Source organism: Streptomyces sp. NPDC047315, from assembly GCF_040643215.1.
Classification (GTDB): Bacteria; Actinomycetota; Actinomycetes; order Streptomycetales; family Streptomycetaceae; genus Streptomyces.
Genome location: NZ_JBEYTZ010000046.1, coordinates 1 through 57,671 on the forward strand (window position 1 = coordinate 1; position 57,671 = coordinate 57,671).

A 57,671-nucleotide genomic window follows, 5' to 3' on the forward strand; every position below is an offset into this window, starting at 1 on the left:
ATCATCCGGCCCCCACCGCGATCAACACCCATCAACAACCCCTCTTCCCCACCCCGCCGCTCTTCGTAACTGTTACCCCATCCCCCCGTGCGGGGCCCTCCGGCTTCGAGCCGGAGGCCGACGCACGTGCTTTTGGGACCGCAGCCCGAACGCGTCGTCGATCTGAACCTGGACAGGTGCTCCAGGGGAACGTAACTTAACGAATGTTCGACAAGCTAGCGTCGACGAGCTGGTTTGTCGTGAGATCGCAGATCCGTGTATCGCAGCCGGGAGCCCTCAATGGCCGACGCAGTACTCGCTGATTTCCGTGCCGACGGCACCACCGTCATCACGATCAACCGCCCCGACAGCCGCAACGCCGTCGACCGGGCCGTGGCCGAGGGCGTCGCCGCGGCGCTCGACGAGCTGGATCGACGCGACGACCAGGCCGTCGGCGTGATCAGCGGCGCGGGCGGGACGTTCTGCTCCGGGATGGACCTCAAGGCGTTCCTGCGGGGCGAACGCCCCGTCGTCGAGGGCCGGGGCCTGGCGGGGATCGCCGAGGCCCCGCCCCGCAAGCCGATGATCGCGGCCGTCGAGGGGTACGCCCTGGCCGGCGGCTGCGAGATCGTCCTCGCCTGCGACCTGGTCGTCGCCGCCCAAAACGCCCGCTTCGGCATCCCCGAGGTCAAGCGCGGCCTCGTCGCCGCCGGCGGCGGACTGCTGCGGCTGCCGCGCCGCATCCCGTACCAGATCGCCATGGAGATCGCCCTGACCGGGGACCTCCTGGACGCCGAACGCGCCCACGGCTACGGCCTGGTCAACCGGCTCGCCGAGCCCGGCGCGGCCCTCGACGCCGCGCTGGAGCTGGCCCGTACGATCGCCGCCAACGGGCCCCTCGCCGTACGCGTCACCAAGCAGGTGATCGCCGAGGCGGCCACCTGGGACGCCGACGAGGAATGGGCGCGGATGCGTGCGCTCACCGGCCCCGTCTTCGCCTCCGAGGACGCCCAGGAGGGCCCGCGGGCCTTCGCCGAGAAGCGCGCGCCGCGCTGGACCGGCCGATGAGCGCCGCCGCGCGGGCCGCGACGCCCGCGGCGCCGCGCACCGGCCCCCTGACCGGGATCAAGGTCGTCGAACTCGGCGGCCTCGGCCCGGGCCCGTTCTGCGGCATGCTCCTCGCCGACCTCGGCGCCGACGTCGTCCGCATCGACCGGCCGGCCGAGCGGGGGACCGCCGCCAAGTTCCCCGTACTGCACCGGGGCAGGCGGTCGATGACCGTCGACCTCAAGCACCCCGAGGGCGTGGCGCTCGTCCGTCGACTGGTCGCCGGCGCGGACGCCCTGGTCGAGGGGTTCCGCCCCGGCGCCGTGGAACGCATGGGGCTGGGCCCGGACGTGTGCCTCGCCGCCAACCCCGCGCTCGTGTACGGGCGCATGACCGGCTGGGGCCAGGACGGACCGCTCGCGCAGGAGCCCGGCCACGACATCAACTACATCGCGCTCGCCGGCGCGCTGCACGCCATCGGCCCCGCCGGGGGAGACCCGGTCGTCCCCGTCAACCTCGTCGGCGACTTCGGCGGCGGCGGCATGCTGCTCGCCCTCGGGCTCGTCAGCGCCGTCCTGCACGCCCGCGCCACCGGACGGGGCCAGGTCGTCGACGCCGCCATGACCGACGGCACCGCGCTGCTGCTCGCGATGACCTACGGATTCCTCGCCCAGGGCGCCTGGGAGGACCGGCCCGGCGTCAACCTGCTCGACGGCGGCGCCCCCTTCTACGGCGTGTACCGCTGCGCCGACGGCGGCCACGTCGCCCTCGGGGCGATCGAGCCGCAGTTCTACGTGTCCCTGCTGCGCGTGCTCGACCTCGCCGACGACCCGGACTTCGCCCGGCAGCGCGACCGCGACGCCTGGCCCGCGATGCGGGCGAAGCTCACCGCCCTCTTCGCCACCCGCCCCCGCGACGCCTGGGCGGCGGACTTCGAGGGGCAGGGCGCGTGCGTGACGCCCGTGCTCTCCCTCGGCGAGGCGGCACGGCACCCGCACAACGTCGCCCGCGGCACCTACCGCACGGGCGGGCACGGCGGCCCCGAGCCCGCGCCCGCGCCGCGGTTCACCGGCACGCCCACCGCGCCGCCCGACCCCGCGCCGCCCGTCGGGGCGCACACGGACGAGATCCTGCGCACCGCGGGACTCGACGAACCGGACATCACCGCACTGCGTCAGAAGGGGATCATCGGGTGAGGCACTACCTTCCGGCCGGGATGCCGCGCCGGCTCGACTACCCGGACCGCACCGTCGGGGACGTCCTCGCGGGAGCGGCCCGCCGCTTCGCCGACCGCGTCGCCCTGCACGACGGCGACTTCTCGCTGACCTTCGCCGAGGTCCACGACCACGCCCTGCGCATCGCCCAGGGACTGCGGGAGCGCGGCGTCCGCCCCGGTGAGACGGTCGCACTCCACCAGCCCAACTCGGCCTGGTTCACGGTCACCTACTACGGCGTCCTGCTCGCCGGCGCCGTGGTCACCCCCGTCAACCCCACCCTGCCGCCGGCCGCCCTCGGCGAACAGCTGGCCGAAGCCCGCGCCGTCGCCGCCTTCACGCACCCCACGACCCGGGCGGCGCTGGAGCGCGCCGACGTCCCCGGTCTGCGCCTGACCGTCGAGGTCCCGGACGCCCGCGCCACGGACCGGCCTGAGGCGCGCGGCACCGTACGCCTGGAAGACCTGCTCACCGCGGAACCCGCCCCCGCAACCGCGGTCTCGGGCGACGACCTCGCCCACCTCTCCTTCACCGGGGGCACCACCGGCCGCTCCAAGGCCGTCCGCGTGCTGCACCGCAACGTCGTCGCCAACACGCTCCAGATGGCCTGCTGGCGGGCCGGCGCCCTGCCGCGCGTGGACGACGCGGGCGGCCTGGTCCTGGAACCCGTCGCCGCGGCCCGGACCCCGCACACCTTCCCCGCCGAAGGCTCCACGAGCCTGGCGCTCGCGCCCATGTTCCACGCCATGGGCCTGGTCAGCCAGAACCTCAGCGTCCTGATGGGCACCACCGTCGTCGTCTTCGGACGCTTCGACGCCGCAGGGTACGTCCGCGCCGTGGAGCGCCACCAGGTCACCTCCGTCCCCGGATCGCCCTCCCTCTTCCACGCCCTGCTCGCCCTCCCCGGCATCGACGAGGCCGACCTCAGCTCCGTGCGCGTCGTCAACTCCGGCGCCGCCCCCATCGACTCCCACACCCTCGCCCGGCTGCACGACCTCTTCCCGCGCGCCTGCGTCATCGAGGGGTACGGACTGACCGAGGCGACCATGGCCCTGACCACCCACCCCATGGAACGCCACGGGACGATCCCCCGCGGCAGCGTCGGCGCGCCCGTGTTCGACACGGAGATCGAGATCCGCACCCTCGACGGCGCGTCCGCCCTGCCCGTCGGCGAGACGGGAGAGGTGTGGGCCCGCGGCCCGCAGATCGCCGACGGCTACCAGGGGCACCCCGAGTTGACCGCGGAGCAGTTCCGGGACGGCTGGCTGCGCACCGGCGACCTCGGACGCCTCGACGAGGACGGCTGGCTCTTCCTCGTCGGCCGGGCCAAGGACATGCTGATCTACAAGGGGTACAACGTGTACCCGACGCCGCTGGAGGACCTGCTGCACCGGCACCCCGCCGTCGCCCAGGCGTCCGTCGTCGGCGTGCCGCACCCGGAGGCCGGGGAGATCCCCGTCGCCTACGTCGTCCCGCGCGCCGGCCACCGCGCGGACGCGGAACTCGCCGCCCGTCTCATGGCGCACGTCGCCGACCACGTCGCGCCCTACCAACGGGTGCGTGAGGTCCACTTCCTCGAAGCCCTGCCGGTCTCCGCGGCCGGAAAGGTGCTCAAGACCGAACTGCGCGGGCGCCACCGCGGCGAGCCGGCCCACGACTGAGTCCGGCCCACGCCTGAGATAGGGAGCAACCCCCATGTACGTGCGTACCGTCGAACGGGAGCGGTTCATCGGACCGCCGACGCCGGTCAAGGAACTCCGCTTCCAGCGCTGCGACTGGTGCACCACCGTCGTGCTGCGCACCTCGCTGCTCTGCCCTGCCTGCTCCTCCACCGATCTGCAGTGGGTGTGCAGCGAGGGCCGCGGCAAGGTGTGCAGCGCGGTGGAGGTCCGGCGCAAGGGCCACCGGCCCCGGCTGGTGACCGTGGTCGACCTCGGCGACGGGATACGGATGCGGGCCACCGTCGAGGGCGCACCGCCCGGGCTGACACCGTACGGGGCGGCCGTGAGCGTGCGGGAGATCGCCCCCGACGGACTCCCCGTCTTCCGGCTCGACCCGCCCGCCCGGGGCGAGGGCCGGTGAGCGCCCGCGTGCGCCGGCTGCGTTCGCTGCTCTCGGTGCCCGGGGGCAGCGAGAGGTTCCTGACCAAGGCCCGGGACGTGCCGGCCGACGCGGTCGCCTTCGACCTGGAGGACTCGGTCGCCGTCGGCGACAAGGAGCGGGCGCGGCGCCTGGTCGCCGCCGCCCTCCCCGACTTCCCCGCCGAGGGGCGTGAGCTGTGGGTACGGCCCAACGCGCTGGACTCCGGCCTCCTGGAGGCGGACCTCGACGCGCTGGTGGGCCCCGCCCTGCACGGTCTGCACCTGCCGAAGGTCGACGACGGACGGACCCTCGCACAGGTCGACCACTACCTGACCTACCTGGAACGGGTCCGCTCGCTGACGGCCGGCTCGATACGGCTGATGGCCTGGATCGAGTCGCCCGCCGCGCTCGGCCGGCTGGAGGAGATCTGCCGGGCCACGCCCCGGCTGGACGCGGTGTCGCTCGGGTCGGAGGACTACACCGCGGCGCTCGGCGTGCCCCGCAGCGCGGACGGCGAGGAACTCGGCCACGCCCGCGCCCGGTTGGCGAACGCCGCGGCAGCGGCCGGGATCGGCGCCCTGGACGGCCCCGAGACCAACTTCCGCGCCGCGGACCGCTTCCGCGTCCAGGCGCGGCGGGCCCGCGCCGTCGGTCTCACCGGGAAGTTCTGCATCCACCCGGACCAGGTCGCCCTGGCGCACGAGGAGTTCGCCCCCACCGCGCACGAGGTCGCGCGGGCGACGCGGGTCGTCACGGCGTACGAGGCGCTGGGGGAGGGGGCCGGCGCGGTCGCGGTGGACGGCGAGATGGTCGACCGCCCCGGCTATCTGCGCGCGCTGCGCACGTTGGCGCACTGAAAGCGGCCCGGGGGCGTGGTGGATCCACGACGCCCCCGGGCCCGTTCTGCCCTCCGCGGTGCCCGACTCAGAGGAAGATGTCGGTGCGCAGCGGCTCGGTGGCCGCGGGGTCCGCGCGGTAGCCGGCGAAGTCGCTGACGCCCTCGCCGCGCAGCACGTCCTCGTCGATCAGGCACTGCCCCGTGGTGTGCCCGGCCGGTCGGACCAGGACCGCGTGGGCCGCGTCCGCCATGATCTGCGGCGTACGGCTGACGCGTAGCGACTCGTCCGCCCCGCGCATGTTCGCGGTGGCCGCCGTGGCGATGGTCGTACGCGGCCACAGGCAGTTCGCGGAGAGCCGGCCGCCGGCCCGGTGCTGCTCGGCGACGCCCAGCGTGAGCATGGTCATCCCGTACTTGCTCACCGTGTACGGGGCGTGGTCGCGCAGCCACCGCGCATCGGGGTTGAGCGGCGGCGACAGCGTCAGCACCTGGGCGTGGTCGGAGGCGCGCATGTGCGGCAGCACCAGCGAGGTCATCAGGAAGGTGCCGCGCACATTGACCTCCATCATCAGGTCGTGGCGCCTGACGGGCAGTTCGCCGGGGTTCTGCAGGGCGATGGCGGACGCGTTGTTCACGACGACGTCGATCCCGCCGAAGCGCTCCACCGTGGCCCGCACCGCCCGCTGGACGTCCTCGTCCCTGCGGACGTCACCGACGATCGCCAGCGCCTTCCCGCCCGCCTCCTCGATCGCTTCGGCCGCTGTGTGCACGGTGCCGGGCAGCCGGGGATGGGGCTGGTCGGTCTTGGCGAGCAGTGCGACGTTCGCGCCGTCGCGGGCGGCCCGCAGGGCGATGGCCAGGCCGATGCCGCGGCTGCCGCCCGACATCAGGAGGGTGCGCCCGGCGAGGGCGGTGCGCCCTGTGGAGGCGGTGCGTCCGGTCATGGAACTGGGTCCTTCCGGTGAGGTGGGTGGCCCGCGTGAAGCAGGTCACCTGGACAGGGCTTGCGGTACAACATAACTTAACGATCGTTCGATGAGTAAAGCTGCGACTCAGCCCACATCGGCGGTCGCCGACCCGTCACCCCACGCGAGAAGAGGTTGCCGTGCGCCGTACGGTCTTCAACGAGGAACACGAAGCGTTCCGTCAGACGCTCCGGGACTTCATCGAGAAGGAGGTAGTCCCCGTCCACCACGAGTGGGAGGAGGACGGCCACCCGCCGCGCGACTTCTACCGGCGCCTCGGTGAGCTGGGCATCCTCGGCATCGAGGTGCCGCAGGAGTACGGCGGCGCGGGCGAGGGCTTCACGTACCAGGCCGTCGTCATGGAGGAGACGGCCCGTGCCGGCGTCACCTTCGGCAGCTACTCCGTGCACGCCAACCTGATCCTGCCCTACCTGCTCGCGTACGCCACCGACGAGCAGAAGCGCCGCTGGCTGCCCGGCTTCGTCAGCGGCGACCTGATGACGGCGATCGCGATGACCGAGCCCGGCACCGGCTCCGACCTCGCCAACATCCAGACCCGCGCCACCCTCTCCGACGACGGCACCCACTACGTCCTCAACGGTGCGAAGACCTTCATCACCGGCGGCGCGCTCGCCGACCTCGTCCTGGTCGTCGCGCGCACCGCGCCCTACGACCCCGAGGACCGCCGCGCCGGGCTCTCCATCCTCTGCGTGGAATCCGCGTCCGACGGCTTCTCCGTCGGCCGCAAGCTGACGAAGATCGGCATGAAGACCTCCGACACCGCCGAGCTGTCCTTCGTCGACGTCGAGGTCCCGGTGGCGAACCTGCTGGGGCAGGAGGGGAAGGGCTTCTCGTACCTCTCCCACAACCTCGCCCAGGAGCGCCTGGCCATCGCCCTCGGCCAAGCCGCCGCCGCCGAGGCCGCGCTGCGGTTCGCCACCGCGTACGTCAAGGACCGCACGGTCTTCGGCCAGCCCGTCGCCGCCTTCCAGAACACCAAGTTCGTGCTCGCCGAGTGCGCCACGGAGGTCCAGGCCGTCCGGCTGTTCGCCGACCGGGTCCTGGAGCTGCACGCCGCGGGCGAGCTGACCGTGGCCGACGCCGCCAGGGCGAAGCTGTTCTGCACCGAGGCCGCCGGGCGCGTCATCGACAAGTGCCTCCAGCTCCACGGCGGTTACGGCTACGTCACCGAGTACCCGATCGCACGGCTGTACGCCGACACCCGCGTCACCCGCATCTACGGCGGCACCAGCGAGGTCATGAAGACCATCATCGCCAAGGACCTCGGCCTGTAGACCCGCCCGCCTCCACAGCCCGAGAGGGACACCCCATGCGCATCGACCCCACCTCGTCCGCCCTCGTCACCGGTGGGGCCTCCGGCCTCGGCCGCGCCACCGCCGAGCTGCTCGGCGCCGCCGGCGCGCACGTCGTGGTCTTCGACCTGCCGACCTCCGACGGCGAAGCCGTCGCCCGGGAGCTCGGCGGCGTCTTCGTCCCCGGCGACGTCACCGCGCCGGCCGACGTCAGCGCCGCCGTCGCCGCGGCCACCGCGCTCGCCCCGCTGCGGATCACCGTCAACTGCGCCGGCATCGGCGGCGCGGGCCGCACGGTCGGCAAGGACGGCCCCTACGACCTCGACCGCTTCCGCAAGGTCGTCGAGGTCAACCTCATCGGCACCTTCAACGTCATCCGGCTGGCCGCCGCCGCCATGGGCGGCAACGACCCGCTCGACGGTGACCGCGGCGTCATCGTCAACACCGCGTCGGTGGCCGCCTACGACGGTCAGATCGGCCAGTGCTCGTACGCGGCCTCCAAGGGCGGCATCGTCGGCATGACCCTGCCGATCGCCCGCGACCTCGCCGCCGCGCGGATCCGGGTGATGACCATCGCCCCCGGGCTCTTCGAGACCCCGCTGCTCGGCCGCCTCCCGCAGGAGGCCCGAGACTCGCTCGGCGCCCAGGTGCCGCACCCGAGCCGGCTGGGCCGGCCCGAGGAGTACGCCCAACTCGCCGCTGCCATCGTCACCAACCCCATGCTCAACGGCGAGACGATCCGCCTCGACGGCTCCATCCGCATGGCCCCTCGCTAACCGCCTCACACCACCAAGGAGTTCGCCATGCGTGACGCAGTCATCGTGGACGCCGTACGCACCCCCGTGGGCAAGGGCAAGCCGGGCGGCGCCCTGTCCGGCATCCACCCCACCGACCTGTCGGCCCACGTCCTCAAGGCCGTCGCCGAGCGCACCCGGCTCGATCCGGGCAGCGTCGACGACGTGATCTGGGGCTGCGTCTCGCAGGTCGGCGAGCAGGCCGGATCCATCGGCCGCTACGCCGTGCTCGCCGCCGGCTGGCCCGAGCACGTCCCCGGCCTCACCGTCGACCGCCAGTGCGGCTCGTCCCAGCAGGCCGTGCACCTGGCCGCCGCCGGCATCATCGCCGGACAGTGCGACATCGTGGTCGCCGGCGGCGTGGAGTCGATGTCCCGGGTCCCGATGGGCGCCACCCGCGCGGGCGGCCAGTTCGGCAAGCCGTACGGCCCGCTGGTCGCCGAGCGCTACGACCACTACGTCTTCAACCAGGGCATCGGCGCCGAAATGATCGCCGAGGAGTTCGCCCTGAACCGGGCCGAACTCGACCAGCACGCCCTCGACTCGCACGCCCGCGCCGCCCGCGCCACCGACGAGGGTCGGTTCGCGGGGCAGATCGCCCCCGTCACCGTCATCGACGACGAGGGCCGCGAGCGGGTCTTCGACACCGACGAAGGGGTCCGCCGGGGCGGCAGCCTCGAAGCGCTCGCCGGTCTGAAGACGCCGTTCAAGGAGGACGGCGTCGTCTCCGCCGGCAACGCCTCCCAGATCTCCGACGGCGCCGCCGCCCTGCTCCTGACCACCAGCGAGATCGCCGCCCGCCACGGCTGGACCCCGCTCGCCCGCTTCCACACCGGCGTGGTCACCGGAGTCGACCCCGTCACCATGCTGAAGGGCCCGATCCCCGCCACCGCCATGGCCCTGCGCCGCTCGGGCCTGTCCCTCGACGACATCGGCGCGTACGAGATCAACGAGGCGTTCGCCTCGGTCTCCCTCGGCTGGCAGCGGCAGACGGGCGCCGACTACGAGCGGATGAACCCCAACGGGGGCGCCATGGCGCTCGGCCACCCCCTCGGCGGCTCCGGCGCCCGCCTGATGACCACCCTCGTCCACCACATGAAGGACCGGGGCATCCGCTACGGCCTCCAGTCGATGTGCGAGGGCGGCGGCATGGCCAACGCGACCGTCCTCGAACTCCTCTGAGCCACGGACTCCTTTGAACCCCGACATCCGCAAGGCGCGGTTCACCCGCAGAAGGGACACCAGACATGGACGCCGCTGAATTCAAGGCGGTACGGGACGCGGTCCGCCGCCTCGTCCGCGAGGACGTCGTACCGCGCGAGGACGAGATCGAGGCGACCGACGCCGTACCGGACGCCGTCCGGCGCAAGGCCGTCGAGATGGGACTCTTCGGCTACACCCTGCCCGAGGAGCACGGCGGACTCGGCGCCACGCTGCACGAGGACGTCCAACTCGCCTTCGAGTTCGGCTACACCACCCCCGCTTTCCGGTCCATGTTCGGCACCAACAACGGCATCGCCGGCAAGGTGCTGGTGAACGCGGGCACCGAGGAGCAGCAGCGGCGCTGGCTGCCCCGGCTCGCCGAAGGCGCGATCGCCTCCTTCGCCCTGACCGAGGCCGAGGCCGGCTCCGACCCGTCGGGGCTCACCACCCGGGCGGTCCGCGATGGCGACGGATACGTGCTCAACGGGGTCAAGCGGTTCATCACCAACGCTCCGATCGCCGACCTGTTCGTGGTCTTCGCACGCACCGGCGAGCAGAGCGAGGGCACCAAGGGCATCTCCGTCTTCCTGGTGGCGGCCGACCTCCCCGGCGTCAGCGTGGGGCCGAAGGACCACAAGACGGGCCAGGCCGGTGCCTGGACGGCGGAGGTCTTCTTCGACGACGTCCGCGTGGGGGCGGGGGCGCTCGTCGGCGGCGCGGAAGGCGCCGGCTTCGGCGCCGCCATGAAGTCCCTGATCCGCGGGCGCATCCACATCGCCGCGCTCTGCGTCGGCATGGCCGAACGGATCCTGGAGGAGTCCGTCGCGTACGCCGCCGCCAACAAGCAGGGCGGCCGGCCCATCGGCGAGTTCCAACTGGTGCAGGCCATGCTCGCGGAGATCCAGACCGGAGTGCTCGCCGGCCGCGCGATGGTCCTGGACGCCGCGCAGAAGTACGACTCCGAAGAGGACCGCAGGATCCGCCCCTCCGCCACCAAGCTGTACTGCTCCGAAATGGTGTCGAAGGCCGCCGACCTCGCCGTGCAGATCCACGGCGGCATGGGCTACATGCGCGGCACCGTCGTCGAACGCTGCTTCCGCGACGCCCGGCTGTTCCGCATCTACGAGGGCACCAGCGAGATCCAGAAGCTGATCGTCGGCCGGGCCCTGCTCAAGGGCGCGGGCCAGAAGGGTGTGCAGTGACCATGGCCATGACCGAGATTCCCCTCATCGGGGCGCTGTCCGACGACGAACGCGCGATCGTCGAGGTCGTCGCCGACTTCGTCGACAACGAGGTGCTGCCCGTCGCCGGGGAGTTGGAGCACGCGAACGCATACCCCGGGGAGCTCGTCGAGCAGATGAAGGCGCTCGGCGTCTTCGGCCTCCTCGCCCCCGCCGAGCACGGCGGCGTCGACGTCTCCACCGCCTGCTTCGCCCTCGTCGCCCAGGAACTCGCCCGCGGCTGGATGTCCCTGTCCGGCGCGATGGGCGGCCACTCCGTCGTCACGTACCTCATCCGCACCTTCGGCACCGAGCAGCAGCGGGCCGACTACCTGCCCCGGCTCGCCACCGGCGAACTGCGCGCCACGATGGCGCTCACCGAGCCCGGCGGCGGCTCCGACCTCCAGGCCATGTCGACCAGGGCGACCCTCGCCGACGGGCAGTGGACGATCAACGGGTCCAAGACCTGGATCACCAACTCCCGCCGGGCCGGGCTGATCGCCCTGCTGTGCCGCACCGAGCCCGAGCAGGGCAAGGGCTTCTCCATCCTCCTCGTCGACAAGGAAGCCGGCTACGAGGTCTCCAAGGACCTGCCCAAGCTCGGCTACAAGGGCGTCGAAAGCTGCGAACTGGTCTTCGACGCGGTCCGGGTGCCCGAGGGCGCCGTACTCGGCGCCGAACCCGGGGTCGGCTTCGCCCAGATGATGCGCGGCCTGGAGATCGGCCGCATCCAGGTCGCCTCCCGAGCACTCGGGGTGGCCCAGGCCGCCCTCAACGACGCCACCCGCTACGCCCAGGAACGCCACACCTTCGGCCGGCCCATCTGGCAGCACCAGTCCATCGGCAACTACCTGGCCGACGCCGCGACCAAGCTGAGCGCGGCCCGACTGCTCACCCTGGACGCCGCCGCCCGCGTCGACGCCGGGCAGCGCGCGGACATGGAGGCGGGCATGGCCAAGCTCTTCGCCTCCGAGGTGTGCATGGAGATCGCCCTCAACGCGGTGCGGATCCACGGCGGTTACGGCTACTCCACCGAGTTCGACGTCGAACGGTACTTCCGCGACGCGCCCCTGATGATCGTCGGCGAGGGCACCAACGAGATCCAGCGCAACGTCATCGCCAAACAGCACGTCGCCCGCCACCGGATCGACAAGGGAGGCCGCCGATGACCGCCCCGGCCCCCGCGCCCGGGCCCGTCCCCGTCCCCGTCCCCGGGTCAGTTCCCGTTCCCGTTCCCGTTCCCGCGCAGGCGTACGCGGACGGCCTGGCCGCCGGTGAACTGCGCTTCCAACACTGCGAGGACTGCCACCGCGCGGTCTTCCACCCCCGCGCCCTGTGTCCGCACTGCGGCTCCGAAGAGCTGCGGTGGCGGGTGAGCAGCGGCCTCGGCACCGTGTACGCCACGACCGTGCTGCACCAGCGCGGCACCGATCCGTACAACGTCGCACTCGTCGACCTCGACGAAGGGTTCCGGATGATGAGCCGCGTCGAGGGAACGGCGCCCGAGCAGGTCCGCATCGGCGCCCGGGTCTCCTTCACCGTGACCGCCGACGGCGGCGAACCCCTCGGCGTCTTCCACCCGCTGGAGGTGGCCCCGTGAGCACCGACCTGCGCGGCCGGGTCGCCGTCGTCGGCGTCGCCGAATCCGACCTCGGCCACGTCGCCCCCGGGCTGACCCACTTCGATCTGATGGGGCAGGCCACCGCCCGCGCCCTCAAGGACGCCGGCCTGCAGAAGTCCGACGTCGACGGCTTCTTCTGCGCCTCCTCCTACCTGCCCTTCCCCACCCTGGACGTGGCCGAGTACCTGGGCCTACGCCCCCGGTACGCCGACTCCACCAACATCGGCGGCAGCTCCTTCGTCTCCCATCTGCTGCACGCGGCCCTGGCCATCGAGGCGGGTCAGTGCACCACCGCGCTGATCGCCTACGGCTCCACCCAGCGCTCCGACGGCGGCCGGCTGGTCTCCCCCACGAAGCTGCTGCCCTGGGAGGAGGCGTACAAGCCGCGCTACCCCGTCTCCATGTACGCGCTCGCCGCCTCCCGGCACCTGCACGAGTACGGCACCACGCGCGAGCAGCTCGCCGAGGTCGCGGTGGCCGCCCGGGCGTGGGCGCAGCTCAACCCGAAGGCGTTCACCTACGGCCGGGGCCCGCTCACCGTGGCCGACGTCCTCTCGTCGCAGATGATCAGCCACCCGCTGACCAGCAAGGACTGCTGCCTGGTCACCGACGGCGGCGGCGCGGTGATCCTCACCAGCGCCGAGCGGGCCCGTGACCTGAAGGCGACGCCCGCGTACTTCCTGGGCGGCGGCGAGGCGACCTGGCACCGCTCGATCTCCCAGATGCCCGACCTGACGACGACCGCAGCCGTCGACTCGGGCCGTCGGGCCTTCGCCATGGCGGGTCTGACCCCCGCCGACGTCGACGTACTCCAGCTCTACGACGCCTTCACCATCAACACCCTGCTGTTCCTGGAGGACCTGGGCTTCTGCGCCAAGGGCGAGGGCGGCGCGTTCGTCTCCGGCGGCCGGATCGCCCCCGGCGGGGAGCTGCCGGTGAACACCAACGGCGGGGGACTCTCGTACTGCCACCCGGGGATGTACGGGATCTTCCTGATCATCGAGGCGGTGCGACAGCTACGCGGCGAGTGCGGCGAGCGCCAACGGGCCGACGCCCGCGTGGCGCTGGTCAACGGAAACGGCGGCGTGCTGTCCAGCCAGGCGACGGCGCTGCTCGGCACCGAGGAGGCGCTGGGATGAGCACGGCTCCCGAGGCGTTCCGGGCGGTCGAGGCCGACTGGCGGCCCCCTCCCGCGGAGGTGAGCGAGCACGTCACGGCCGGCCCCGCGCAGGCGCTGTCCGCCCTCTTCGACCAGCCGGACGCCGTGTGCGCCCCCGGTGACGCGCTACCGCCGCTGTGGCACTGGCTCCATCTGCTCGACCGGCCCGCGCAGGCCGGGCTCGGCGAGGACGGCCACCCGCACGACGGGCTCTTCGTGCCGCCGCTGCCCGAGCGGCGCCGGATGTTCGGCGGCGGCCGGCTCACCTTCCACGCCCCCGTCCGCGTCGGCGACCTCCTCACCCGCCGCTCGGAGGTGGCACGCGTCCGCACGCGCAAGGGCGGGTCCGGCTGGCTGCTGCTGGTGACGGTGCGCCATCTGCTGCTCGTCGACGGTGCGGTGCGGACCACCGAGGAACAGGACCTCGTTTACAAGCAACCGGCACCTCCGACGCCGACCGGGGCACGGCCGGCCGCCCCGGAGCCCACGGCGTCCGAGGCCCCGTGGTCGTACCGGCTCACCCCCGACCCCACCCTGCTCTTCCGCTTCAGCGCCCTCACCTACAACGCGCACCGCATCCACTACGACCGCGATTACGCCACCGGTGTCGAGGGCCATCCGGACCTGGTGGTCCACGGCCCGCTGCTGGCGCTCGCGCTGCTCGAACTGCCGCGCCGCCACGCACCGCACCGCGAGGTCGCCTCGTTCGCCTTCCGCTCCACGGCCCCCCTGTTCGCGCCGCACGTCTTCGAGGTCGGCGGCGGGCCCGACGGCGACGGGGCCGCCCTTGCCGCGGGGGTGCCGGGCGCGGCGCCGGCCGTGACCGGCCGGGCCACCTTCCGCTGAACCGTCCCGACACCACCTGCAAGGAGAACGCCATGTCCGAGACCGTCCAGAAGGTCGCCGTCGTCACCGGAGCCGCCCGAGGCATCGGCGCCGCCACCGCCCTGCGCCTGGCCGCCGACGGCTTCGCCGTCGCCGTGCTCGACCTGGACGAGGACGCCTGCGCCGACACCGTCGCCGCCGTCGAACAGCAGGGCGGCCGGGCCCTCGCCGTCGGGGTGGACGTCGCCGACGCGGAGCACGTCGAAGCCGCCGTCGCACGGGTCGTCGATGAACTCGGCCCCCCGCTCGTCCTGGTCAACAACGCCGGCATCACCCGGGACGACCTGCTGTTCAAGATGGCCGAGCAGGACTGGGACGCGGTCATCGGCGTCCATCTGCGCGGTGCGTTCCTGATGAGCCGGGCCGTGCAGAAGCACATGACCGCCGCCGGCTGGGGACGGATCGTCAACCTGTCGTCCACGGCCGCCCTCGGCAACCGCGGCCAGGTCAACTACTCGGCCGCCAAGGCGGGCCTCCAGGGCTTCACCAAGACCCTCGCGATCGAGCTGGGCAAGTTCGGCATCACCTCGAACGCCGTCGCCCCCGGCTTCATCGCCACCGACATGACCGCGAAGACCGCGCAGCGGGTGGGCCTGTCCTTCGACGACTTCAAGGCCAGGGCAGCGGCGAACATCCCGGTCGCCCGGGTCGGGGCGCCGGCGGACATCGCGGCGGCCGTGTCGTATTTCGTCCGGGAGGAGGCGGGCTTCGTGTCCGGTCAGGTGCTGTACGTGGCGGGCGGCCCGAGGGCCTGACGGGCGCCCCGGGCGGCTATTTTGCTGGACGTTCGTTCAGTTCCCGTCGTCCAGCGTATTGACACCGCGGAGCAGGGCGGCGAGGCTCGATCCATCACCACATGACCACCCGGTCATACGGTGGGGGTGCAGCCGCGCCCCCCTGCGCCGCCCCGGCCCCACCCCCCTTCCCGGGCCGATGCGCCCACCTTCCCCGCCCTGCCACGGCTTCGTCGCTGGTCCCACGTCGATGGAGGTCACCCCGCATGAGCCCGTTCCTGCCCGACGCCGTACGCCGCCACGCCGCCAGGCGTCCCGACGCACCCGCCGTCACGGAGGGCACGCGAACGCTGACGTACGACCAGCTCGACCGGCGCAGCAACCGTGTCGCCCGGGCGCTGCTCGCCGTGGGCCTGTCGCCCGGCGCCCGCGTCGGCTATCTGGTCCGCCCCGGCAGCACCTGCGCCGAACTCCTCGTCGGCTGTGCCAAGGCCGGCTTCGTCGCCACCCCGCTGAACTGGCGGCTGGCCGAACCCGAACTGGTCGCCGTCGCCCGTGACGCCGAACTCGCCGCCGTGCTCACCCAGCGCGAGTTCCTCCCAGGAGCCCGGGCCGCCCGCGCGGCGCTGCCCGGCGCCGTCCCGCTGGTCGTCGACGGCGGCGCGGGCACCGACGAGCACGACTACGGGTACGACTACGAGCAGTGGCTCACCGCCGCGGACGACACCGACCCCGGGGCCGGCACCGAGGACGCGGTCTTCCTCCAGCTGTACACCTCCGGCACCACCGGACTGCCCAAGGGCGTCCAGCTCACCCTCCGCAACGTCAGCGCCGGCGACTACCAGCTCCGCGAGATGGAGTGGACCGAGACCGCCGTCGCCCTGAACGCGATGCCCGTCTTCCACATCGCCGGCACCGGCTGGCTCGTCACCGCGCTCAGCGCGGGCGCCCACACCGTCATGGTCCCCGACCTGGTGCCGCAGACCGTCGTCGACGTCATGGAGCGCCACCGGATCACCCACGCCTTCTTCGTCCCCGCGATGCTCCACCTCCTGACGACGCTGCCCGGCATCGGCGAGCGGGACTTCTCCGCACTCCGGCTGATCGTCTACGGCGCCTCCCCGATCACCCCCGCCTTGCTGCGCCGCTCCATGGAGATCTTCGGCTGCGGCTTCTACCAGAAGTACGGGCAGACCGAGACCACCGGCTCCGCGTCCCGGCTGCTGCCCGAGGACCACGTCGTGGACGGGCCCCGCGCGAGGCTGCTGCGCTCCGCGGGCAACACCCGGCCCGACGTGGAGGTCGCCATCGCGGACCCGGTCACGGGCGAGCACGTGGCGCCGACGGTGGTGGGGGAGATCCTCACCCGCTCCCACCACGTCACCCCCGGCTACTGGCAGCGGCCCGCGGAGAACGCGGCCCTGTTCACCGCCGACGGCTGGCTGCGCACCGGCGACGCCGGCTACCTCGACGAGGACGGCTACCTCTTCATCACCGACCGCATCAAGGACATGATCATCACCGGCGGCGAGAACGTGTACCCGATCGAGGTCGAGTCCGTGCTGGCCGAGCACCCCGCCGTCCTCGACGTCGCCGCCTTCGGCACCCCGCACGAGAAGTGGGGCGAAGCGGTGACGGCGGCCGTCGTCCTGCGGCCGACCGAGGGGCCCGTCACGGCCGACGACCTGATCGACTTCACGCGCGGGCGGATCGCCTCGTACAAGAAGCCGCGGGTCGTGCACGTCGTGGCCGAACTGCCGCGCAACCCCAGCGGCAAGGTCCTCAAGCGCGTGCTGCGCGACGACCTCGCGACCGGAGGCGAGGGGAGCTGATCGCCCGGGCGGCGCGGCTGGAATGATGGGGCGCCCACAGCCGCGCCGCGCCCCATCGGAGGTCCCGTGCCCACCGCCACCTGGCAGCGCCTCGACCCCGGGCGCCGCGAGAGGATCGTCCGGGCCGCGATGGCGGAGTTCGGGCGGCACGGCTACTCCGCCGGGAGCCTGAACACCGTGGCCCGCGCCGCCGGCGTCGCCAAGGGGTCGCTGTTCCAGTACTTCGAGGACAAGCTCGACTTCTTCCAGCACGTCGCGGAGACCGCGGCCGAAGGCGTCCGCGACGCGCTCGCGCCCTGGCTCGGCGACATCCCCGACGGCACCGGCTACCACGCCTTCTTCTGCGGCGGGGTGCTGGCCTGGGTCGACTACTTCGCCGACCATCCGCTGGAGCGCGGCGTCATCGCCGCCACCCACCTGGAGATCGACCCGGACGTGCGCGCCGCGGTGCACGCCCCCGCGCGCCGGCTCTACTCCGCCGAGGTCACCTCGCTCGCCCGGCAGGCCGTGCAGCGCGGCGACTTCCGTCCCGGCGCCGACCCGGAGGCGTTCGCCGCGCTCGTCAGCGTGCTGCTGCCGCACCTCGCCGTGGCCCCCTTCGAACCCGGCTTCGAGGGCCCCGTACCGCTGTACGGCCTACCACGCGAGGAACTCCGCGCCCGCGCCCTGACCCTTGCGTCCAGCCTGTTCGCCGGCTTCGGCCCGATCCCCGCGGACCCGACGCCATACGCGCCGACGCCGTGACCGATATACAGTGACGGCGTCTGCGGCCCGACGGTGGCCTTCTCGCGCAGTTCCCGCGCCCCCCAATGCCCTCGCCGCTTCCCCGCGGGAACCATGACTACTGCGGCCCGGTGGTGGGCTTGTCGCGCAGTTCCGCTCCCTACGTCCAGAGGGCGTGGGGGACCCCCAGCGCCCCCAAATACCCTTCCCCCGGTCCGCAGACAAGTGACGGGGGCAGCGAGACAGGGGCGCGGGGAACTGCGCGAACAACCCACCACCGGCCCGCAGTGGCCACTGACTCCGTGGGGAAACGGCGAGGGTGCCTAGGGGCGCGGGGAACTGCGCGAACAGCCGCAGACGGGCCGCAGAGACCAACGCACCCGCAGGGAAACGGCGGCTCCGTCCAGGCGCACCCCCTAGCGTTCGTCCGCGTCCGCCGCCCACGGCAGGTACCGCGGCAGATCACCCGGCACCCGCCCCAAGAACCGCGGCTCGCGGCGCTCGAAGAACGACCGCACGCCCTCCTTCGCGTCCTCGCCGCGCACCGTGTCGAACACCAGGCGCGAGTCCAGCCGGTGCACTTCCTCGGGCGAGTCGGCCCACGCCATGCGGTACACCAACTGCCGGGTGACGGCCACCGACACAGGGGCCGTCGTCGAGGCCAGCTCCCGCGCCAGCGCGTACGCCGCCGCCAGCACCTCGTCCGGCTCGTGCAGGCTCGTCACCAGGCCCGCGGCCAGCGCCTCCGTCGCCGGTACGATCCGCCCGGACACCAGCCAGTCCATGGCCCGGCCGAGCCCCACGAGCCGGGGCAGGAACCACGTCGACGCGCCCTCGGGCACGATGCCGCGGCGGGTGAAGGGGAAGCCGAACTTCGCGTCGTGCGCGGCGAGTCGGAAGTCGACCGGCAGCAGCAGCGTCGAACCGACGCCGACTGCGGCGCCCCGCACGGCCGCGATCACCGGCTTGTTCAGCGCGTACAGCACGCGCGTCACCAGGCCCGCCGGCTCCTGATAGGTCCCGGCCTCGACTTGCGCGGCCGTCGCAGCATCCACCTCCTGGGTGAACCCCTTCCCCTTCCCGTCGCCGGCGGAGAGGTCGGCGCCGACGCAGAAGTCCTTGCCCGCGCCGGTCAGGACGACGACGCGGACCCGCTCGTCGGCGTCCGCCACCCGCAGCGCCGCGGCGAGTTCGTCGGCCATCCGCCGGGTGTAGCCGTTGCGGGCCTCCGGAAGGTTCAGGGTGACGGTGGCGACACCGCTCTCGACGGCGTACGCGATCTGCTCGTAGGCACTGCTGCTCATGCGCGGCTCTCCTGGGGTCATGCGCGGCTCTCCTTCGCTGGTCACACGGCGCCTTCGGCGCGCAGGGCGGAAACGGCGGTCTCCCCGTACCCGAGGCCGCGCAGCACGGCGTCGGTGTGCTCGCCCACCGCGGGCACCGGGTCCATCCGCGGATCGAGGCCGTCCAGCGAGGCGGGCGGCAGCAGCGCCTTGACGGTACCGCCGGGCGTGGCCACCTCGCGCCAGCGGTCGCGGCCGGCGAGGACGGGGTGGTCCCAGAACTCGGCGACCGAGTTCAGCCGGGCGTTGGCCACCTTCGCCTCGTCGAGCAGGGCGACCGCCTCGGCCGCGGTCAGCTCCGCGAAGCGCGCCGCGACGATCGCGTTCAGCTCCTCGCGGCGGGCCACCCGCGAGGAGCCCTTGGCGAACCGGGCGTCGGCGGCGAGCGTCGCGTCCCCGAGGAACACGGCGCAAAAGGAGGTCCATTCGCGTTCGTTCTGGATCGCGAGCAGCACCGTCTTGCCGTCGGCGGCGTCGTACGGGCCGTACGGCGCGATCGTCGCGTGCTGCGCGCCGACCCGGGCGGGCTGGGTGCCGGAGTACGCCGTGTAGTACGCGGGGGAGCCCATCCACTCGGCGAGCGCCTCGAACAGGGACACATCGACCGCGCGCGCCCGGCCGGTGGCCCGGCGCTCGTACAGGGCGGTGAGGATCCCCGAGTACGCGTGCATTCCGGCGGCGACGTCCGCGATGGAGATGCCGACCTTCGCGGGCTCGGCGGGGGAGCCGGTGAGCGACACCAACCCGGTCTCGCACTGCACCAGCAGGTCGTACGCCTTGCGGTCGGCCCACGGGCCGCTGCTGCCGTAGCCGGAGATGTCGCACACGACCAAGGAGGGGTGGCGGTCGGCGAGTTCTTGTGCGCCGAGGCCGAGCCGGCGGGTCGCGCCGGGCGCGAGGTTCTGCACGAAGACGTCCGCTTCGGCCAACAGCCGCTCCAGGGCCTCCCGACCCCCGGGCGTCTTGATGTCGAGCGTCAGGGACTCCTTGGACCGGTTCAGCCAGACGAAGTAGCTGGACTGGCCGAGCACTGACTCGTCGTAGCCGCGGGCGAAGTCGCCGGAGCCCGGGCGTTCGACCTTGATGACGCGCGCGCCGAGGTCGGCGAGCTGACGGGTGGCGAAGGGCGCGGCGACGGCCTGTTCCAGGCTGACGACGGTGATGCCCTCCAGCGGCAGCCGGTTCATGCGTACTCCTCGTCGGGGGCGGTGGGGAAGGCCGCGCGCAGCAGGGCGGCGGCCGAGGTCCAGTCGAGACCGCTCATCAGGTCCGGCACGTGCGGGCCGCAGTCGGCCAGCTTCGCCGCGAACTCTTCGGCGGTAGCCGGCAGTTCGGGGGAGCCCGGGGGCAGGGCGAGCGTCGCGGTGTGGACGGCGCCGTCCACGGTGGTGATCTCCACCGTCGTCGCGCCGGTCAGCAGCCCGGCGCCGCCGTCCGGTTCGCCGACCACCTCGACGAGGGAGACGAGCCGCTGGGCGGCGGGGCGGCGCACCTGGTCGTCGGTGTACGAGACGAAGCCCGGGTGGTGGTCCAGGAGCGCCGCGGCCACCCCGTACTCCAGGCTGAACTTCGCCTCCAGGCCGGTGCGCGGCCGGGGGTGGATCAGCGGGTGGACCGCCGCATCGGGCGTGCGCACCACGATGCGCACGACGTCGGACGGGTCGAGGTCGACGGGTCGCTGCGCGAGCAGGGCCCGCACCGCGCCGATGGGGCGCTGCACGGCGTAGCAGCAGGGGAAGACCTTCGTGGCGAGACCGCCGGGGACGGCCGGGTCCGCCGGGTCGAAGGCGGTGCGGTCCAGCGCGGCGCGGTCGCCTCCGACCAGGGGCAGCCAGGTGTCGAGGGCCGACGGGTCGGCGCTGGCGCCGGCTGCGGCGAGCCGCGCGGCGCGTACGCCCGCGTCGGCCGCGAACCCGACCTGGAGGGACTTGGCGTCCGTGCCGAAGGCGCGTTGGACGCCGCCGGCCGCGGGCAGCGCCAGGGCGATGGCCCGCGCCAGGCCCTCGGCGTCCAGCCCGAGGGCGAGCCCGGCGCCGACGGCAGCGGCCGGTGCGCCCGCCGTGCAGGTGGCGTGCCAGCCGCTGGTGTAGTGCCCCCAGCCGAGGGCGACGCCGAGCCGGGCCATCACGCCGGCCGCTGCGAGGTACTCGCGCGCGCCGCCGCCCGCGGCGAGCACGGCCGGCACGCAGACCACGGAGATGTGCGCGGTCGAGGGCAGATGGAGGTCGTCGAAGTCGAGGACGTGGCCGACGGCGGCCCAGCGGGCGGCCTCGGGCAGGTCCGCGACGAGCCGGGCCACGGGGTGGCCGCGGGCCGCCAGGGAGACGGCGACCGTGTCCCGTAGCGCGTGCTCGGCCAGGTCCAGGTCCTGGGGCGAGGGTTGGAGGGCGGTGGCCCAGGCGGCCAGCTCCTCGGCGAGGTGCGGCATACGTCTCTCCTGGTGGGGGCGGCGGAGCAGGGCCGGGGCGAGGGCCTGCCGCCGCGGCGGGTCCGGGCGGTTGACAGTGCCCTGCGGCCGTGGTTTCGTGCGCAAGGCAGTCAGTATCGAACGATCGTTAAATTAACAGACGAGGTGGGGACCCACCACGACCGCGACGGGTGATCCACGCCGCACCGCCGTCCTTCGGGCCCCCGGACCGCTTCCACGAAACGAGGCAGCATGACGACAGTGCCAGCGCCAGCGCCGGGACCCGGGCTCGACTGGGACGACCCCGCCGACCTCGCCAACGCCAGCCGGGGACGCGTCGACTTCCTCGACCCGTGCGTGATCGAGAACGCCGATGGCCGGGTCGTCTGGGACCACGAGCGCTGGTCCTTCCTCGCCGAGCAGTGCCCGGACACCGCGCACCCGAGCCTGTGGCGCCAGAGCCGGCTGAACGCCCTGCACGGCCTGTTCGAAGTCGCCGACGGCGTCTACCAGATCCGCGGCTTCGACGTCTCCAACATGACGATCGTCGAAGGCCCGAGCGGTCTCGTCGTCGTGGATCCGCTCATCAGCGAGGAGTGCGCCGCCGCCGGCCTCGCCCTCTACCGCAAGAACCGCGGCAGCGCCCTCCCGGTCGCTGCCGTCGTCTACTCCCACAGCCACACCGACCACTTCGGCGGCGTGCGCGGAGTCGTCGACGAAGCGGACGTGAAGGCCGGCCGGGTGCGGATCGTGGCGCCCGAGGGCTTCATGGAGGAGGTCGTCGGGGAGAACGTCGTCGCCGGCCCGGCCATGCTGCGCCGGGCCCACTACATGTACGGCGTCGGCCTGCCCGCGGCCTCCGATGGCGCCATCGGCTTCGGCCTCGGCCAGGGCACGTCCAGCGGCAGGGTCGGGCTCATCCCGCCCACCGACCTGGTCACGGAGACCGGCGAGGTCTTCGAACTCGGCGGTGAGCGGCTGGAGTTCCAACTCACCCCGGGCACCGAAGCCCCCGCCGAGATGAACTTCCTGCTGCCCGACCGGGGCGTCCTGCTCGTCGCCGAGAACGCCAACCACACCCTGCACAACGTGCTCACGCTGCGCGGCGCACTGGTCCGCGACGCCCAGGCGTGGGCCGCGTACCTCACCGAGACCATCACCCTCTACGCGCACCGCGCGGACGTGCTCGTCGGCTCCCACCACTGGCCCACCTGGGGGCGGGCGGAGCTGACCCGGATGCTCTCGGAGCAGCGGGACGCCTACGCGTACCTGCACGACCAGACCGTACGGCTGATGAACCAGGGGCTGACCGGCCCGGAGATCGCCGAAGAACTGGCCGAGTTCCCGCCGCAGTTGGCCGCAGCCTGGCACGCCCGCGGCTACTACGGCTCGCTCAGCCACAACGTCAAGGCGGTGTACCAGCGCTACATGGGGTGGTTCGACGGCAACCCCGCCCATCTGTGGCAGCACCCGCCGGTGGCCGCCGCGCGGCGCTACGTGGAGTTCATGGGCGGCGCCGACGCGGTGGTGGCCAAGGCCCGCGAGACGGCGGACGCGGGTGACCTGCGGTTCGCGGCGGAGGTCCTGAACCACGTCGTCTTCGCCGACCCCGACCACCGCGGGGCGCGCGAGCTCCAGGCCGAGACCTTCGAACGGCTCGCGTACGCCTGCGAGAACGGCACCTGGCGCAACTTCTACCTCTGCGGCGCCCGCGAACTGCGCGACTTCTCCGGCGGCACGCCCAAGGGCAGCGGCTCGGGCTCCGGCGGCGGCATCGCCTGGGGTCTGCCCGCGCACCACGTCTTCACCGCGCTCGCCGTGCGCGTCGACGGACCGCGCGCGGCCTCCCACCGACTGGTCATGCGCTGGGAGTTCACGTCCGACGACGGTGACGGCGACTGCGACGTGTGGACGCTGCTGCTCGCCAACGGGGTGCTCACCCCGATGCGCGGCGACGTCCCCGCCGAGCAGCCCCGGGTCCAGGTCCGCACCACGCTGGACGTCCTGCTCGGCGTCCTGGCCGGACGCACCACCACCGCGGAGGCTGCGCGGGCCGGGCGGGCCGTGGTGCGCGGCGACGCGACCGTGCTGGACACGTTCTTCGCCCTCCTCCAGCCCCCACGCCCGGGCTTCCCGATCGCCCTGCCGTAGCGCCTGCCGCCAGCGCCGCGGAGCGTGCGCGTTGATGGCGCCTGCGGCCCGATGGTGGGCTGTGGGCATGGGGGACCACCCCCAGCGCCACCTGTTTCGCTGCTCCCGTCACTTGTCTGCCGGTCAGGGGAAGGGTCTTCAGGGGCGCGAGGAACTGCGCGATCAGCCCACCACCGGCCGGTAGGGACCAACGCTCCCGCAGGGAAACGGCGGCTACGTCCAGCGGCACAGCAAAACCGTGGCCGCCCACTCCCCAGCGGGGGCGGGCGGCCACGGCCGTTCCGGGACGGACCGTCCGGTCAGTCGTCGGACTGCCGGCTCGGCTCCGGGCTCGGCTCCGGCCCCGCGCCCGACATCGCGGACAGCTTGCGCGCATCCCGCTCCGGATCGGCCAGCGCCGCGCAAACCGCGGCGCCGACGATCACGAGGACGCCGATCAGCAAGAAGCCCTGTGCGTAGCCCTCGCCGGGCGTCGCCGCGGAGTCGACGAGCCCGCCGAGCACGAGCGGGGCGATGATGCCGCCGAGGCTGTAGACCGCGACGATCACGCCCATCGCACCGCCCCGCTGGCGCGCCGGCACGACGTCCGACACCGCGGCGAAGGCGATGCCGTACCCCGCGCTCGTCAGCGAGGCGCCCACCACGATCAGCAGGATCTGCACCGTGCCGCCGTCCAGCAGGGAGAACGCGACGGTGCTGAGCCCGCCGACGGCCGCCAGTGCGGAGGCGAACAGGGTGCGGGCCGTCCGACTGGTCGCCCCGCGCCGGGAGAGCATCGCCGATGCGACCCCGACGAGGACCTGGAACACCGCGGCGGCGGCGTACGGCAGCGCCACGAGGGTCCCCGTCTCGCCCGCGCCGTAGCCGAGGCCCTCGCGCAGGTAGAGCGGCAGCCAGGTCACCTTGACCGCCACGCTCCAGTAGGTGGTGAAAAAAAGCACGAGCAGGCCGACGACCGTGCCGGTGCCCAGCACCGCGCGGTACGGAAGGGAATCGGGGAGCGCCGGTCCGGCAGCGCGTTGGGCGCGACCGGTGCCCACCGGCCCTTCACCGCCGGCGAAGAGCCAGGCGATCACCCAGGCGATGCCGACGACGAGCAGCACGGTGAAGGCCGCGTGCCAGTCGTACCGCTGCATCACCCAGGTCAGGGCAGGTGCGGCGAGCAGCGGGCCGACGCCGGCGCCGGCCACCACGATCGAGGTGGGGATGGCGCGTTTGTCCGGTGCGTACCAGCTGTGCGTGACGGCCGTCGCCATGGCGGTCGCGGGCCCCTCCGCGAAACCGAGGAGGACGCGGCAGGCGATCAGCAGCCCGAAGCTCACGCTGCCGACCATGGGGGCGAGGCTGACGACCCACAGGGCCGCGGTCGCCGCCAGCAGGTAGCGGGCCTTGATGCGGCCGATGAGCATGCCGCCGAGCACGGCCCCCAGCGCCAGCAGCCAGTAGAAGCTGCTCTGCACGAGGCCGAACTGTTCCTTCGTGAGGTCGAGTTCCCTGATCAGGTCGACCCCGGCGAGACCGATGACGACCTTGTCGGCGAAGTTGACGACCATGAAGCAGAAGAGCAGGGCGACGACGAGTGCGGCCTTGCGCTTCGTCGCGGCGCCGTCGTCGCGGGCGGCGCCGGGCACGGCTGTGCCGTCGGTGAGGGTGCGGGACATGGGGGATCTCCAGACGATCGCAGTGGGGTCGTGGGAGAGTGGGAATTGAGCGAACGTTAGCTAAGTGTGGTTCGCCTCACAAGGGATGTGCCGGATGCCGGCTCGCCAAAGTGAATTGATGGGACATTTCAACCCCCGATGTGAGGGGGCTGCCTTTGCAGAGCGATCGTTTGCTCTGAAAAGGCGTGCAGTTTGGGATTGCTCGTGGGGCCGCGGCGCTAGGATGGCGTGCCGACGGCGCCGGACGGCTGTTCAGTTCGCCGGAAGGTCAGGTCGGTCGGACCAACTCGTCCGTTAGCCAACTCGTCCGTGAACCATTTCGTTTGTGAACCACCCGTCGGTGAACCACCCGGAGGATCGGAGCAGCGTGCCCAGGCGACCCGCAGGCCAGAAAGCCATCATCGAGGCGGCCCGCGCCGAGTTCTCCGAGAAGGGGTACGGCGCCGCGTCGATCCGCCACATCGCCCAGCGGGCCGGGGTCAGCCTGTCCGCCCTGTACTACTACTACAAGGGCAAGCAGGAACTCCTCGTCGCCATCCTCGACGACGGCCTCGACGCCTACTTCGGCGCCTGCGACGCCGCGTTGGGGGCGGCCGGCGACGATCCGGCCGAACGGCTGGAGGCCCTGGTGGCGGCCACGGTGCGGTTCCGCACCGAGCACCCGATCAAGAGCAGCATCGTGCTCACCGAGGGCCGCAGCCTGGAGCCCGAGCACCTGGAGCGCTACCGCAAGAACGAGGAGCGGGGCACCCGGCAGTTCCGCCAGGTCATCGAGGACGGGGTGGCCGAGGGATCCTTCCTCACCCCGTACCCCGAGGACGCGCGCCGCGCCGTGATCGCCATGTGCAACGCCATCTCCCAGTGGTACCGGCCGGACGGCCCGGTCACGGTCGAGGAGCTCGTCGAGCGCTACGTCTCGCTCGCCCTGACCGTGGTCGAGTACCGGCCCCGTTCCGTACGCCGCGCGCCGCGCGGTTGAGCGGGCGCAAGGCCGCGCCGGGGTGCCGATGCCCCGGCGCGGTCGGCGACGGTCGGCCGGGGCGCGGGGTCAGCCGATGGTGAGGACCGTGCGCAGCGCCTCACCGGTGTGCATCTGCCGTACGGCGTCGTTGGCCCGGTCCAGCGGCACCCGATGGGTGATCATCTTCTCCAGGTCGATCTCGCCCGCCCGCCACAGGTCGATGACCTGAGCGAAGTTCTTCAGCACGTCCGCGCCGCCGTAGAAGGACGGCAGCAGCTTCTTCTCGTGCATCACCAACTCCGAGAGGTTGATCTTCGGGAAGTCGGACTTGGCGCCGACCCCGACCAGACAGACCGTCCCGCCGCGGCGCGTGGTGTCGTACGCGGTGCGCACCGTGGCCGCCTTGCCGACCACCTCGAAGACGTAGTCGAAGCCCTCGCCGCCGGTGAGGGAGGCGCAGAGCTGTGCGTACTCCTCGGGCGAGGCGGCGTGGGTGGCGCCGAGCTCCAGCGCCCAGTCGCGGCGGCCCGCGACGGGATCGACGGCCACGACGGTGCTCGCGCCCGCGACCTTGGCGCCCTGGATGACGCTGACGCCGACGCCACCGCAGCCGATCACCGCGACCTTCGAGCCCGGCGCGACCTTCGCGGTGTGCAGCACGGCGCCGATTCCGGTGGTCACGCCGCAGCCGATCAGGGCGCCGACCTCGAAGGGGACGTCGTCGGGGAGCGGTACGGCCGCGTTGCCCGCGACCACGATCTCCTCGGCGAACGTGCCGGTGCCGATGAAGCCGAACACCGGGTTCCCGTCGCTGCTGAAGGTCGGCGTGGTGACGTTGGCCATGCCGCTGAGGCAGAGGTTGCCCTCGCCGCGCTTGCAGGAGCCGCACCGGCCGCACGGCGGCATCCAGCACACCACGACCCGGTCGCCGACGGACACGTGGGTCACGCCCTCGCCGACCTCGGCTATCTCGCCCGCGCCCTCGTGGCCCGGCACGAACGGCGTGGGCAGGGCGAGCGTGCCGTTCATCCCGGACACGTCGGAGTGGCACAGGCTCGCCGCGCGCATCTTGATGCGGACCGTCCCGGGGCCCACCGGCCGGGTCGTCACGTCGTCGCGGACGTCGAGCGTGTCGTCACCGGTCTGCTGGAGTATCGCCGCGCGCATGGTGGTCCTCTTCGTCCGGGGGATCTCGGCGCTCTGGGGCAGGTAGACGGCCTTCGGCTCGACGTAGGACCGCAGCCCCTCCAGCCCGAACTCCCGGCCGATGCCGGAGTTCTTGAAGCCGCCGAAGGGCCCGAGGAAGTCGACCCGCAGCGTGTTGACGCCCAGCGTGCCGGTGCGGATCCGGCGGGCGACGTCCAGGCCGTGGGCGGTGTCCCCGGCCCAGACGGCGCCGGAGAGCCCGAAGTCCGAGTCGTTGGCGATGCGGACCGCGTCGTCCTCGTCCTCGTACCGGATCAGGACGACGACCGGTCCGAAGACCTCCTCGCGGGCGATGCGCATGTCGTTGGTGACGTCGCCGAAGAGCGTCGGCTCGACGTACCAGCCCTTGGGCAGGTGCTCGGGCGCGCGGCCACCGGTCAGCAGGGTCGCGCCCTCCTCCTGGGCGATGCGGACGTACTCCAGGCTGCGCTCCTGCTGGCGACGGGTGACCAGCGGGCCGACCTGGGTGGTCGCGTCGAGCGGATCGCCCACCTTCAGCCCGGCGACGGCCGCGGTGAGCGCGCCGGCGATCTCGTCGTAGCGGCTGCTCGGCACCAGGATGCGGGTCAGCGCGATGCACGCCTGCCCGTTGTTCATGTACGAGCCGGCCATCAGCGCCGGGACGGCCTGGGCGAGGTCGGCGTCCTCCAGGATGATCGCGGCCGACTTGCCGCCCAGCTCCAGCGTCACCCGGTGCAGATGGTCCGCGGCGCTCGCCATCACCTTCTTGCCGGCCGCGACGGAGCCGGTGAAGGCGACCTTGTCGATGTCGGGGTGGTCGACCAGGTAGGCGCTGGTCTCGCGGTCGGCCGCGAGCACGTTGAGCACGCCCGGGGGCAGCCCCGCGGCCTCGGCGACCTCGGCGAGGACGTAGGCGTCCAGCGGGGTCTCCGGGGACGCCTTGAGCACCACGGTGCAGCCGCTGACCAGGGCGGGCGCCACCTTGGTCGCGGTGACGAACTGCGGCACGTTCCACGGCACCACGGCGGCCACCACGCCCACCGGCTCGTTGCGGACGAGCAGCGGGCCGCCCATGCCGTGGCGCCACTCCTCGAAGGGGAAGGAGCGCCCCACCCCGGCCGTGGTGCCGTACGTGGCGATCGCGCTCATCACCTGGCCGGTGGCCGCCCAGGTGATCGGCGAGCCGTTCTGTGACGAGATCAGCGCGGCAAGCCGCGGCGCGCGGGCCGCCAGCCCGTCCTTGATGCGCAGGACGACCTCGATGCGCTCGTGCACGGACATCCGCGGCCACGGACCGTGGTCGAACGCCTCGCGCGCGGCGGCCACCGCCGCGTCCACGTCGGCGGGGGAGGCGTGCGGAACGCGGCCGATGACCTCCTCGGTGTGGGGGGACACCACCGTGATGGTGTCGGTACCGGCCGGGGCGACCCAGCGCCCCCCGATGTACAAGCGGTCATGCTCGATGACGTGGGCCATCTCGTGAACTCCAGGGGACTCATCGTGACTCGGCGGATGCGGGTGCTGCGTCCGCCGGCTGCAGCTCGGACGGTACTTATCGATCGTTCGATAGCGTCACTTCGCACGCAATCATGACCGCTTGGTCATGTCAACGGTTGTGACACGGCTTCCCGCCCGGCCCCCGGAGTCACGGCGCTACGCGTCGGCCGCGCGGCGGTAGGTGTTGATCAGCACGCCGGACGGTGTCGACCGCGTGGCGGTCAGGGTCAGCCGGCGCGGGGTCGCGCCGTTGGTGAAGAGCTGCTTGCCGCCGCCCAGCAGGAGCGGGAAGACCAGCAGGCGGTACTCGTCGACGAGGTCGTGCTCGATCAGAGTCCGCAGCAGGTCGCCGCTGCCCAGCACCACGGTCTCCGACTCCGTCGCGGCCGTGATCCGGCCCACCTCCGCCGCCAGGTCGGCGCCGAGGAGCCTGGAGTTGGCCCAGGTGAGGTCGGGGCGGCTGCGGGAGGCGACGTACTTCGGCATCGCGTTCATCGCCGCCACCGCGGGGTCGGCCGGGTCGGCGTACGGCCAGGTGCTGGCGAAGATCTCGTACGTCCTGCGCCCCAGGAGCAGCGCGCCGGCGCCGGCCGTGGCCCCGCTCATGAACCGCTCCACCTCGTCGTCGACGTAAGGCAGCACCCAGCCGCCCCCGTCGAATCCGCCGTCCCGGTCCTCGTCCGCGGACAGCACCGACTGCATGACGCCGTCCAGCGACACGAAATTGACCACGACCAGCTGTCCCATGGCACTGCTCCTCTTGAATCCGTCTGAATCCGTCTGCATGCGTCGTTCTCTGTGGGGGACGACTGGCCGGCGGCGGCGGATTCATCGGCCCGCGGGCGGTGAAATGCGCTCCGACCACCAGGTCTTCCCCCCGGTGGCGTTCCAGGGGCCGCACCGGCTGTGTGATACTGCGGTTTCGGTGAAGCGCGGAGCCAGGCGTGCCGCTCCGCCCCTCCCCGCGACGCTCCGTCGTGTTCCTGCCCGTGCCCCTGAGGGAGATTGCCGCGTTCATGGCGACAGCACCTGATCCCGCGGCCCCCGAAGAGGCCGACCGCCGGCCCGCCGGTCACGGCGCGCAGGGCGACGCGGCCGGCGCCGGGGCGCGCACCGCGGGCACGGTGCAGATCGTCGACCACGCCATCCAGGTGCTCAAGGCCATCGCCGAGGCCGATCGGCCGCGCGGGGTGCGGGAGCTGAGCCGGGACCTCGTGATCAGCAAGAGCTCGGTGCAGCGCATCCTCGTGTCGCTGGAGCGCGAAGGGCTCGCCGTCGCGGACGAGGGCACCCGCAAGTACGTCATCGGACCGGCGGCGCTCACCCTCGCCTGGCGCCACACGGCCAACAGCGACCTCGTCGGAGCCTCCTCGGCCACGGCCTCCCGGATCGCCGCCCTGACCGGTGAGACGGCGTGCGTCTCCACGATCGTCGACGGGCGGCGCGTGACCGTCTACGAGGCCGAGAGCCCCCAGCCGCTGCGTCTGATCACCGGTGTGGGGCGGCCCTACTCGCTCTTCTCGGGGGCGACCGGACGGGTCCTGCTGTCCATGCTGTCGCCGGAGCGGGCCCGTCAGTTGGTGGAGGAACACGCGCGCGGCGACGTCGACGTGGAGGTGGACGTCGAGGCCGTGGTGGCGCGGATCGACGCGGCACGGCAGCGGGGGCACGCGGTCAGCCGCGCGGAGTGGATCGCCGGCGGCTGCGGAGTCGCGGTCCCGCTCGGCGTCCAGGGGAACGTCGTCGCGGCGCTGAGCATTTACGGCCCCGAGGCGCGGATGACCGACGAGCGCATGGCTGAACTCGTGCCCGTGCTGCGCACCGCAGCCGCCGAGATCACCGTCCGCTGGCGCCAGCCCGCCTGACGCACCCGCGAGGCGGGCCGCACGGCCTCCCCGACGTTCCCGTCCTTCACCGTGGTTGACGCCGTCCACCTGACGGGTCGTGACGTGGCCGTCTGCCGTCTGTCTGGTGGGCGTGACGATCGCCGTCCTCGGTGCGCGCTGGTCCCGGCGAGGTCGGCGGCGCGGCTCACCACCGCCAAGGTGCTGCACAACGAGTGACGCTCCGCCCCGGGCTGGCCAGATTGTCGGCGCGATTTGGCGCGTTCATTGCTTCCGTCCTGCCCATTGACCCGACTCAACGGCCGTGGGTACGTTGTCCCAACAGATCTGGTCCACTGTCCCAGATCGGGCGAGGTGCTTCGCACGGCAGACCCCGATAGCGCCGCCCCGCCCCTCTTGGACCCGGAAACCGAAGCGATTCCACCGTCCGACGCCACTGCTCAGCGCTCTCGCGGGCCGTTCGGACGACAACCACGAGGAGCCGATCCGTATGCTGCTTGGCTGGCGTGCCCGTATTGGACAGATTCGTCCGGCGACCGCGATCGAAGGCGCCGAGGAATGGCGCTCCGTCGCCCCCGTAGGCGTGGCCTTCGCCGACGCCCGGACCATCGTCCCCAGGGTGGACGCCGAGGGCTTGGAGACGATGATGTCCCAGGTGCTGGAGGCGTCCCGGCAACTCGCCACGGCGAAGGTGGACCTCATCGTGCAGTGCGGGGCCCCGGGCACCTTCATCCCCGGCCCCGGCACCGACGAGAAGGTCACCGCCCAGATCGCCGAGGAGACCGGGATCCCCGCCCTCACCATGATGCAGGCCCAGGTCGACGGCCTGCGGGCGGTCGGCGCGAGGTCGGTCGCCGTCGGCAGCATCTACACCGACGAGGTCAACGAGGCCCTGCGGGCCTACCTCACCGCCGTCGGCTTCGAGGTCCCGGTCGTCGAGGGGCTCCAGATCACCGACCCGTACGAGGCCAGCGTCCACGACGCCGACAGCGCCTACCGGCTCGGCCGCCGACTCCACCGCGCGGCGCCCCACGCCGACGCCCTGCTGATCTCCTGCGGCACCTTCCGCACCTTCGAGGTGCTGCCCTACCTGGAGTTGGACACCGGAGTGCCGGTCGTCACCAGCAACCAGGCGTCCCTGTGGCGCGCCCTGCGCATGCTCGGCCTGCGCGACGAACTCCCCGCGCTGGGCCGGCTCGGCGGCATCGCCGACTGCTGACCGCGCCGCCCCGACCGGGCAGCCGGCCCTCACCCGTACCCACCGAAACCCTGAGGAGGAGCACACCGTGCTCGTCGACGCACTGCAGTTCGTGAAACCGTCCCGGGAGCGCTTCGAGGAGTGGCACGCCGCCGGCATCACGGCGATCCACGCCACCGTCGCGATCTGGGAGGACTCCACCGAGACCATGCGCGAAGTGGGCCGCTGGCAGCGCCTGCTCGCCGAGAACGCCGACCTCCTGTGCGCGGGCCGGACCGCGGCCGACCTCCACCGCGCCGCCGACGAGGGCCGGACCGCCGTCGTCCTCGGCTTCCAGAACAGCAGCCCCTTCGAGGACGACCTCGACCTCGTCGGCGCCTTCCACCAGGCCGGCGTCCGCATCGCGCAACTCACCTACAACACCCAGAACTCCGCCGGAGCCGGCTGTTGGGAGGGCGAGGACGCCGGGCTCTCCCGCACCTACGGGATCAATCTCATCCGCGAGATGAACCAGGTCGGCATGGTCGTCGACATCTCCCACTGCAACGAGCGCACCTCGCTGGAGGCGATCGAGGCGTCTGAACGGCCCGTGGCCGTCACCCACGCCAACCCCCGGGCCTTCGTCGGCGAAGACGTGGAACTCGCCCTGCGCAACAAGTCCGACACCGTCCTCAAGCAGACCGCCGCCTCGGGCGGGGTCGTGGGGCTGAGCATGTACCCGAGGATCGCCCCCGACGGCGTCCACTGCACCGTGGACCGCTTCTGCGACATGGTCGCCCACACCGTCGACCTCATCGGGGTGGAACACGTCGGATTCGGCTCCGACTACTACGCCGGGCAAGGCGACGAAGAACTCCACTGGTGGCGACAGGGCCGGTGGAGCCGCAAACCGATGGTCCCCATCTCCGGACCCGTCGAGTTCCCCGACTGGTACGCGGCGGGCCGGGGGTACGCGGCGGTCCGACAGCGGCTGCTGGAACGCGGGTTCACCGCCGCCGAGGTCGAGCGGATCTCCGGCGGGAACTGGGCGGACCTCTTCGAGGCCGGCTTCACCGCCGCCCCCCGGAGCTGACGTGCGCGGCCACGGCAGCGGGAGGGCGAGCCGGAGATGAACCACTACGACGCCGTCGTCGTCGGCGGAGGCCACAACGGACTGGTGACCGCCGCCTACCTGGGACGCGCGGGGCTGAAGGTCGCGCTCCTGGAAGCCCGGACCGCACTGGGCGGGCCCTGCGGAGCGTACGAGTTCCTGCCGGGGCGCCGCCTCGCCTTCACCAACTCGCCGGGCTCGCTCAACCCGGCCGTCGTCGCCGAACTGGACCTGGCGCGCCACGGGCTGCGGTTCGTCCGGGTCGACCCGACGGTCGTCCACCACTTCGACGAGGGGTGCTTCGTCGGCTGGCGCGACCAGGCCCGGGTGGACGCCCAACTGGACGCCTTCGCCCCCGGCGAGGCCGCCCGCTACCGCGGCCTGATCACCGGCCTTGAGCGGCTGGGCGCCCGGCTCGGCGTCCGGCTCGACGCCCCGCCACCGGACCCGGACCACTTGAAGAAACGTTTGTCCGATTCTGCGGACCTCCGGCTCTTCGACGCCGTCTTCGACGGCTCGCTCACCCAACTGCTCGACGAACACCTGCACTCCGACCGGGCGAAGGCCCTGCTGGCGCTGCTCGCACTCAACGCCCAACTCGTACCGCCGTCGACCCCCGGCACCGCCGTGGGCCTGCTGATGCGCCCCTTCGCGCTCGCCGCCGCCGGCGACAGCGCACCGGACGCCGCGGAGCGCAGCGCGCTCCGCGGCTCCACCGGACTCCCCGTCGGCTCGATGAGCGCCATCGCCGACGCCCTGACCGGCGCCTGCCGGGCCCACGGCGTCGACGTGCGCACCGACACCCCCGTGGCCCGGGTGCTGCACGGACCGCTGGGCGTCCGCGGCGTCGTCACCCCCGGCGGCGAGGAGTTCACCGCGCCCCGGGTGATCTCCACCGTCAACCCCGTCCACCTCTTCCGCGACCTCCTCGACGACGGCGCGATGGACCCCGACATCCGGGACCAGGTGCTGCGCACCCCCATGCGGGGCTCCGCGTTCAAGCTGGTGCTGGAAGTCGACTCCCTGCCCGCGTACGCCGGACTGCCGAAGGACGCCGACCCCGAAGCCGTGCGCACCTGCCAGTTCCGCTTCGGTTCCTCCCTCGCCGAGATCGAGCGGGCCGTACGCGCCGCACTCGACGGACACGCCTCGGCCGAACCCCTGATGTGGGGCCTGACCCCCACCCTCACCTCGCCCGAACTCACCCCCGGCACCACCCAGCTGATCAGCGTCAACGCCTGGCACGCCCCCTACCGTCCGCACGACGGCCCCTGGGACGACCGGCGCACCGAGGAGTTCGGCCGCCGCTGCGTGGCCCGGCTCGACGCCCTGATGCCCGGCATCGCCGACCGGGTCGTGGACCACCGCTTCATGAACCCCGTCGACGTCGAAGCCGAACTCGGCCTCCTCGGCAGCAACATCACCCACGGAGACATGCTCCCCGGCGCCCTCTTCGGCGCCCGCCCCCACCCCGCCGTCGCCGGCTACCGCACCCCGCTGCGCGGCTTCTACCTCGGCGGCAGCGGCACCTGGCCGGGGGGATACGTCACCGGCACGCCCGGCAGGAACGCCGCCACGACGGTCCTCGGCGATCTCGCCCACGAGCAAAGGCCGCACCCATGAGACCCACCCACCCGACGGCGCAGCCCCGTTCCCTACCGCGCCGCGCCTTCGGCGCCCTCGTCGTCGCCGCGCTGCTGGTCACCGGCTGCGCCGCGCCGGCCGCCGTCGGCCGCGACCGGGACACCCTCGTCATCGGCGCCGAAGGCGAGATCCCCGTACTCGACCCGCACCGGCTCTCCGGCACCGTGGGCCTGCGCGTCGTCGACGCGCTCTTCGACCCCCTCATCCGCGAGGACCTCGGCACCAGGACCGACGGGGCGCCCGCGCTGCGGCCCGCCCTCGCCACCTCCTGGCAGGTCTCCCCGGACGCCCTCACCTACGCCCTCGCCCTGCGCGAGCACGTCACCTTCACCGACGGCACCCCCTTCGACGCCGCGGCCGTGAAGACCAACTTCGACCGCATCCTCGACAAGAAGTCCCCGGTGTACGACGCCACCGCCGCCGGCAACATGAAGTTCCTCAGCCGCTGGATCGAACGCGTCGACGTCACCGGAAAGCACGCCGTGACCCTGCGGCTGACCAAGCCGTACGCCGGTCTGCTCCGACTGCTCACCGACCGGCGCATGTCGCTGGTCAGCCCGGCCGCGCTGCGCACCCACGACCCCGACGACATCGGCCTGCACCCGGTCGGCACCGGCCCCTACCGACAGCGGGCCGCCGACCACGGCAAGCGGATCACGCTCCAGCGCAACGACTCCTACTGGGGCGGCGTCCCGCGGACGAAGTCCATCGTCGTCGAATCCGTCAGCGACCCCACCACCTTGGCCATCGCCGCCCAGACCGGCGAGGTCGACGCGATCCTCAGCGCCGGCGCCCAACAGGTGCGGCAACTCGCCGGCCAGGGCACGATGACGGTCCAGTACCCGGAGCCCGCGAACCAGTACTTCCTCCGGCTCAACACCCGCACCGCGCCCACCGACAACGCGCTGGTGCGCCGGGCCCTCAACCACGCCGTGGACCGGGAGGCCATCGCCACCCTCACCGCGGGCCAGGTCGCGCCCTCGCACGGCCCGCTGCCGCGCGGCAACGAGGCGTACCGACAGGACCGCGCCGCCGACGGCCGCTACGCCCACGACCCCGCCCTGGCCAAGCGGCTGATCGCGGAGAGCGGCGTGCCCACCCCCGTACGGCTGCGGCTGCTCGCTCCCGACAGCGGCCCCGGCTTCTCGCAGGCGACCGAGATCATGTCGCTGATCCAGCAGGACCTCAAAGCGGTCGGCGTCAAGCTGGAGGTGCAGTACATGGAGTTCGCCTCGCTCGTCGCCGAGGAGGGCGCCGGATACAAGAAGGGCGTACACGGCTCCTTCAACGGCTGGACCACCGGCGCCGACTCCGCCGACTTCCTCGAGCGGATGTTCGGCGGCACGCTCCACCCGCCCAACGGCGTGAACCGCGGCTGGTACCGCAACCCGGCCGTGGACGCGCTCCTCGACGAAGCCCGCGCCGAGCCGCGGGAGGAGACCCGGACCGATCTGTACCGCCGGGCCGCGGACGCCATCGCAAGCGACGCGCCCTGGGTCTTCCTCTACCAGGACCGGCTGCCGCGCCTGCTCAGCCGCAAGGTCGAGGGCGTCGTGGCGGCCCCGTCCGTCTACATCGACTACACCACCATCCGCCGCCGGTGAGGAGGGCCCAGCCATGAAGGCCACTGCGGCACCCGCAACAACGACACCATCAGCACCACCCCGCACCTCTTGGCGCGCCCGGCTGCGCACGGCCGGCGGCGGCAACGCCGCGACGGCCACCGGCGGCTGCATCGTCGCCCTCACCGTCCTGGTCGCCCTGTTCGCCCCCTGGCTCGCCCCCGCCGACCCGCTCGCCACCGACCCGGCCGCCATCGGCCTCGGCCCGCTCAGCGACGGCCACCTCCTCGGCACCGACGAGGTCGGCCGGGACGTGCTGAGCCGACTGATGCACGGCGCCAGGCTCGCCCTGCTGGTCGCGGTCGTACCGACCCTGCTCGCCCTGCTGATCGGCGGACTCCTCGGACTCGTCGCCGGCTACGTCGGCGGCTGGCTCGACAGCGTCCTGATGCGCCTGTTCGACGTGATGTTCTCCTTCCCCGGCATCCTGCTGGCCCTCGGCATCGGGGTCGCACTCGGCCCCGGGCTCACCTCCATGGTCATCGCCATGGTCGTGGTCACCGTCCCCGAGTTCGGCCGCATCGTCCGCGGCAGCGTGGTGTCCCTGCGCCAGGAGCAGTACGTGGAGGCCGCAGCCGCCCTCGGCTACGGCCACCGCCGGATCGCCCTGCGGCACATCACCCCCAACCTCCTCGGCCCCCTGGTCGTCTTCGCCACCCTCCAGACCGGGCGCAACGTCATCCTCGGCGCCAGCCTCGCCTTCCTCGGCCTCGGCGCCCAACCGCCCGCCCCCGACTGGGGCCAGATGCTCAGCGGCGGCCGGGCCCTGCTGGTCACCTCGCCCCACGTGGCGACCGTCCCCGGACTCGTGATCGTCGTCCTGGCCGTCGGGTTCAACCTCCTCGGCGACGGCGTACGGGACCGGCTCGACCCCCGCAGCCGTACGGCCCGATCCACCCGCAGCGCCGGCCCCGGCACCCTCCGCACCCGGTGGAGCCGATCGTGAACAGTCCAGGAGACGCGCCATGCTGACCTTCACCCTGCGCCGGGCGCTCCAGATGATCCCCGTCGTCCTCGGGGTGACCGTCGCCACCTTCGGGCTCGGTCAGATCATCCCCGGCGACCAGGCCACCGCCCTGCTCGGCCCCACCTCCACCGAAGAGGACCGACAAGCCCTGCGCGCGGACCTCGGCCTCGACGAACCCGCCATCTCCCGCTACTTCACCTACCTCGGCAACCTCCTCGGCGGCGACCTGGGCCGCTCCCTCTCCTTCGGCCGGCCCGTCTCCGAAGTCCTCTCCGACCGGCTGCTCAACACCTTCCTGCTCTCCGGCACCGCGATCGTGGTGGCCACCGTCGCCGGAGTGGCGATCGGCACCTGGGCCGCGATGAAGCCGGGCTCCCTGCGGGACCGCGGACTCAACGTCCTCGTCCTCTTCTTCAACTCCGTGCCCTCGTTCTGGTTCGGCCTGGTGCTGATCGTCGTCTTCGCCCTCCAACTGCGGATCTTCCCCGCCACCGGCATGACCTCCATCGGCGGCGGCGGGGGAGCCCTCGACGTCGCCGCCCACCTGGTGCTGCCGGCGATCACCCTGGCGGCCTGGTCCCTCGCGGTGATCGCCCGGATGACCCGCTCCGCCGTGCTGGAGGTGATCGGCAACGACTACGTGCGCACCGCCCGCTCCCGCGGCGTCGGCGAACTGCGGGTCATCACCCGCCACGTGCTGCCCAACGCGATGCCCGCCGTCATCACCGTCATCGGACTCCAGGCCGGCTTCCTGCTCAGCGGCGCGGTGCTCACCGAGACGGTGTTCTCCTGGCCGGGCCTCGGCCTCGCGCTCCACCAGGCCGTCTCCACCCGCGACATCCCCCTGGTCCAGGGCGGAATCCTGATGATCGCCATCGCCTTCGTCCTCATCAACTTCCTGGTGGACGTCCTCCAGGCGTACTTCAACCCCAAGATCAAGCTCGCCTAGCGAGAGGCACCGACGTGTCCGTCCTCGAAGTGGAACACCTCCAAGTCGCCTACCGCGACCGCGCCGGCGCCGACCCGGTGCAGACCGTCCGGGACGTCTCCTTCACCGTCGCGGAAGGCGGATCCCTCGGCATCGTCGGGGAGTCGGGCTGCGGCAAGAGCCAGACCGTGCTGGCCGTGCTCGGACTCCTCGGCCACGAGGGCGCCGAGGTGTCCGGCCGCATCTCCTTCGACGGCCGCGACCTCACCCGGCTCACCCCGAAGCAACTGCGACAGGTGCGCGGCAGCGGCATCGCCCTGGTCTCCCAGGACGCCCTGTCCGCCCTCAACCCCGCCATGACCATCGGCACCCAGATGGCCGAACCCCTGATCCGGTACGACGGATACGGCCGCCGCGCCGCCGCCGCACGGTGCGCCGAACTCCTCGACCTCGTCGGCATCCCCGGCCCCCGCGACCGGCTGCGCAGCTACCCCCACCAACTCTCCGGCGGCATGCGCCAACGCGTCCTCATCGCCATGGCCGTCAGCCGCGAACCCCGCCTCCTGATCGCCGACGAACCCACCACGGCCCTGGACGTCACCATCCAGTCCCAGGTCCTCGCACTCATCGACCGACTGCGCCGCGAACTGCGCACCGCGCTCGTCCTGATCACCCACGACCTGGGAGTCGTCGCCGGCGTCACCGACCACATCGCGGTCATGTACGGCGGCCGGATCGTGGAGTCCGCACCCACCACCGCGCTCTTCGACGACCCCGCCCACCCCTACACCCGCGCCCTGATGGCCTCCGTGCCCCGGATGGACCGGCAGGTCGACCGGCTGCCCGCGATCCCCGGCTTCCCGCCGCACCCCGCGTCCCCGCCGCCCGGCTGCGCCTTCCAGCCGCGCTGCGCCGAAGCCCGACCCGGCTGCATCGATGCCGTACCCGAACTCACCGCCCCGAGCGACGCGCACCCCGACCACGAAGTCCGCTGCCCCTACCCCGCGCCCGCCGCCGGTGAACCGCACCCCGCAGGAGCACCCGTATGAGCACTCGCGCGAACGCCCTTACCAGCACGGCCGATTCGCCCGCCGCCGTCACCGTCGAGGACCTTCAGGTGCGCTTCCCCGTCCGCACCGGAGTGCTGCGCCGCACCACCGGCACCGTGCGCGCCGTGGACGGCGTCTCCTTCACGGTCCCCGCCCGCAGCATCGTCGCCGTCGTCGGCGAGAGCGGCAGCGGCAAGACCACCACCGGACGCGCCCTGGTCGGCCTCTCCCCGGTCGCCGCCGGACGGGTCCTCATCGAGGGCCGCCCCCTGGCCGAACTGCGCGCCGACAAGTCCCTGCCCCGGACGGTCCAGATCGTCCACCAGGACCCGTACGCCAGTCTCAACCCCCGGATGACCATCGGCGCCACGATCCGCGAGGTCGTGCACGTGCACCGCACCGTGCCCCGGGAGGAGGTCGCGGCCCGCGCCGTCGAACTGCTCGGCCACGTCGGCCTCGCCCCCGAACTCGCCGACCGCCATCCGCACGAACTCTCCGGCGGACAGCGCCAACGGGCCGCCATCGCCCGGGCCCTCGCCGTCGAACCCCGCATCGTCGTCTGCGACGAGATCGTCTCCGCCCTCGACGTCAGCGTCCAGGGCCAGATCGTCAACCTCCTGAAGGACCTCTGTCGCGACGGTGACCTGAGCTTCCTCTTCATCTCCCACGACATGAGCGTGGTCCGGCACATCTGCGACCACGTCGTGGTCATGTACGGCGGACGGGTCATGGAGAGCGGCCCCTGCGCCGAGGTGTTCACCTCGCCCCGCCATCCCTACACCCACTCCCTCCTCGCCGCCGTGCCGGTGCCCGACCCCCGAGCGCCCGTGCCCGGCGCCGGGACCCGCATCCGCACCGAACCTCCCGACCCCGCGTCCCCGCCGCCCGGCTGCCGCTTCCAGCGGGCCTGTCCCTTCGCCACCGAACTGTGCCGCACCCAGAGCCCGCCGCCGGCCGAGGCGCGGGGGCGGACCGTGGCCTGCCACCACCACGCGGCGCCCGAAGTGCGCCGTGCACTGACCGAAAGGAACCCGGCACGATGACCCGAACCGACAGCCGAGCCACCCCGACCGCCCCGGTGTGGACGTCGTTCGCCGGCGGTCGCCGAACGGCCCCCGGCGGCACGGAGATCCCGCTGGTGGACCCCGCGACGGGGGAGCGCTGGGGCACCTCCCACCAGGACGCCGGCGCCGTCGACACCGCGGTGGCCGCGGCCCGTGCCGCGCTGCACTCGCCGTCCTGGGGCGGACTGCCCCAGCACGCCCGCGCCGACCTGCTCCACCGCCTCGGCGACGTGCTCGTCGAGAACCGGGACGAACTCGCCGCCCTGGAAACCCTCGCCAACGGCAAGCCCCTGGCCGCCACCCGGGCCGAGGTGTCCGCCCTCGCCCGCTGGTACCGCTACTACGCGGGCGTCGCCGAGACCCTGGAGGACCGCTCCCGCACCCTCAGCGCCACGGCGCACGCGGTGGTCCGCCACGAGCCGCTGGGCGTGGTCGCGGCCCTGACCCCGTTCAACGGCGCGCTCTCCCTCGGGTCCTGGAAGCTCGCCCCCGCCCTCGCCGCCGGCAACACCGTCGTGCTCAAACCCCCGCCGCAGGCCCCCGCGTCCTCGGTCCGCCTCGCCGAACTCGCCCTGGAGGCGGGCTTTGCGCCCGGTGTCGTCAACACGGTCATCGGGGGAGCGCAGGAGGCCCGGCTGCTCACCGACCACCCCGACGTCGCCATGGTCACCTTCACCGGGAGCACCGCCGTCGCCCGGGAGCTCGGCGCCCGCGCCGCGGCCGGCATGAAGCGCTACGTCTGCGAGGCCGGCGGCAAGTCCGCCCACGTCGTCTTCGCCGACGCCGACCTCGACGCCGCCGTGACCGCCGCCCGACAGGGCGCCTTCTCCGCCGCCGGACAGACCTGCGTCGCCGGCTCCCGCCTCCTCGTCCAGGCCGAGGTGTACGAGGAGTTCCTGGCCCGCTTCGCCAAGGCGGTGGACGGACTGCGGGTGGGCGACCCGAGGGACCCGCGCACCCAGGTCGGCCCCCTCGCGTCGGCGGCGGCGCTCGCCCGGGTCGAGGGCTACGTCGACGAAGCGGTGCGCGACGGCGCCCGCGCCGTGACCGGGGGCCGCCGACCCGACGCCGACGGCGGATTCTGGTACCCGCCCACGGTCCTCGCCGGCGTACGGCCCGAGATGGCCGTCTGTCGGGAGGAGGTCTTCGGCCCGGTCGCCACCGTCCAGCCCTTCACCACCGAGGACGAGGCCGTGGCCCTCGCCAACTCCCTGGAGTACGGCCTGGCCGCGGGGCTGTGGACGCGCGACGCGGCCCGCGCCCACCGGCTGGCCGGCCGTCTGGACGCCGGCGTCGTGTGGGTCAACACCTACCGACTGCTCCACTGGTCCGTGCCGTTCGGCGGACACAAGCAGTCCGGCCTCGGGCGGGAGAACGGCGTCGAGGCCGTCCACGAGTTCCTCCAGACCAAGTCGGTCATCACCGAGCACGGCACCCCCGCCGACCCCTTCGGCGACTGACCGACCACCCCGCCGAGCCACCCACCCCCTTGAGCCACCCACCCTTGCCGAGAGGACGCCATGGAATTCCTCGTCAACATCCAGATCGACTGGCCCCACGACATGGACCCCGCCCACAAGGACGCGGTTTCCACCGCCGAGCGCCGCCGCGCCGCCGAACTCGCCGAAGCCGGCCACCTCGTCCGCATGTGGCGGGTGCCCGGCCGCACCGAGAACTGGGGGCTGTGGCGGGCCGCCGACCCCACGGAACTGCACGCGATCATCGCCTCGCTGCCGGTGTGGCCCTGGATGGACGTGACGGTGCACGCCCTGGCACAACACCCGGTGGACCCGCTGCACGCCACCTGACGTCAACAAGAGCGCACTTCGGGGACACTGCGCCGACCGGGTTCGAACGCACCCTGACCCTATAGTCGTTGAGCATTCGGACCGGTGGGGCAAAAGGGGTGCGCATGGCGGAGGTTCACAGGGATTTGGTCCGTCCGTTGGTCGAGGCGCTACGGGTGCACGCCGCCCGCGCGGCGGGGGACACCGCCTTCAGCTGTGGACAACGGTCCGTGAACTGGGCCGAGTTGGAGCGCCGTACGGCCCGCCTCGCAGGCCACCTGGCCCGGCTCGGGGTCGGCCGCGGGGACCGGGTGCTGCTGTGCCTGCCCGGCCGGCTGGAGACGGTGGAGAGCTGGCTCGCGATCCTGCGGGCCGGCGCCGTCGGCGTACCGCTGGATCCGCGGGCCGCCGACGACGAACTGGCCCACGTCCTCGCCGACTGCGACGCGGTCGCGGCCGTGGCCGAGGCGCCGCTCCTCCGGCGGCTGTCGCGGGCGGCGGCCGGCCGGACCCCGCTGCGCGCCGGCGTGGTCGTGGGCCCCCCGGCACCGCCGTCCGACCAGACCGACCAGACCGAGCAAACCGACCAGGCCGACCAGAACGAGCAAACCGCGCGCCCGGTGCCGTACGAAGAACTCGCCGGGACCGACGCCCCCGCACCGCCGCGCGACGACCTCGGACTCGACGAGCCGGCGTGGATCCTCTACACCTCCGGCACCACCGGCGCGCGCAAGGGCGCGGTGACGACCCAGCGGGCCCTGCTGTGGTCCACCGCCGCCGGCTACGCACCGCTCCTCGGCATGTCCGAGCGGGACCGGCTGCTGTGGCCGCTGCCGCTGCACCACGCCTACGCGCAGTCGCTGTGCCTGGTCGCCGTGGTCGCCACCGGCGCGAGCGCCCACCTCCTCGACCGGGGCGTGGACATCGCGCAGGCCCTGCGGCACCAGCCGCCGAGCGAGCCCTTCACGATGCTGGCCGGCGTCCCGGCCACCTACCACCTGCTGGTCAGCGCGGTGCGCGAGGCCCCGCCGCGGCCCGCCGGGCTACGGGTCTGCCTGACCGGAGGAGCGCCCTGCCCGCCGGAACTGCTCGCCGCGACCGAGGAGTTGCTGGGCGCACCGCTGCTCGACGGCTACGGCGCCACCGAGACCAGCGGCAAGATCACCCTCGCCCGGCCCGGCGCACCGGGCCCGGACCGGGTGCCGCAGCCGCTGCCCGGCATGGACGTCCGGATCACCCACCCGAGCAGCGGTGACACCCTCGCGGACGGCGACGAGGGCGAGATCTGGGTGCGCGGCCCCGGGCTGATGACCGGCTACCACGGCCGCCCCGACAGCACGGCGCAGGCCCTGCGGGACGGCTGGTACCACACCGGCGACCTCGGCCACCGCACGCCCGACGGCGGGCTGCGGGTCACCGGCCGCGCGGTCGACCTGATCATCCGCGGCGGCCAGAACGTCAACCCGGTGGAAGTGGAGCAGGTGTTGCTGTCCTGCCCCGGCGTCGCGGACGCGGCGGTCGTCGGCCGCCGCCACGACGTGCTGGGGGAGGTCCCGGTGGCGTTCGTCGTCGCCGGCCCGCAGGGCGTGGACCTCGCGGGGCTGCGGGCCGAGTGCCGCCGGCGGCTGTCCGCGTTCAAGGTGCCGGACGAGTTCCGGCCGAGCGTCCCCCTGCCCCGTACGTCCTCCGGAAAGGTACGGAGGACCGTGCTCGCCGCGCGGCTGGCGACGGCCCTCGCCCAGGACCGTGCCGGCACCCGCGCCGAACTGCGCGCCGGGTTGCTCGCGCGGCCCGAGCACGAGCGGCGCAGCGCGGTGCTGCGCCTGGTCCTGGACGCCGTACCCGCGGCGGACGACGTACGGGACGCCCACGCCGACACCGATCCCCAGCGGAGCTTCGCCGACCGGGGCCTCGGCTCCCTCCAAGGCGTACTGCTGCGCGACCGGCTCGCCGCGGCCACCGGTCTCGACCTGCCCCCGACCCTGGTCTTCGACCGGCCGACCCCGGGCGCGGTGGCCGACTTCGTGCACGCCGCGCTGCTCGGCGCCGCGCATCCGGCGGCCCGTACCCGCGTCGCCGCCCCGACCCCCGAAGAGCCGGTGGCCGTCGTCGCGATGGCCTGCCGCTTCCCGGGGCCGGTGGACGACGTCCGCACCCCGGAGGAGCTGTGGCGGCTGCTCGCCGACGGAGCGGACGCCACCTCCGCGTTCCCCGCCGACCGGGGCTGGGACGTGGCCGCCCTGTACGACCCCGACCCCGACCGGCCGGGCACCTCGACCACCCGGCGCGGCGGGTTCCTGCGCCGGGCCGCCGACTTCGACGCGGCCTTCTTCGGCATGTCCCCCCGGGAGGCCCGGGCCACCGACCCCCAGCAGCGGCTGCTGCTGGAGACCGCCTGGGAGGTGGTGGAACGGGCCGGCATCGCGCCCACCGCCCTGCGCGGCAGCGACACCGGCGTCTTCGTCGGAGTGATGCACGGCGACTACGCCGGCCGGCTGCTGCACCGAGGGGGCCACGAACAGGAGGCGCACCTCGCGCTCGGATCCGCCGGCAGCGTGGCCTCCGGGCGCATCTCCTACACCCTCGGCCTGGAGGGGCCCGCGGTGACCGTGGACACCGCCTGTTCCTCGTCGCTGGTCGCCATGGACTGGGCGGCGCGGGCGCTGCGCTCGGGCCAGTGCTCCCTCGCCGTGGCCGGCGGCGCCACCGTCATGGCCAGCCCGGCGCCGTTCGTCGCCTTCAGCAGGCTCCGCGCGCTCTCCCCGGACGGCCGCTGCAAGCCGTTCTCCGCCGCCGCCGACGGCACCGCCTGGGGCGAGGGCGTCGGCCTGGTCCTGCTGGAACGGCTGAGCGACGCACGGCGCAACGGCCACCCGGTGCTCGCCGTGCTCCGCGGCTCCGCCGTCAACGGGGACGGCGCGTCCAACGGCCTGACCGCGCCCAGCGGATCCGCCCAGGAGCGGTTGATCGGGGACGCCTTGGCCGCCGCCGGGCTCGAACCGGCCGACGTCGACGCGGTGGAGGCGCACGGCACGGGGACCCCGCTCGGCGACCCCATCGAGGCCCGTGCCCTCCTCGCCGCCTACGGACCGGGCCGCCCCGCCGACCGGCCCCTGTGGCTCGGCTCCCTGAAGTCCAACCTCGGACACACCCAGGCCGCGGCCGGTGTCGCCGGGGTCATCAAGACCGTACTGGCGATGCGGCACGGCGTGCTGCCGCGCACACTGCACCTCGACGAGCCGTCCCCCAGGGTCGACTGGGCGTCCGGCGCCGTGCGGCCACTGACCCGGGACCAGCCGTGGCGGCCCGCCCACGGGCAGCCGCGCCGCGCGGCGGTGTCGGCCTTCGGCATCGGCGGCACCAACGCCCACGTGATCCTGGAGGAGGCGATCGAGGAACGGGAGACGGGAGAGGGGGGAGAGGCAGGGAAGACGGGGGAGACGAGGAGGGAGCCGGGGGACGGTGGCGAGCACCGGAGGTCCGCTCCGTACCCGCCTCTACTGCTGTCCGGCGCCGACGCGGGCGCCCTGCGCGCCCAGGCCGGGCGTACGGCGTCCTTCCTCCGGGACCGGCCCGAACAGCCGCTCGGGGACGTGGTGTTCTCCGCCGCCACCACCCGCGCCGCGCTCCGCCACCGGGCGGCGGTCCCCGCGGACGACCGTGCCGCACTCCTGACCGCACTCGACCGGCTCGCCGCCGGAACGACGACCCTTGCACCGGTGCGCACGGCCCCGCGACTCGCCTTGCTCTTCACCGGCCAGGGCGCCGCACGCGCCGGCCTCGGGCGGGAACTGCACACCGCCTACCCGGTCTTCGCCGACGCCTTCGACGCGCTGTGCGGCCGGTTCGACGCCGCCGGAGTGGGGGACCGGCCGCTGCGCGAGAGCCTGTGGCCCGAACCGGGCCGGGACTCCCACGCCCTGGACCGGACCGACGTCGCCCAGGCCGGCCTGTTCGCGTTCGAGGTCGCCCTGTTCGCCCTGCTCGCCTCCTGGGGAGTGCGGCCCGACGTCCTGGTCGGACACTCCGTCGGGGAACTGGCCGCCGCCCACGTGGCCGGCGTCCTCGACCGGGACGACGCCGTCGAACTGGTCGCCGCCCGAGGCCGGCTGATGCAGCGCCTGCCCGCCGGCGGCGCCATGGTCGCCGTGGCAGCCGCGGAGGACGAGGTGACCGCGGAACTCGCCAAGTCCCCCGAGGCTGCCGGGCCGGTCGCGATCGCCGCGGTGAACGGCCCCCGGTCGGTCGTCGTCTCCGGCGCGGAGCCGGCGGTCACCGCGCTGGCGAAGACCTTCGCGGCCCGCGGGCACCGCACCGAACGCCTGGCCACCGGGCACGCCTTCCACTCGCCGCTCGTCGAACCCGCGCTGGCCGCGTTCGCAGAGGCCGCGTCGCGCGCCGCCTTCCACGAGCCCCGCATCCCGATCGTCTCGACCGTCACGGGACGCCCCGCCACCGCCGACGACCTGCGCTCGGCGGACTACTGGGTCCGCCACGCCCGCCAGCCGGTGCGCTTCGCCGACGCCGTGCGCCACCTCGCGGACGACGCGGGGGTGACCGCATTCGTCGAGGTCGGCCCCGCCGCCCACCTCACCTCGGCCGCGCTGAGCACCGTCGGAGAGCCCGGGGACCGCGTGTTCACCGCGACGGCCAGGCGCGGCCACCCCGAGCCCGGCACCCTCCTGACGGCCCTAGCCCGGCTGCACGTGCACGGCCTCCCCGTCGACTGGGAAGCGGTCCGACACGGGCACGCGGGCCCGGCCGTCCGACGGATCGACCTCCCCACCTACCCCTTCCAGCGCGAGCGCCACTGGCTGGTGGCGCCTCCGGCCACCGCCGCGGGCCCCGCCCACCCGACCGCGCACACCACCGGCCACCCCGTGCTGACCGCGCCGACGAGCCTCCCGGATACGGACCGCGTTCTGAGCACCGGCCGACTGTCCCACGCCGAACAGCCCTGGCTGCGCGACCACGTCGTGCACGGCCGGGCGCTGGTGCCCGCCACCGCCCTCGCTGACCTCGCCCTCACCACCGGCGCTGCCTGCGACCTCGTGGAGCTGGACGAGTTGACGCTGCTGGTCCCGCTGCACCTGCCGGACCCCGGCGGGCACGTCGAAGTCCAGGTCGCCCTCGGCGCACCGGACGCCGCCGGCCGCAGGACCGTCGACCTGCACGCCCGCCCCGGGGACGGCGGCCCCCTCGGCACGTGGACCCACCACGCCACCGGCCGGCTGGCACCGTCGGCCGGCGCACTCGCCCCCGGGCACGGCGACGACGAGCCCTGGCCGCCCGCGGACGCGGAGCCCGTCGACCTGACCGGTGCGTACGAACGCCTGGCGGCGGCGGGGCACGCGTACGGCACGGCGTTCCGCTGCGTACGGGCGATGTGGCGATGCGGCGACGACCTGCTGGCCGACGTACGACTCCCCGACGAGGCCACGGCCGAAGCACAGCGCTACGGCCTCCACCCCGCGCTGTTCGACGCCGCCCTGCACGCGTCCCTGCTGCTCCCCGCCGACCCGGGAAGCCCCGACGGCACCGGTCGGCTGCCGTTCGCCCTGCGGGGAGTCAGCAGGCACGCGGCGGGCGCCACCGCCGTACGGGTCAGGCTGCGCCCCACCGGGGACCACACCGTCGCCGCCGAACTCAGCGACCCGGCCGGGCGCCCGGTGCTGCGAGTGGCGGAGCTGACGACCCGCCCGGTGAGTAGCGCCGGCGGAACTCACCCGCCCGAACCGCTGTACCGGCCGCGCTGGACGCCCCTCGCCCCGGCGCACTCGGCCCCGCCCGCTTGCGCGGTGGGCACCCCGGACGATCTCGGCCTGGCCACCGAGCCCTTCGGCGCCGGACCGTCCGGGCCGGGATCGTCGGGGCCGGGATCGTCCGGGCCAGGGGCGCCCGCCGCCTCCACTCTCGTCGTCTCCCTGTCCCCGTCCGGCCCGTCCGCGGACCCGACGGCCGCCACGCACGACCTCGTCACGCGCGCCCTGGAGCTACTGCGGGGCCGCCTGCCCGCCCTGGCCCCGGGAACGCGCCTGACCTTGGTGACCCGCGGTGCCACCGGCGTTGACCCCGACCTGCCCGCCGCAGCCCTCTGGGGGCTGGCGCGCAGCGCCCAGTCCGAGTACCCCGGCCGCCTCACCCTCGTCGACGTCGACGACCACCCGGATTCCCTGCGCCGACTACCGGCCGCCCTGGCGACGGACGAACCCCAACTCGCCCTCCACGCAGGCAGGGTGCACGTCCCCCGACTGGCCCGACCGTCGACCGCCGAGCCCGACCCGGCGTCCCCCTTCGAGGCCGACGGCACGGTGCTGATCACCGGCGGCACGGGGGCGCTCGGCGCCCTGCTGGCCGGCCATCTGACGGAGCACCACGGCGTACGACGGCTGCTGCTCACCAGCCGCAGCGGCCCGGCCGCCCCCGGCGCGCGCCGACTGCGGGAGCGGATCGAGCGGACCGGCGCCCGCGTCGACCTGGTCGCCTGCGACGCCGCCGACCGCCGTGCACTGGCCGAACTGATCGCCGAGCGCTGCACCGACCTGACCGCCGTGGTGCACACGGCGGGCGTCCTCGACGACGGCGTGCTGGAGGGCCAGACGCCCGACCGCGTCGCGGCCGTCCTGCGCCCGAAGGCGGACGCCGCCTGGCACCTGCACGAGCTGACGAAGGACCTGCCCCTGTCGCAGTTCGTGCTGTTCTCCTCGGCCGCTGGCCTGCTCGGCAACCCCGGCCAGGCCGGCTACGCCGCCGCGAACGCCTTCCTCGACGCCCTCGCACTGCACCGGACGGCCCGCGGACTGCCAGCGCTCTCGCTGGCGTGGGGGCCGTGGGCCGGCGGCGACGGCATGGCCGCCCGCACCGGTCGGACCGGTGACGGCGTGCTCCGGGCCGTCACCGCGGCCGAGGGCCTCACGCTGTTCGACGCCGCCCTGACGACGGGCGAACCCGTCCTCGCGCCGCTGCCGCTGGACCTCGCGTCCGCCCGGCCCAGCCGCGCCCTCCCACCGCCCCTGCGGGACCTCGCCGGTCCTTCCGGCCCCTTGCCGGCCGCGGCCGGCAAACGCCCCGGCGGCGCCCGCGACACCGACCAGAGCGGCCGGCTGCCAGAGGAGACGCCGGGGGCCTGGCACGTACGGCTTGCGCAACTGCCCGCCGCCGACCGCGCCCCCGCCCTGCTCGACCTGGTCCGCGCGGCGGTCGCCGACGTGCTCGGACACACCGACGAGGGCGCCGTCACGGCCGACCGCGCCCTGACCGAACTCGGCCTCGACTCCCTCGCCGCCGTGCAACTGCGCAACCGGCTGGGCCTGCTCACCGGCCTGGAACTGCCCCCCACCCTCACCTTCGACCTGCCCACCTGCGCGCAACTGACGGAAGACCTGCTCACCCGGCTGTCCCAGGCGCCGCCCCGACAGGAGGAGACCGCCACCGGCCCCGCGCACCCGGCGCACCCCGCGCAGTCCCGGCCCCTTCAGACCCTCGCCTCCCTCTACCGCCGGGTGTGCGCGACGGGCGACGTCGTCTCGGCGATGCACCTGCTCGTGACCGCCTCACTGGCGATCCCCGGCTTCGGCCCCGAAGACGCCGCCGCGCACGCACTGGCCCCGCTCCACCTGGCCAAGGGCGCGGCGGACCGACCGCCGCTGGTGTGCTTCCCGGGCTTCTCCCCGACCCTCGGCAGGCCCTGGTACGCCCCGCTCGCCCGGCACTTCGAGGACGACCGGGACGTACTGGAGGTGCGGCATCCGGGGATCGCTTCGGGCGCCGCGGCGCCACGCGACCTGCGGACCCTGGTGGACCTGCACGCCGACACCCTGCGCGAGCGGCTGGGCGGGCGCCGGCCCGTCCTGGTCGGCTGGTCGATGGGCGGTTGCCCGGCGCACGCGGTCGCCGCGCGGCTGGCGGCCACCGGCACCCCGCCCGCCGGTCTCGTCCTCCTCGACAGCTACCACGTGACCCCCGAACGGGAGGACGAGCCGTGGCTGCTCGCCCTGCCCGCCCGGATGGCCCTGGCCATGGGAACGGAGTTCGACACGGCGGTGGACGACATGGCCCTGACCGCGTTCGGCGCCTACACCCAGATGCTCCGGGGCTGGCGCCCCGAGCCCGTGGACCAACACGACGTGCCCGTGCTGTTGGTGCGCGCCGCCGACCGGCCGCCGGAGGCGGACACCTACGGCGCCGCCCCGGCCGGGCCTACGGGCCAGGCTTCCTGGCCCGGCCCGTACGACACCGCGGAGGTACCGGGCGACCACTGGACGATCGTGGAGGAACACGCCGCCACCACGGCCCGAGCGGTCCGGACCTGGGCCGACGGCCTCGCTCGGCGCGCACGCTGAGCGAAACCACCGGCCGACCCGGGCACCACTGCACCACTGCACCACTGCATGGCTCAGACGTCGACGGACGCCCGCCTTTCCGCGTCCGGCGTCCGCTCGCCCCGGGGTTCACGCGCGGCAGCGGTGCGGAGGGCGGGCCGACACGACCGGTTCAGGGCCGTCGCCGCGGACGCCACGGCCGGGACCGCGGCCAGTGCGAAGCACAGGGCCAGCGGAAGGCGGCCCACCAAGAGCCCGGTGGCGGCCGTGGCCCCCGCCGAACCGGCGTTGAAGGCGGTGTTGACCCATGCGCCCGCTTGGGTGCGGGTGGCCGCGCTGGAGCACTCGTCGGCGATCAGGTAGGCGGTGGTGATGGCCGGGGCGATGAACAGCCCGCCGAGCGCCGCCCACACGATGAGGACGTACGGATGGGGCGACAGGCCCGTCGCGGCCAGGACCATCCCGAGGGCCGCCGCGAGGAACGCCAGTCGCAGCCGGCTGGAGGCGCGCCACGAGACGGCGCCGTAGACCAGCCCGCCGACGGCGCTGCCCCCGCACAGCCCCGCCAGGATCCAGGCCACCGCCTGGGGGGTGTGATGCGCGTCGGCGAAGGCGATCACCAGGAGTTCGAACGCGCCGAGACAGATGCCCACCGCGGCGGAGACGAGGATCGCCTGACGCAGCCCGGGGTCGGCGAGCAGCAGCCGTCGGCGCGCTGCGGCGGGCTCGCCGGAAGCCTCCTCGGACTCCTTGGCCCCCTTGGCGTCCTCGGCTTCCTTGCGACCGACCCAGCCGCGGACCGGGGGCGCCGCGACCAGGGCGAGCGAGCCGGTCAGCACCAGCGCGGCGCTCACGGCGAGACCCAGCGACGCCGTGGAGAACTGCACCAGCAGCCCCACCAGCAACGGTCCAGTGACGAAGAGGAGTTCTTCGGCGACCGAGTCCAAACTGTACGCGCGCTGCAACATCCGCCGGTCGGGCAGCAGATCGCTCCACAACGTCCGCATCACCGGTCCGAGCGGCGGCGTGCACGCGCCGGCGGGCACCGCCAAGATCCCGAGCAGAACCCCCGACGCACCCTCCCACGAGGTCGCGAAGGCCAGCCCGGTCAGCAACAGCGCGTAGGCGCCGGACATGGGGAGCAGAGCGCGGCGCGGGCCGTACCGGTCGACCAGACCGGCACGGGTCGGCGAGAGGAAGACGCTGGTCAGCGCGAACAGCGCGGTGACGGTGCCGGCGACGGCGTAGGAGTCGGTGGCCTCTTTGACCGCCAGCACCAGCGACAGCGAGACCATTCCGTAGGAGAGCCGGCCCAGCAGGGCCGCACCGAACGTGCGGCAGGCGTAGCGGGTGCGCAACACAGCCGCATACGAAGGGGCCGTGGATGACGAAGACATGATGACGTCCCTCAAAGACAGCGCCGGAACTGGCGGCGCTCAGGGTGTGCAAGGGCAGCGGAAACCGCGCCCTGGCGGGCGCAGTCGGCACTGACTCCTACACACGGAAGAGGAACATGCTCGGCACCGTAGCAGAACCAGAGGCCGGTGCGGCAGTCCGCGTCCGCTGTGATCGGCCGCCGTGGACTCCCGCGTCACCGGTCCGTGTCAGTGGTGGATGACAGCATCGGATCCATGACGAACACTGCGGGTACGGCGGGTACGGCGGGTATGGCGACGTTTACGGCATCGTCCGATTGGCGGCCGTTCCTGCTCAGCTGGAGCGGGGAGTGGGCGGACTCCCTCTCCGCGAGCGAGCCGCTGTCCGAGGACGACGAAGTCGCCCGGCGGACCCGGTGGTTAGGGGCGCCGCCCGCGTCCGAAGAGCGGATCGCCGCCATGGAGAGCGGCCTCGGCGTGCGGATGCCCCCGTCGTACCGGGAGTTCCTCAAGGTGAGCGACGGTTGGCGGCACGCCGGCTGGTTCGTGTCCCTGCTGGCGGGGACCGCGCAGGTGCGCTGGCACGACGACGAGTCCGGGCTGGCGGAGGTGTTCGAGGAGTACCTGGACGAGGACGCCGGGCCCGAGGAGCGGCGGGAGGCGGACCTGTGGCGACGGGGGTTGCAACTCGACGTGGAGTCCGATGCCACCTACGTCCTCATGGACCTCGAGGACGTGGACGAGGACGGCGAGTGGGCCGTGTACACGTGGGCGGGCTGGCGGGCCGCGCCGCCCCACCGGTACGCGAACTTCGCGGAGTTCATGCGGCACATGCACCGCGAGTTCCACAACGTGCGGGCGCACCGGGACGACGAGGAGCCGGAGTTCGTCAACGACACGACGCGCGAACTGGACGCCCGCGTCGAGCAGGCCCGGCTGGACGCGCTGCGCGGCGATTGGGAAGGGGCGGGGCAGAAGCTGGACGAGGCGGTGGAGTACGGCCGGCCGCGGGCGGCCGGGCTGCGCGGCCAGCTGCACCGCCTGCTCGCCCCGAGTCCCACGCTTCACGTCACGGACGCGGTGACCGCGCAGCCCGCGCCGGAGCAGACGGCCGACGGCACAGACGGTCCCGCGCCGGCCGACCCGTTCGAGGAAGCGGTCGTACGGGCCCGGGAGTCGGCGCGGTGGGGCGACACCGACGGGGCGTGGCGCACACTGATGGCGGCCCTGCCGGAGTGGACGCCCCCGGGCCCCGACGACGTGGCTCCACTGGCCTGGCTGGACGACCCCCTGCTCGAACCCCTGCTGACCCCGGAACGGGCCCGCGAGCTGCTGTCGACGCCGAGGGGCGGCCAGGTGGGCGCGGCCCCGACCCCGACGCCCGACCTCGACCCGGGCGACCTGGCGTGGCTCGCGGACACCGCTCCCCACGACCACCTCGCGTCCTACCGGTTCGTCCTGGTCGAAGGCGTGCCGCCACAGGAGCTCCCCGGGCGGTTGGCGGACGGCGACGCCACGAAGCTGGACGCCCCCATGACGTCCGACGAAGCCCGCTACCGACTGCTCCGGGGAAAGCGGGAGTTCTCGTCCTACGACGACCAGGCCACAGTGGCGGTGGGCCGGGCCGGCAGCCGTTGGAGCTTCGCCTTCGACGGCGACCCCGCGCACTTCGAACCGCAGAGGTTCGTCTCCCCGGCCGCGGCAGCCAGCGCGGGCACCCGCGCGGTGGTCGTGTGGAGCAGTTTGAAGTCCTGGCGGGGAGAGCCGTTCTGCCACCTCTCCGTGGCGCAGGACGGCGTCGAGCAGTACGCCTTCACGTACGAGGACGGCGAGTTGCGCCGAAGCGGGGAGATCCCACCGGCCCTGGACCCGGGCCGGTTCGTCGGCACGGGGGAGGACGGCGCCCCGGCGGAACGGGCCCTTCTGGAGGCCGTGTCCCGCGAGTTCGACGTCCACCTGCCTCGCCGCGCACTCACGGACGGACGGCTACACGGCTTCACCACCCGCTCGTGGACGAGGCCGCCGCAGGACGGCGAGGGGTACGTCGTGATCGGCGGGAACTGGCACGCCGTGGACTGACCGGCCAAGACGGCTCCCGGCAGCATGAAGACCCGCCCGGTCTGAAGACCGGACGGGATCTCGTTGCCGTCCCCGGGCGCCCCGGGGACGGCCTCAGCGGATCAACGGGTGCATCGGATCCCGGCGTAGCCGTACCACCAGCCGAATCCGGCCCCGTCGGAGTACGAGTAGAGCAGCACGCACTGGTCGTTGTTGTAGCCGCTGAGCAGCGCGTGTCGACGGGCCTGGTTCTCGGCTTCCCGCTTCGCCTTGCCGGAGCTCTGCTCGTACGAGGAGCCCGTGAACGCCTGGGTCTCCTGGACGCTGACGTCGGCGTGCGCGACGGTCGGCGAGAGCGCGGCGAGGCCCGCGATGGCCAGGGCGACGCCGGTTCGGGCGAGGATCGAGGTCATGTCGGTGTTCCCTTTCGGTTGGAGCGGTTGGAGCGGTTGGAGCGGTTGGAGCAGTGGCAGCGGCGTGGCTCAGCGCTGGCAGAACAAGTTGGCCGTTGCGGAGTACAAGCCGCCGCCGACCGATCTGACGCTGGTGGAGTGGACGTAGCACTGGCTCGCCTGCCAGCCGTACGACTGGGCGATCGTGTAGGCGAACCGGACCGCGCTTTCCACCGCCAGGGACTGCGAGACGCCCATGGCCGAGCCGGTGAACGTCCGCACCTCGGGCAGGGCGGAGGCGCCGATCGCGGCGCTGCGGGACTGCTGCGCGTCTGCCGACGCGGTATGGGCTGGGACCGGGGCCGCCTGGGCGGACGTGACGCCTGTGACGAGGCATGCCGAGGCGGCGAGGGCCACGGCGGCGACGCGGACCGATTTCATGAAGTCGCTTCCCCCTGCTGAGTGGTCGGTGTGACGATCAACAGCTTCGGGAGGGCGGGCGAACGGCGGCAAGCGCAGCGGCTGCTGGTGGAACGGTGGAACCATTCCACCCCCACTGACGTGGGAATACCCGACAGGGGTGGAACGCCGCCCCGCAACGCCGGGGGGCTGGAGCGGTTGAGCGCGTTGGAGTCGGAGACATCGGATGCCGAGGCGTTCGCACGCCGACTGAGGGAGCTTCGGGAGCGGTCGGGGCACAGTTACGGGGCGCTGGCCCGCCGGGTGGGGGTGAGCGCTTCCACCCTCCACCGCTACTGTTCGGGCCACATCGTGCCGCTGGAGTTCGTCCCCGTCGAACGGCTCGCGCGGTTCTGCGGCTGCCGCGGCGAGGACCTCGTCTCGCTGCACCGCCTGTGGGTGCTGGCGGACGGAGAGCGCCGCAGACGGCAGGCGAGTGCTGCGGCGAGTGCCGCAACGGCTGTCACCAAGACCACCGAGACCATCGAGCACGCCGAGACCACCGAAGTCCCTGAAGCGAAGCCGGAGCCGGAGGTGGAGGCGGGGTCGGAGGCGTCCGGATTAGCCGTGTCGCCGAAGCGGTGGCGGCGGGCCGCCCGTCCCACGGGAGTGGTCGCCGCCGCAACGGTCCTCACCCTGCTCGTCCTGCCGCAGTCCGGACACTCGCCGCAGTCCTCCGCGGAAGCCCCGGGCGCTCCCAAGAACGCCGCCGGCCCGCGGTACGTGGGCGCCGCCGTCCCTTCACCGCTCGCCTCCGGTCCCACGGCCACCGCGTCCGCACCGCCCGGGGCGACCGCCTCCAGACCACCGGCCGGCTCCTCGACCTCCATCGACCCCGGCCGCACCGGCTCCCGTACCGCACCCTCCGAGGCCGCGGGCGCAGCCAGGTCCCCCAGCAGCGCCCTCCCGTTCACCTGGAACGTCGACGACCACATCTGGGCGAACGGCTGCAACCACTCCTACGTCGTCGACCGTCCGCCGTCGGCGGTCCCCCCGCCCCCTTCCGTCTCCGACGCCGAGCCCTGGGCCACCGCCCTGGGGGCGGTGCACGGCGGCGACACCCTGATCAGACTGACCCTCCAGGGCCGCAGCGAGCAGGCCGTGGTCCTCCAGTCGATCCGCGTCCGGGTGACCGCCCAGCGCCCCCCGCAGCGCAGCAACGTCTACGCCATGGGCATGCCCTGCGGGGGGACGCTGACCCCCCGGATGTTCGACGTCGACCTCGACGCCGCCCGCCCGGTGGCCCGTTCCGTACCCGGCAACGACTCCGGGACGGAGATCCCCGCCGTCTCACTGCCCTACCGGGTCTCGATCCGCGACCCGGAAGTCCTGCTCGTCACCGGCCGCACGGTGAACTGCGACTGCGACTGGTACCTGGAGCTGGAGTGGAGCACCAGCGACCGGTCCGGCACGGTACGGATCGACGACGACGGCAAGCCGTTCCGCACCAGCGGTGTCGCGGACGCCCCCGCTCACCAGTACGACACCACCCTCCGCCGCTGGTTCCAGCCCTCGGCGGACAACGCCCCCGCCACCCCCGAGAACGCCCCGGCCGCCCCGGCCGCCCCGCCCGGTTAGCCGGTGGTCGCGTGCCGGGCGGTCGGTACGCGGTTGCTGTGCGGTGCGCCAACTCGACGACACGCCGCAGACGGAGCTGCCAGCGGGCTGACGCCCACCCGGCCGGTTGCGACGGCTCGGACGGCGGCGAGGACGTCCTCCACCGACAGCCGCGGCGGGCAGGACAGCACCCCGATCTCCGAACCGGGCTGGGCGCGCCACGCGGCGCCGACCTTGAGCGCGCGTAGCCGCCGGTCCAACCCGGGAAGGGGCGGTGCGCCGCCGGTCGGGACCTCCGCGGTCACGACGAGGAACCGTCCCTGGAACGGGAAGTCGAGCATGCGCGCCATCTCCCACACCGTGTCGCTGCTCGGAGAGGGCCCGTCGATGAGCTCGGAGACCGGGGCGGAGCGCCGGCGGTCGGTCTCCACCATCCGTAGCACGCCGGAGTCGTCCCGCGCGAGGACGACGACGTCGCGGTCGTGATCGGCACCACCGGCCGCGGATCCGACGCTTGTCACGGCGGCGTCACCCACGGAGCGGCACGTGAGCGCGCCACGACCTCGACGCAACTGCCCTCCGCAGAACGCCGGTTCACGGATTGGCATGAAGACCAAGACCCTGTGGCCCGTTTCGCGAGCCTCTCGTAGCAGGTCAGGTCTCCGCGCTGGCAGCCGTTGCGGACCACCCAAGGGATCTTGAGACCATGAGGCAGCCCGTGGCAGGCTCATGTTGCATGATCGATGAATTCGCGAAGGGCAATCTGCACGGCAGACTGCGGCGGGACCGCGAGGCGCTGCTCTGGAAACTCGACGGCTTGTCCGAATACGACGCCCGCCGACCCTTGACGGCGACCGGGACCAACCTCCTCGGTCTGGTCAAGCACGTGGCCACCGTAGAGGCCAGATACTTCGGCGAGGTCTTCGACCGCCCTTCCCCGGAACCGCTGCCCCGGTGGCAGGACGCCAACGGCAGCGATCAGTGGGCGACCGAGGACGAGACCCGCGATCAGATCATCGGGTTCTACCGGCGCACGTGGGAACACTCGGACGCGACGATCAACGAGCTCCCCCTCGACGCCCCCGGTCACGTGCCCTGGTGGCCGGAGCCCCACCTCAACACCAACCTGTTCGCCATCATGGTCCACGTCCTCGGCGAGTCCATCCGGCACACCGGCCACGCCGACATCCTCCGCGAGGGCGTCGACGGCCGAACCGGGCTGCGCGCCGAACACGAGAAGCAGATCGACGCGCAAGCCCGCGCAGCCCACTGCGCGAAGATCGAGCGGGCCGCCAGGTCCGCCGCATCAACCGAGGCGTTCGACATGTCGCCCGGGATCGCGCCCTGACAGGCCCGTCACGACCTCTGGTGGAGTCGCTGATCGAGGTGTACTCGCCCATGCGCCACCAGCCCGTGGGCCGGTATCTCAGCGCGGATCAGCAGGCGTCGATGTAGCGGATGCCCCTCCAGTCGCCGTGGGTGTCGCCGTAGGGGGCACCCGGGGTCGTGTAGACGAGCC

At 73.3% G+C, this 57,671-nt stretch carries 45 protein-coding genes and 1 pseudogene (1 of these 46 running past the window's edge); 33 read left to right on the forward strand and 13 right to left on the reverse strand.

The features are described from left to right. The first annotated feature begins 279 nt into the window (after nucleotides 1-279). The 5 genes from ABZ842_RS34880 to ABZ842_RS34900 are packed head-to-tail and all read left to right on the forward strand — an operon-like array spanning nucleotide 280 to nucleotide 5,179. A complete protein-coding gene (locus tag ABZ842_RS34880) occupies nucleotides 280-1,047 on the forward strand; it encodes a crotonase/enoyl-CoA hydratase family protein (protein WP_361546399.1) in 768 nt (255 codons plus the stop codon). Next, nucleotides 1,044-2,222: a CaiB/BaiF CoA-transferase family protein gene (locus tag ABZ842_RS34885; protein ID WP_361546402.1), complete on the forward strand. Its 1,179-nt coding sequence runs from the start codon at nucleotides 1,044-1,046 to the stop codon at nucleotides 2,220-2,222. The genes ABZ842_RS34880 and ABZ842_RS34885 overlap by 4 nt, the downstream gene beginning before the upstream one ends. Beyond that, nucleotides 2,219-3,901, forward strand: coding sequence for an AMP-binding protein (locus tag ABZ842_RS34890; protein WP_361546405.1), 1,683 nt, complete (start codon nucleotides 2,219-2,221; stop codon nucleotides 3,899-3,901). The genes ABZ842_RS34885 and ABZ842_RS34890 overlap by 4 nt, the downstream gene beginning before the upstream one ends. A 34-nt stretch (nucleotides 3,902-3,935) precedes the next feature. Continuing rightward, the gene (locus ABZ842_RS34895; protein WP_361546408.1) at nucleotides 3,936-4,322 is read left to right on the forward strand and encodes a hypothetical protein; all 387 of its coding nucleotides are present in this window, start codon (nucleotides 3,936-3,938) and stop codon (nucleotides 4,320-4,322) included. Next, nucleotides 4,319-5,179, forward strand: a complete 861-nt coding sequence (locus ABZ842_RS34900) for a CoA ester lyase (RefSeq protein ID WP_361546411.1) — start codon at nucleotides 4,319-4,321, stop codon at nucleotides 5,177-5,179. The genes ABZ842_RS34895 and ABZ842_RS34900 overlap by 4 nt, the downstream gene beginning before the upstream one ends. A 67-nt stretch (nucleotides 5,180-5,246) precedes the next feature. Here the strand turns inward: ABZ842_RS34900 and ABZ842_RS34905 are convergent, their stop codons facing one another. Further along, complete coding sequence (locus ABZ842_RS34905) at nucleotides 5,247-6,104, reverse strand: NAD(P)-dependent oxidoreductase (RefSeq protein ID WP_361546414.1); 858 nt, start codon at nucleotides 6,102-6,104, stop codon at nucleotides 5,247-5,249. Between the two features lie 161 nt (nucleotides 6,105-6,265). On the opposite strand from ABZ842_RS34905, the gene ABZ842_RS34910 reads away from it, so the two are divergent. The 11 genes from ABZ842_RS34910 to ABZ842_RS34960 all read left to right on the forward strand — a co-directional run bounded on the left by ABZ842_RS34910 (nucleotide 6,266) and on the right by ABZ842_RS34960 (nucleotide 17,630). Then, nucleotides 6,266-7,420 (forward strand): acyl-CoA dehydrogenase family protein, encoded by a 1,155-nt coding sequence (locus ABZ842_RS34910; RefSeq protein WP_361546417.1) that lies wholly within the window; start codon nucleotides 6,266-6,268, stop codon nucleotides 7,418-7,420. A 35-nt stretch (nucleotides 7,421-7,455) separates the two neighbouring features. After that, on the forward strand, nucleotides 7,456-8,214 hold the full coding sequence (locus ABZ842_RS34915; protein WP_361546420.1) for an SDR family NAD(P)-dependent oxidoreductase: 759 nt from the start codon (nucleotides 7,456-7,458) through the stop codon (nucleotides 8,212-8,214). 27 nt (nucleotides 8,215-8,241) lie between these two features. Beyond that, a complete protein-coding gene (locus tag ABZ842_RS34920; protein ID WP_361546423.1) occupies nucleotides 8,242-9,414 on the forward strand; it encodes a thiolase family protein in 1,173 nt (390 codons plus the stop codon). A 65-nt stretch (nucleotides 9,415-9,479) separates the two neighbouring features. Next, nucleotides 9,480-10,637, forward strand: coding sequence for an acyl-CoA dehydrogenase family protein (locus ABZ842_RS34925; protein WP_361546426.1), 1,158 nt, complete (start codon nucleotides 9,480-9,482; stop codon nucleotides 10,635-10,637). 8 nt (nucleotides 10,638-10,645) lie between these two features. Continuing rightward, on the forward strand, nucleotides 10,646-11,824 hold the full coding sequence (locus tag ABZ842_RS34930; protein ID WP_361546429.1) for an acyl-CoA dehydrogenase family protein: 1,179 nt from the start codon (nucleotides 10,646-10,648) through the stop codon (nucleotides 11,822-11,824). After that, the gene (locus ABZ842_RS34935; protein WP_361546432.1) at nucleotides 11,821-12,255 is read left to right on the forward strand and encodes a Zn-ribbon domain-containing OB-fold protein; all 435 of its coding nucleotides are present in this window, start codon (nucleotides 11,821-11,823) and stop codon (nucleotides 12,253-12,255) included. The genes ABZ842_RS34930 and ABZ842_RS34935 overlap by 4 nt, the downstream gene beginning before the upstream one ends. Further along, a complete protein-coding gene (locus ABZ842_RS34940) occupies nucleotides 12,252-13,415 on the forward strand; it encodes a thiolase (protein WP_361546435.1) in 1,164 nt (387 codons plus the stop codon). The genes ABZ842_RS34935 and ABZ842_RS34940 overlap by 4 nt, the downstream gene beginning before the upstream one ends. Further along, nucleotides 13,412-14,281 (forward strand): MaoC family dehydratase N-terminal domain-containing protein, encoded by an 870-nt coding sequence (locus ABZ842_RS34945; protein WP_361546438.1) that lies wholly within the window; start codon nucleotides 13,412-13,414, stop codon nucleotides 14,279-14,281. Before ABZ842_RS34940 ends, ABZ842_RS34945 begins: the two co-directional genes overlap by 4 nt. A gap of 32 nt (nucleotides 14,282-14,313) precedes the next feature. Then, nucleotides 14,314-15,075, forward strand: a complete 762-nt coding sequence (fabG, locus tag ABZ842_RS34950; protein ID WP_361546443.1) for a 3-oxoacyl-ACP reductase FabG — start codon at nucleotides 14,314-14,316, stop codon at nucleotides 15,073-15,075. Nucleotides 15,076-15,320: 245 nt separating this feature from the next. After that, nucleotides 15,321-16,886, forward strand: coding sequence for a long-chain-fatty-acid--CoA ligase (locus ABZ842_RS34955; RefSeq protein ID WP_361546446.1), 1,566 nt, complete (start codon nucleotides 15,321-15,323; stop codon nucleotides 16,884-16,886). A 66-nt stretch (nucleotides 16,887-16,952) separates the two neighbouring features. Then, nucleotides 16,953-17,630, forward strand: coding sequence for a TetR/AcrR family transcriptional regulator (locus tag ABZ842_RS34960; protein WP_361546449.1), 678 nt, complete (start codon nucleotides 16,953-16,955; stop codon nucleotides 17,628-17,630). A gap of 395 nt (nucleotides 17,631-18,025) precedes the next feature. Here the strand turns inward: ABZ842_RS34960 and ABZ842_RS34965 are convergent, their stop codons facing one another. Genes ABZ842_RS34965 through ABZ842_RS34975 form a run of 3 tightly spaced genes read right to left on the reverse strand, consistent with a single transcriptional unit; the run spans nucleotide 18,026 to nucleotide 21,380 of the window. Continuing rightward, on the reverse strand, nucleotides 18,026-18,913 hold the full coding sequence (locus ABZ842_RS34965; protein ID WP_361546452.1) for an enoyl-CoA hydratase-related protein: 888 nt from the start codon (nucleotides 18,911-18,913) through the stop codon (nucleotides 18,026-18,028). Between the two features lie 41 nt (nucleotides 18,914-18,954). Next, nucleotides 18,955-20,139, reverse strand: coding sequence for a CaiB/BaiF CoA-transferase family protein (locus ABZ842_RS34970; protein WP_361546455.1), 1,185 nt, complete (start codon nucleotides 20,137-20,139; stop codon nucleotides 18,955-18,957). Next, on the reverse strand, nucleotides 20,136-21,380 hold the full coding sequence (locus ABZ842_RS34975; protein WP_361546458.1) for an MmgE/PrpD family protein: 1,245 nt from the start codon (nucleotides 21,378-21,380) through the stop codon (nucleotides 20,136-20,138). The genes ABZ842_RS34970 and ABZ842_RS34975 overlap by 4 nt, the downstream gene beginning before the upstream one ends. Nucleotides 21,381-21,611: 231 nt before the next feature. On the opposite strand from ABZ842_RS34975, the gene ABZ842_RS34980 reads away from it, so the two are divergent. After that, a complete protein-coding gene (locus ABZ842_RS34980) occupies nucleotides 21,612-23,510 on the forward strand; it encodes an alkyl sulfatase dimerization domain-containing protein (RefSeq protein WP_361546461.1) in 1,899 nt (632 codons plus the stop codon). A 299-nt stretch (nucleotides 23,511-23,809) separates the two neighbouring features. Here ABZ842_RS34980 and ABZ842_RS34985 read toward each other — a convergent pair whose 3' ends face one another. Continuing rightward, complete coding sequence (locus tag ABZ842_RS34985; protein ID WP_361546464.1) at nucleotides 23,810-25,171, reverse strand: MFS transporter; 1,362 nt, start codon at nucleotides 25,169-25,171, stop codon at nucleotides 23,810-23,812. A gap of 367 nt (nucleotides 25,172-25,538) precedes the next feature. On the opposite strand from ABZ842_RS34985, the gene ABZ842_RS34990 reads away from it, so the two are divergent. Beyond that, nucleotides 25,539-26,150, forward strand: a complete 612-nt coding sequence (locus tag ABZ842_RS34990) for a TetR/AcrR family transcriptional regulator (protein ID WP_361546467.1) — start codon at nucleotides 25,539-25,541, stop codon at nucleotides 26,148-26,150. Between the two features lie 69 nt (nucleotides 26,151-26,219). Here ABZ842_RS34990 and ABZ842_RS34995 read toward each other — a convergent pair whose 3' ends face one another. From ABZ842_RS34995 to ABZ842_RS35005, 3 genes and pseudogenes are all read right to left on the reverse strand, one after another. Continuing rightward, nucleotides 26,220-27,299, reverse strand: a complete 1,080-nt coding sequence (locus ABZ842_RS34995; RefSeq protein WP_361546532.1) for a Zn-dependent alcohol dehydrogenase — start codon at nucleotides 27,297-27,299, stop codon at nucleotides 26,220-26,222. 36 nt (nucleotides 27,300-27,335) lie between these two features. Further along, nucleotides 27,336-28,775 (reverse strand): annotated as a pseudogene (locus tag ABZ842_RS35000) (aldehyde dehydrogenase); the annotation flags it as partial. 177 nt (nucleotides 28,776-28,952) lie between these two features. Continuing rightward, nucleotides 28,953-29,543: a dihydrofolate reductase family protein gene (locus tag ABZ842_RS35005; protein WP_361546470.1), complete on the reverse strand. Its 591-nt coding sequence runs from the start codon at nucleotides 29,541-29,543 to the stop codon at nucleotides 28,953-28,955. Between the two features lie 269 nt (nucleotides 29,544-29,812). On the opposite strand from ABZ842_RS35005, the gene ABZ842_RS35010 reads away from it, so the two are divergent. From ABZ842_RS35010 to ABZ842_RS35065, 12 genes are all read left to right on the forward strand, one after another. After that, the gene (locus ABZ842_RS35010) at nucleotides 29,813-30,661 is read left to right on the forward strand and encodes an IclR family transcriptional regulator (RefSeq protein WP_361546473.1); all 849 of its coding nucleotides are present in this window, start codon (nucleotides 29,813-29,815) and stop codon (nucleotides 30,659-30,661) included. Nucleotides 30,662-31,130: 469 nt separating this feature from the next. Then, nucleotides 31,131-31,859: an aspartate/glutamate racemase family protein gene (locus tag ABZ842_RS35015; RefSeq protein ID WP_361546476.1), complete on the forward strand. Its 729-nt coding sequence runs from the start codon at nucleotides 31,131-31,133 to the stop codon at nucleotides 31,857-31,859. Nucleotides 31,860-31,926: 67 nt separating this feature from the next. Further along, a complete protein-coding gene (locus tag ABZ842_RS35020; RefSeq protein WP_361546479.1) occupies nucleotides 31,927-32,910 on the forward strand; it encodes a membrane dipeptidase in 984 nt (327 codons plus the stop codon). A 36-nt stretch (nucleotides 32,911-32,946) separates the two neighbouring features. After that, nucleotides 32,947-34,551 (forward strand): NAD(P)/FAD-dependent oxidoreductase, encoded by a 1,605-nt coding sequence (locus ABZ842_RS35025; RefSeq protein WP_361546482.1) that lies wholly within the window; start codon nucleotides 32,947-32,949, stop codon nucleotides 34,549-34,551. After that, nucleotides 34,548-36,176 (forward strand): ABC transporter substrate-binding protein, encoded by a 1,629-nt coding sequence (locus ABZ842_RS35030; RefSeq protein ID WP_361546485.1) that lies wholly within the window; start codon nucleotides 34,548-34,550, stop codon nucleotides 36,174-36,176. Before ABZ842_RS35025 ends, ABZ842_RS35030 begins: the two co-directional genes overlap by 4 nt. Before the next feature lie 13 nt (nucleotides 36,177-36,189). Continuing rightward, the gene (locus tag ABZ842_RS35035; protein WP_361546488.1) at nucleotides 36,190-37,140 is read left to right on the forward strand and encodes an ABC transporter permease; all 951 of its coding nucleotides are present in this window, start codon (nucleotides 36,190-36,192) and stop codon (nucleotides 37,138-37,140) included. Between the two features lie 19 nt (nucleotides 37,141-37,159). Continuing rightward, nucleotides 37,160-38,110, forward strand: coding sequence for an ABC transporter permease (locus ABZ842_RS35040; RefSeq protein ID WP_361546491.1), 951 nt, complete (start codon nucleotides 37,160-37,162; stop codon nucleotides 38,108-38,110). Nucleotides 38,111-38,124: 14 nt separating this feature from the next. Further along, on the forward strand, nucleotides 38,125-39,138 hold the full coding sequence (locus ABZ842_RS35045; protein ID WP_361546494.1) for an ABC transporter ATP-binding protein: 1,014 nt from the start codon (nucleotides 38,125-38,127) through the stop codon (nucleotides 39,136-39,138). After that, complete coding sequence (locus ABZ842_RS35050) at nucleotides 39,135-40,181, forward strand: oligopeptide/dipeptide ABC transporter ATP-binding protein (RefSeq protein WP_361546497.1); 1,047 nt, start codon at nucleotides 39,135-39,137, stop codon at nucleotides 40,179-40,181. Before ABZ842_RS35045 ends, ABZ842_RS35050 begins: the two co-directional genes overlap by 4 nt. After that, complete coding sequence (locus ABZ842_RS35055) at nucleotides 40,178-41,662, forward strand: aldehyde dehydrogenase (RefSeq protein WP_361546500.1); 1,485 nt, start codon at nucleotides 40,178-40,180, stop codon at nucleotides 41,660-41,662. Before ABZ842_RS35050 ends, ABZ842_RS35055 begins: the two co-directional genes overlap by 4 nt. A gap of 60 nt (nucleotides 41,663-41,722) precedes the next feature. After that, nucleotides 41,723-42,010, forward strand: a complete 288-nt coding sequence (locus ABZ842_RS35060; protein ID WP_361546503.1) for a muconolactone Delta-isomerase family protein — start codon at nucleotides 41,723-41,725, stop codon at nucleotides 42,008-42,010. Nucleotides 42,011-42,114: 104 nt separating this feature from the next. Beyond that, complete coding sequence (locus ABZ842_RS35065; protein ID WP_361546506.1) at nucleotides 42,115-50,331, forward strand: type I polyketide synthase; 8,217 nt, start codon at nucleotides 42,115-42,117, stop codon at nucleotides 50,329-50,331. A gap of 53 nt (nucleotides 50,332-50,384) precedes the next feature. Here the strand turns inward: ABZ842_RS35065 and ABZ842_RS35070 are convergent, their stop codons facing one another. Next, nucleotides 50,385-51,707: an MFS transporter gene (locus tag ABZ842_RS35070; RefSeq protein ID WP_361546509.1), complete on the reverse strand. Its 1,323-nt coding sequence runs from the start codon at nucleotides 51,705-51,707 to the stop codon at nucleotides 50,385-50,387. A gap of 234 nt (nucleotides 51,708-51,941) precedes the next feature. Here ABZ842_RS35070 and ABZ842_RS35075 point away from each other — a divergent pair, with 234 nt between their 5' ends. Continuing rightward, nucleotides 51,942-53,765 carry an SMI1/KNR4 family protein gene (locus ABZ842_RS35075; protein WP_361546512.1) on the forward strand — a complete coding sequence of 608 codons (1,824 nt, stop codon included), beginning with the start codon at nucleotides 51,942-51,944 and terminating at the stop codon, nucleotides 53,763-53,765. 101 nt (nucleotides 53,766-53,866) lie between these two features. Here ABZ842_RS35075 and ABZ842_RS35080 read toward each other — a convergent pair whose 3' ends face one another. Continuing rightward, nucleotides 53,867-54,157, reverse strand: a complete 291-nt coding sequence (locus ABZ842_RS35080) for a hypothetical protein (protein ID WP_361546515.1) — start codon at nucleotides 54,155-54,157, stop codon at nucleotides 53,867-53,869. A 69-nt stretch (nucleotides 54,158-54,226) separates the two neighbouring features. Further along, complete coding sequence (locus ABZ842_RS35085; RefSeq protein ID WP_361546518.1) at nucleotides 54,227-54,577, reverse strand: hypothetical protein; 351 nt, start codon at nucleotides 54,575-54,577, stop codon at nucleotides 54,227-54,229. Between the two features lie 120 nt (nucleotides 54,578-54,697). Here ABZ842_RS35085 and ABZ842_RS35090 point away from each other — a divergent pair, with 120 nt between their 5' ends. Further along, nucleotides 54,698-56,173, forward strand: a complete 1,476-nt coding sequence (locus ABZ842_RS35090; RefSeq protein WP_361546521.1) for a helix-turn-helix domain-containing protein — start codon at nucleotides 54,698-54,700, stop codon at nucleotides 56,171-56,173. On the opposite strand, the gene ABZ842_RS35095 is transcribed toward ABZ842_RS35090, so the two are convergent. Next, nucleotides 56,170-56,673, reverse strand: coding sequence for a hypothetical protein (locus ABZ842_RS35095; RefSeq protein WP_361546524.1), 504 nt, complete (start codon nucleotides 56,671-56,673; stop codon nucleotides 56,170-56,172). The two genes, ABZ842_RS35090 and ABZ842_RS35095, sit on opposite strands and share 4 nt — an antisense overlap. Nucleotides 56,674-56,888: 215 nt before the next feature. Between ABZ842_RS35095 and ABZ842_RS35100 the strand changes: the two genes are divergently transcribed. Further along, the gene (locus ABZ842_RS35100) at nucleotides 56,889-57,500 is read left to right on the forward strand and encodes a DinB family protein (RefSeq protein ID WP_361546527.1); all 612 of its coding nucleotides are present in this window, start codon (nucleotides 56,889-56,891) and stop codon (nucleotides 57,498-57,500) included. A gap of 88 nt (nucleotides 57,501-57,588) precedes the next feature. On the opposite strand, the gene ABZ842_RS35105 is transcribed toward ABZ842_RS35100, so the two are convergent. After that, nucleotides 57,589-57,671, reverse strand: the 3' portion of a protein-coding gene (locus tag ABZ842_RS35105; protein ID WP_361546530.1) for a hypothetical protein. It continues 292 nt past the right edge of the window; 83 of the gene's 375 nt are visible here — the last part of the coding sequence; its start codon lies beyond the right edge, outside the window; its stop codon occupies nucleotides 57,589-57,591.

Excerpts from the sequence above, each read along its gene's own strand:
- ABZ842_RS34880 (WP_361546399.1), top strand. The coding sequence starts at position 280 with ATGGCCGACGCAGTACTCGCTGATTTCCGTGCCGACGGCACCACCGTC.
- ABZ842_RS34885 (WP_361546402.1), top strand. The coding sequence starts at position 1,044 with ATGAGCGCCGCCGCGCGGGCCGCGACGCCCGCGGCGCCGCGCACCGGC.
- ABZ842_RS34895 (WP_361546408.1), top strand. The coding sequence starts at position 3,936 with ATGTACGTGCGTACCGTCGAACGGGAGCGGTTCATCGGACCGCCGACG.
- ABZ842_RS34905 (WP_361546414.1), bottom strand. The coding sequence starts at position 6,104 with ATGACCGGACGCACCGCCTCCACAGGGCGCACCGCCCTCGCCGGGCGC.
- ABZ842_RS34915 (WP_361546420.1), top strand. The coding sequence starts at position 7,456 with ATGCGCATCGACCCCACCTCGTCCGCCCTCGTCACCGGTGGGGCCTCC.
- ABZ842_RS34920 (WP_361546423.1), top strand. The coding sequence starts at position 8,242 with ATGCGTGACGCAGTCATCGTGGACGCCGTACGCACCCCCGTGGGCAAG.
- ABZ842_RS34925 (WP_361546426.1), top strand. The coding sequence starts at position 9,480 with ATGGACGCCGCTGAATTCAAGGCGGTACGGGACGCGGTCCGCCGCCTC.
- ABZ842_RS34930 (WP_361546429.1), top strand. The coding sequence starts at position 10,646 with ATGACCGAGATTCCCCTCATCGGGGCGCTGTCCGACGACGAACGCGCG.
- ABZ842_RS34935 (WP_361546432.1), top strand. The coding sequence starts at position 11,821 with ATGACCGCCCCGGCCCCCGCGCCCGGGCCCGTCCCCGTCCCCGTCCCC.
- ABZ842_RS34945 (WP_361546438.1), top strand. The coding sequence starts at position 13,412 with ATGAGCACGGCTCCCGAGGCGTTCCGGGCGGTCGAGGCCGACTGGCGG.
- fabG (WP_361546443.1), top strand. The coding sequence starts at position 14,314 with ATGTCCGAGACCGTCCAGAAGGTCGCCGTCGTCACCGGAGCCGCCCGA.
- ABZ842_RS34955 (WP_361546446.1), top strand. The coding sequence starts at position 15,321 with ATGAGCCCGTTCCTGCCCGACGCCGTACGCCGCCACGCCGCCAGGCGT.
- ABZ842_RS34965 (WP_361546452.1), bottom strand. The coding sequence starts at position 18,913 with ATGAGCAGCAGTGCCTACGAGCAGATCGCGTACGCCGTCGAGAGCGGT.
- ABZ842_RS34970 (WP_361546455.1), bottom strand. The coding sequence starts at position 20,139 with ATGAACCGGCTGCCGCTGGAGGGCATCACCGTCGTCAGCCTGGAACAG.
- ABZ842_RS34975 (WP_361546458.1), bottom strand. The coding sequence starts at position 21,380 with ATGCCGCACCTCGCCGAGGAGCTGGCCGCCTGGGCCACCGCCCTCCAA.
- ABZ842_RS34980 (WP_361546461.1), top strand. The coding sequence starts at position 21,612 with ATGACGACAGTGCCAGCGCCAGCGCCGGGACCCGGGCTCGACTGGGAC.
- ABZ842_RS34985 (WP_361546464.1), bottom strand. The coding sequence starts at position 25,171 with ATGTCCCGCACCCTCACCGACGGCACAGCCGTGCCCGGCGCCGCCCGC.
- ABZ842_RS34995 (WP_361546532.1), bottom strand. The coding sequence starts at position 27,299 with ATGCGCGCGGCGATACTCCAGCAGACCGGTGACGACACGCTCGACGTC.
- ABZ842_RS35005 (WP_361546470.1), bottom strand. The coding sequence starts at position 29,543 with ATGGGACAGCTGGTCGTGGTCAATTTCGTGTCGCTGGACGGCGTCATG.
- ABZ842_RS35010 (WP_361546473.1), top strand. The coding sequence starts at position 29,813 with ATGGCGACAGCACCTGATCCCGCGGCCCCCGAAGAGGCCGACCGCCGG.
- ABZ842_RS35015 (WP_361546476.1), top strand. The coding sequence starts at position 31,131 with ATGCTGCTTGGCTGGCGTGCCCGTATTGGACAGATTCGTCCGGCGACC.
- ABZ842_RS35025 (WP_361546482.1), top strand. The coding sequence starts at position 32,947 with ATGAACCACTACGACGCCGTCGTCGTCGGCGGAGGCCACAACGGACTG.
- ABZ842_RS35030 (WP_361546485.1), top strand. The coding sequence starts at position 34,548 with ATGAGACCCACCCACCCGACGGCGCAGCCCCGTTCCCTACCGCGCCGC.
- ABZ842_RS35035 (WP_361546488.1), top strand. The coding sequence starts at position 36,190 with ATGAAGGCCACTGCGGCACCCGCAACAACGACACCATCAGCACCACCC.
- ABZ842_RS35040 (WP_361546491.1), top strand. The coding sequence starts at position 37,160 with ATGCTGACCTTCACCCTGCGCCGGGCGCTCCAGATGATCCCCGTCGTC.
- ABZ842_RS35050 (WP_361546497.1), top strand. The coding sequence starts at position 39,135 with ATGAGCACTCGCGCGAACGCCCTTACCAGCACGGCCGATTCGCCCGCC.
- ABZ842_RS35055 (WP_361546500.1), top strand. The coding sequence starts at position 40,178 with ATGACCCGAACCGACAGCCGAGCCACCCCGACCGCCCCGGTGTGGACG.
- ABZ842_RS35060 (WP_361546503.1), top strand. The coding sequence starts at position 41,723 with ATGGAATTCCTCGTCAACATCCAGATCGACTGGCCCCACGACATGGAC.
- ABZ842_RS35065 (WP_361546506.1), top strand. The coding sequence starts at position 42,115 with ATGGCGGAGGTTCACAGGGATTTGGTCCGTCCGTTGGTCGAGGCGCTA.
- ABZ842_RS35070 (WP_361546509.1), bottom strand. The coding sequence starts at position 51,707 with ATGTCTTCGTCATCCACGGCCCCTTCGTATGCGGCTGTGTTGCGCACC.
- ABZ842_RS35075 (WP_361546512.1), top strand. The coding sequence starts at position 51,942 with ATGACGAACACTGCGGGTACGGCGGGTACGGCGGGTATGGCGACGTTT.
- ABZ842_RS35080 (WP_361546515.1), bottom strand. The coding sequence starts at position 54,157 with ATGACCTCGATCCTCGCCCGAACCGGCGTCGCCCTGGCCATCGCGGGC.
- ABZ842_RS35085 (WP_361546518.1), bottom strand. The coding sequence starts at position 54,577 with ATGAAATCGGTCCGCGTCGCCGCCGTGGCCCTCGCCGCCTCGGCATGC.
- ABZ842_RS35100 (WP_361546527.1), top strand. The coding sequence starts at position 56,889 with ATGATCGATGAATTCGCGAAGGGCAATCTGCACGGCAGACTGCGGCGG.